We start from the raw sequence: 57,671 nt of genomic DNA, 5'->3' as shown, positions 1-57,671 counted from the left end.
GTCATTGTTGTGAGCCAACGCCTGCGCGCATGCGTCGAGGCCCCCAAGGTTTCAGTGGTGTTGAACGGCATTGTCCCACCCGCGCCGCACGTCGTGCGCGACAGAGGCTGGCTGGCTCGGCAGTGCGGGCTTTCCGTCGATCAGCCGATCCTGCTTGCGATCGGCAGACTGGTGCCCGCCAAGGGCTTCGACAGACTCATCGCGGCCGCCCACGAGGCCGATGTGCAAATAGCTCTGGTCGGAGGGGGCCCGGAGCTCGGCCCACTCCAGGCCCTGGCGGGATCAGGCAAGGGCCGCGTGTCGTTCCTGGGCGCGCGAGCCGATGTCGCCGAACTGCTCTCGGCCTGCGACGGGCTCGTGATCAGCTCGCGCCATGAGGGTGGGCCCTACACGCTTGCTGAAGCCCTGTTGGCCGAATGCCCGGTACTGGCAACTCCGGTGGGCATGGTGCCGGATGTTCTGCCGGAACCGCTGTGGTTGCCGGAAGCGCCGTCCGGGATGGCCGCCAGAATGCTGGCCTGGTCAAGAGATCCAGCGGGCTGGCGTGCTGCCTGCCTGCCGGCCTTCGAGGCGGCTCGCCAGCGGCTGACGCTGGCGAGCATGATCGCGGGCACGGAAGCGGCATACAGGGGTGAACTGGCTCCGGACTGATCGACCTGTCCATTCCATGGCCCCGGAGGGCACGACCGACCTCAAGACCGAGGGGAGGCGGCTGCGCGTGCTCAGGCCTGCGCCGCCGCGGTCTGCGACTCGCGCCTCGACAACCGAATCAGGCAAAGGCCGACTGCAATCCACGCCCATCCAGTCAGCACAAAGCCCGGCGCATGGCGCATGAACTGCTCCGCGAATCCGGAGACGCTGACATCGACGAACAGGCCGCTCAGCAGATAGAAGGCGCCGTTCGAAATCGCGAACGAAACCACGGTGGCGGCGCAACCCGCAGCGCCTGTCAGCACCAGTCCTCGCGTATCCATGCGCGTGCCCGGCGCCAGCCAGCGGCCGGTGAACCACAGCGCGCCGTAGGCCGGAATCAGGAAGCCGTAGGCCGGGCTCAGGCAGAGATGCAGCATGTCGGTGCGTGCGAACACCACGGCATCGATGCCGAAGGCGAGCGCGACGAAACCGGCAAAGGCCAGCGGGCTGCGCAGCAGCAGGCCGCCGAGGAAGAACACCGCCAGCGAGGCGTCGCGCAGGTGCAGCCACTGGCTGGCCTCGGGCAGACGGGTGAGCAGCATCCACAGGCCCAGCGCGGCGACAGTCAGAAGCGGGGAACGTTGGGACAGGTTCAAGTGCATGGGGGACTCCCGGGTCACGAGGGATCGAGATGCAGCGGCGGCGTCCGCGAGCGCCGCCGCTGCGGGCAGGCCGCGACTCAGCGCGGGCTGTAGCGCAGGCCGAGCATCCAGCTGCGTCCGGGCTGGTTGTAGAAGGCCGCGGTCTCGTACTGGCGGTCGAACAGGTTGTTGCCCGACAGCTGCAGGCTCCAGTCCGGGCTGAGCGCCCAGCCCACGCGCAGGTCGAACGTGGCGTAGCCCGGCAGGCGGGTGAAGTTGCCGAGATCGTCGTAGCGCGCGCTGGCGGCGAAGACGGTGGCACCGAGGCTGAAGCGGCCGTAGCTCCGGTCCGCCTCGACCTGCGCCGAGCGCGGCGGACGCCGCGGCAGCGCGTTGCCGTCCGCCGCACCGGCGCTGACATTTCGCGCATCCAGCACGGTGGCACTGGCGCGCAGCCGGGTGGCCGCGATCTCGCCGTCCGTGCTGAGCTCCAGGCCATCGATGCGCGCCCGATTGATGTTGACCGGAACGAACTTGACAGGATCGAAGGCGATGAGTTGATCGACGTCGGTGCGGAACAGAGCCACCGCCCAGCTGCCCCAGGCCGGGCTGCCGCGCAGGCCCAGCTCCAGGCTCTCCGAGGTCTCGGGCGCGAGCTTGGGATTGCCGAAGCCAGGGAAGTAGAGATCGTTGAAGCTGGGCGCGCGGAAGGCCGTTCCGGCGCTGGCGGTCAGCCGCAGCCCCTCACGGAAGTTCCAGCCCCAGAGCAGGCTACCGGTGGTCTCGTTGCCGAACTGGCTGTCATCGTCACGTCGGCCCGCCAGCTGCAGCGAGGCCTCACCCAGGCTCTGCTGCCACTGCGCGAACACAGCCTTCTGGGTCCGTGCCTTGACCACGTAATCGGTGGTGCTGGCCACTTCATCACGGTGCCAGTCGAAGCCGGCGCTCAGCAGGCCGCTGCCGAGGCTCGCATCGGCCTGCAGCCCGCCGCTGTCGCGCTTCGTATCGAAGCTGTTGCGATAGCGGCCTTCAAGGAAATTGTCGGCCAGATCGGCGTTGTGGCCCAGGCGCAGGGCCAGGGCGAGGCGATCGCTCGGCTTCAGGTCGAGTGTGGCCCCATAGACCTGCTGGCTGCCTTCCATCTCGTTGCTGAAGCTGCCGTCGGACTCCGTTTCGAAATCCGCGCGCAGGGCGCGCAGTTCCAGCGCCACCGCCGGCGAGAAACGCCAGCCGCCGGCGAGTTGCAGGCTGCGGTTGGTGTAGCCGTCCGCATCGGGCTCGTTGGTGAAGCAGCCGCCGCTGCTGCTGCGGCGGCAGGCATTGAAGCCGTCGGTCTCGTCGATCGCGGCATTGACGCGATACCAGCCGCGCTCGCCGCGAGCATCGAGGCCTGCGCTACCGCGCGCCGTGCTGTAGCTGCCCACGCCCACGTAGCCGTTGGCGCGCGACCCGCCCTCGGCGCCGCGGGTGAAGATCTGGATCACGCCGCCCACCGCATCGGAGCCATACAGGCTGGAGAAGGGTCCGCGCACGATTTCGATGCGCTCGATCTGCTCCAGCGGCAGGTCCTGTAGGGCCGGCGTGCCGCTGGTCGCGGAACCCACGCGCACGCCGTCGATCAAGAGCAGCACGTGGCGCGCTTCGGTGCCGCGGATGAACAGCGCATCGACCTTGCCAGGGCCACCGCTGTTGCTGAAGGCCAGCCCGGGCACGCCGCGCAGCAGGCTCAGCAGGCTCTGCGCCTGCAGGCGCTCGATGTCGGCGCGGTCCAGCACCGTGATGGACGCCAGCGCGGCATCCTGGGTTTGCGGCGTGCGGCTGCCGGTGACCACGATCCGGTCCAGCGCCTTGGCGGCGGGCTGAGCGAAGGCAAGCGAGGGAAAAGCAGCAGCGAGAGCCACCGCCAGAGCGGCGGGGCGTTGGGAGAGAGCGCGCATCAATGTCTCCTGTCCGCGCCGACCCGCGCGGACGATGGGTGCTTGGGCACCCGGCACGGGAAAGAGGAGAAGACCTGAAGGCAGGCGCACGGCAGGAGCACGGGCGCGAACCCCAAGGCTGCGCCCTCCGCGCGCCGGGAATGATCCCCATGGCCGGTCTCCGGGCTCGCGAGCGATGCGGCAACCGTGGGTGCGGTTGCGCCTTCGACCCGGGCACCTTCCCATGCGCAAGGCACAGTGGTGTTCGCCCGGGCCGGGTGTGCGCGTGGAGCGCACGCCGGCTCGCCTACCGTTGCGGGGGCAGCTCCAGACTTGCGGCACGAACACCGCGCACTGGCTTCCCGTTTAAACCGCGGACGCTGCGTCGAGCGCTGCGCGGTCACCGTGAGGCGGCGCGGATGCTAACAGAAGCTTCACGAGGCCACCAAGCCCGAAGTCGTGAGCGGCCGGTCACCCCAAAGCGAAAGCGGCGGCGGCCCGGAGGCCACCGCCGCGCTCTCATCGCAGGTACCGTTCGACTACGGGAACTGGCCGACCTGCTGCGTCACGTTGCTGGGCCATACGCCCAGCTCGGTCTGCACATAGCTGCCCACCAGGTTCTGCAGAGTGCTGCTGCTGTGCGGCGCGCCGGGCGTCGACCAGAACCAGTAAGCCCTGGGCGTGGGCGCCTGGGTGCCGAAACCGCAGGTGTAATTGCGCGTGACGGCGGTGAGATAGGCCGAGCTGTCGACGTTCGCCCACGTCTTGCTGTCGCCGCCATAGCCGCGTCCATAGACCTTGGCCAGCGTATCCAGCTCGAACAGATGGGTCTGGTTCGGCAGCAGCGCGATCGGACTGCTGTTGGCAGTGTCCCAGGCCGCATGCATGTCCTGGTGATGGCTGCTCGGCCCACCCTCACGCTTCACCAGGCCGAACAGCGCGGTGATGGTGTCGTTGACCAGGTTGCCCTCGAGCAGGGCTCCCGCTGCCGAACCGTCGGTGGCCACGACCAACCCGACCTGCGCGGCCGTGGTCAGCACCTGGATGATCGCCTGCGAGTTCCAATTGCTGGCGGTGAAACCGGACACCGCGACGCCCTTGGAGAACAGCGTGGTCATTGGCGCCGCCCCCGGTGGGTCGTACTTGAGCTGCGCCCAGTCCGACGCCACCGCGCGCGCCTCCTTCGACCAGGGGCCGCCGTAGTCGACCTGCTGGCCCACGCGGCTGCCATAGGCGATACGCACGGCGAGATCACCGCGGCAGGTGCCGGTGCCGCATTCGACGCCGCCGGGCTCGCCGTTGCGGGTGCACAGCATGCGCACGCGCATATGGCTGTAGTTGGTGCCCTTGATGCGGTCAACCTCCCACACGTTGTGGCGGCTGCGACGGTAGAAGTTGATGTCCTTGGCTGCGCCGCGGGCCGACACCGAGTAGTTCAGCTGCCGCTCCTTCTTGGGCAGCGAGCCCCAGGAGCTGCTGTGGTTCTCGTTGATTTCGGTCTGCCAGGGCGAAGGCTGGTGGGGGAAGGTCAGCACGGTGGTGCAGATGCAGTTCTTCCAAGGCAGCGGCGTGAGTGTCCCGATCAGTCGCCGGGCTTCGAGCTGGAGATCTTCGTCGCCCAACGCTGCCACATGGTCAAGCAAGGCTTCGCCACGGCCCGCGGGACTGAGCCCGCCGGCCTCGACCTCGGCCAGTACCTGCGGAAACTCGCGAGCCGCCACCTCGGCGAAACCCAGCCCGCCGGCGGCGAGATTCGGCTCGGCCTGCAGGGCCTGCCAGTCGGCCTCACGCGCCGACATCAGCCAAGCGAGGATTTCGGCGTCGTCGGTCCGCTCGGCCGGGAGCTCGCGCGTGATCTCGGCGTACGCCTCGGGATACTGGACCTGCAGGTGCGCCAGCAGGCCCTGCCGGTAGTGGCGACCCAGCAGCTGCGCGTAGCGATGGATCAGCTCCGGGTAGCGCTCGAGCGCAGCGGCCTCGAGCGTATCGAGAGGATCGGACCAGCTCTCGATGGCGTTCATCAGATTCGCCGAGATGATCCGCTCGCCGCTGTCGCCACCGTCCACATCGGCAGCAGCGAAGGCCGGCGGAAGCGCAAGGAAGGCAAGCAGACCCGCGGCCAATAGGGCGCGGAAGGGTGTTCGAGGATGCGTGCGAGCGTGCGGCATGGCAGGTCTCCATGGGGTTCACCGGGCCGCGGCCAGTCAAGGTCCGGGGCGTGGCTGCGGGATTGCAGCCATGGCGACCCTAGGAGCGCTCACCGAAGCCGCCAAGGAACAGCATGGGAACGCGAGGGGAAGCGAATGCGGCTGTGCCATTCCGCGGCCCGCAGCGACCCACCGACCCATGATCGTCCCGTGGGGCCGTGATCGACCGCACGCGTGTTTCGGTGGCGGCGTCGGGCAACTCGGATTTCTCCGGTGAAACCGAGAACTTCCGAGAGCCAAGCATCGATAATGCGCCATGCCCACCCTGCCCTATTGGCGGCTGTCCGCCGTCTACTTCGCCTACCACGCCGCGATCGGCGTGTTCACCCCCTACTTCGCCCGCTGGATGGAAGGCTTGGGGCACGGCGCGCTGGCGATCAGCAGCCTGTTCGCGCTCTGGTACGGCACGCGCATCTTCGGCCCGCCCCTGTTCGCCCACTATGCCCGCGGCTCGACCCGGCCCAAGGCCTGGCTGCTGGGCGGGCTGTGGGCCTCGGCGATCTTCTACCTCGGCTTTTTCGGTGCCGAGCATCTCTGGCTGCTGGCGCTGTCGATGGCCGCCTTCAGCCTCTGCTACAACGCCATCCTGCCCCAGCTCGAAGCCTTCACCTTGGCCGGTCTGGGCCCGCGCAAGCACGACTACGGCCGGGTACGGCTCTGGGGCTCCCTGGGCTTCATCCTGCTGGCGGTGGGCTATGGCTGGCTGCTGCAGCACGGCGATGCGCCCGACCTGCCCTGGGTGATGGGTGCCGGCATCCTCGCCACGGCCCTCATCACGCACGCCCTGCCCGCGCAGAAGCGACTCGACACGGATCCACCGCCCAGTCAAGCCGGCCTGTGGGAACTGCTGCGCCGCCCCGGCGTGCGCGCCTTCATCGCGATCGTGATGCTCACCCAGATCAGTTTCGGCAGTTACTACCTCTTCTTCACCCTGCAGCTTGAGCGCCACGGCCACAGCACCGACGTGGTCGGTCAGCTCTGGGGCCTGGGCGTGGTAGCCGAGATCGTGCTGTTCATGTACGCCGGCAGCCTGCTGCGCCGGATCAGCGCCCAACGCACCCTGCAGATCGCGCTGGTGGTCACCGCCCTGCGCTGGCTCAGCATCGCCCTGCTGCCGCAGTCGCTGGCGCTGATGCTGGTCGTGCAGGTCGCGCACGCGATCGGCTTCGGCGCTTTCCACGTGGCCTGCATGCAGCGTGTGGTCGAGCTGTTTCCGGAATCCGACCGACTGGGGGCACAGAGCCTGATGTACAGCCTCGGCTCCGGCCTCGGCGGCGTGCTCGGTGCGCTGATAGCCGGCGCCCTGTGGAAGACCGGCGACGGCGTCCTCGCCTTCGCCGTCGCGTCGTCGGTGGCCGCACTGGCCCTGCTGCCGGCCATGAAGCGCTTCGGCGGCCGCATTTCGCACGCGGAGGCTTGATCTCCCCGGCGCGGATGTGCACAATGCGCGGCTCCGGGCGGTTAGCTCAGCGGTAGAGCATTGCCTTCACACGGCAAGGGTCGCAGGTTCGATCCCTGCACCGCCCACCAGATCAACGGAAAGCCATCCTTCGGGGTGGCTTTTTTGTTGGCCGCAGCCAGAAGGATGCGTATCGCTGGTGCGCGGGCGCCCGCGCTCAGGTCCGTTCGACCCGCACCACCCGTCCGCCCTGCACAGTGAACATCACCAGCCCGGTCTGGCGCTCGTACTCCCAGCGCTCACCGATGGGCGCGCCCTGTGCGTTGACCAGGGTGACGATGCGCCAGGGCTCGCCGCATTCGCGCAGCTTGGTGACTGCTGCGCCAACCGTGATGACCGACTGCCCGCAGGCTTCGGAGTGCGAGGGGCTGGCCTGGGCCGGCAGCAGCGGGGCGAAGCCCGCGATCAGAACGGCAACGAGGGCGAAGCGTCGGCGCATGGCGGGCCTCCTGGGTCGTGGCGCCCAGCCTGCCATGTTCATCGCGCGACTGCTCCATCCCGCCCTGGCGGCGATGATCGCCGCAAGGCCTCGCGTTCAGGTACTTGCGAATCCCGGCGCCTGCAGCGCCATCAGGTGCACGTCGACGTAGCGCCCGCCGCGCAGCGCATAGGCGCGGCTGGTGCCTTCGCGCACGAAGCCGTGGCGGGCGAACAGGGTCTGCGCGGCGACGTTGTCGGTGTAGACCTCCAGCTCGATGCGGCGCACGCCCAGCCAGCCGAAGCAGAGCTCGATGGCGCTGCCCATCAGGGCATGGCCGACGCCGCGACCGCGTGCACCCTCATCGACGCCCAGCCCGATGTTGGCAACATGCGCGCGACGGGGATTTTCGAAGCGCTCGATCCCGATCTGCCCGAGCAGCCGGCCATCCGCCTCGGCCACAAGGCTGTGGAACTGGGTGTGCAGGCGGCCGAGTCGCTGCTGCCACAACTCCGCGCTCGGAAACGGCAGCTGCAGGGTGTTCGCATAGACGGATGGCTGCGCATACAGGGCGCGGATCGCTTCGATGTCGCGGGTTTCGCTGTGGCGGATGTTCATTGCCAGAGAGTGCAGGAGTGGCGTCCCCCGGGACAAGCCTCGGCCCGAAGCTTGCATCTCTGCAGATCGACCCCGGCGCCCGGGGCCGCGAGTGAGTCCAATCAGGATTGGCTCGCTCATCCCGCGGCGCCTCACCACCGGCGGAGGGCTCAAGCCCGGAGCCTCGACCTTCCGAAGCGCATGGAGTGCGGCAGCCGCATGTTCGATCTCCTGAAACGTCTCTTTGGCGGAGCGCCGTCGGCCAAGCCCGGCGAGCAGGCTTTTGCCGTGCTCAACCAGCAGGCTCCGATCAAGCCCGACCAGGGGCAGGCCGCCGTCGAGGGAGCGGCGGGCGAGGGTTTCATCTGCCGGGAGACAATCCTCGGTCGCGACCAGCGTGTCGCCGGCTACCACTTCCTGCTGCATCAGGCGACGCGCGCCCGGCTGGCCAGCCGCAGCCGGCGCATCCATCACGTCTATGCCGAAGTGCTGGTGCGCAATCTCATCAAGATCGATGTCGGCCGGCTGCTGGGCCATCGCCTCGCCTTCTTCGAAGTGCCGGACTCATTCCTCGATCACAAGGCCCTGACCGAACTGCCCCCGGAGAACGCGGTGCTGACCCTGGTCGCCCTGCCCGACCCCGGCGGCCCCTCACCCAGCACGGTGATTGAACAGGTGCGCGCCCTGCGTGGGCGCGGCTATCGGTTCGCTGTCAATGCGATGACGCAGGAAGCGCCGGGCGCCTACCTGCTCGCCGAGGCCGATTTTGTGATCGTGCGCGCCGACCAGGCCGACCCGAAGCGCCTGCGCGATTTCACCGAAGCGCTCGCACGCGCCGACCACAAACGCCAGTGGTTGGCGCGCGAGTTGCCCAGCCACGACGAGTTCAAGCTCTGCTACAACCTGGGCGCCAGCCTGTTCCAGGGGCCCTTCATCACCCGCCGCGAGGACTGGAGCAGCAACGCGCTCGGGCCGAATGCGGCGCGCCTCGCCGATCTGCTGTCGCGGCTACGGCGCGACGTCGACACCCGCGAAATCGCCGAAGGGCTGAAGCAGGATCCAGCACTGTCCCTGCGCCTGCTGCGCTACATCAACTCGGCCTCGATGGGACTGCGCGAGGAAGTCACCAGCATCGAGCGTGCAGTGCTGCAACTCGGCCGCGAAAAACTCTACCGCTGGCTCAGCCTGTTGCTGTACGGCGCCAACAGCCACAACGCCGCGGCCTCGGCCCTGCTCGAAGCCGCGCTGGTGCGCGCGCGCATGCTTGAACTGCTCGGCGCGGATCGTCCTGCCGAAGCCCGCGATGCTCTGTTCCTGGTCGGTCTGCTGTCGCTGGTCGACGCGGTGCTGCAGGTGCCGATGCCGGTGGCGCTCGCCCAGCTCGCGCCCTCGCCCGAGATCGAGGCCGCGGTCGCGCGCGGCGAAGGCGAGATGGCGGAACTGCTCGCCCTCGCCGCGGCCTGCGAGAAGGACGACCCGCAGGCCCTGGCAGCCGCGTCGCAGCGCTGCGGCGTCAGCGCGCAGGCCGCCAGCGCCGCGCACGTCGAAGCCCTGGGCTGGGCCTTGGAAGTGACCCGGGAGTGATCCGGCGCGACATGGCTCCGACGCGGTGGGCGCCGAGCAACAGTCGGCGCCATCGCGGCGCCCGACCCACCTAAGCAAACGGCCGACGGATCGCTCCGTCGGCCGTTTGCATTCGCGCCGCGGATGGACGGCGCTGCCGCCGTCCATCCGGGATGCGGTGAGGCCTCAGGCGTTGACCGCCTTCGCCACCTCGGCGTAGTCCTCGATCTGGTCGAAGTTCATGTAGCGGTAGATCTTGTCGCCGTTGGCGTTGATCACGCCGATGTCCGCCATGTACTCCTCGCGGGTGGGGATGCGGCCCAGACGCGAGCAGATCGCCGCCAGCTCCGCCGAGCCGAGGTAGACGTTGGTGTTGCGGCCCAGGCGGTTGGGGAAGTTGCGGGTCGAGGTCGACATCGCGGTGCTGCCCTCGCGGATCTGCGCCTGGTTGCCCATGCACAGCGAGCAGCCCGGCATCTCCATGCGCGCGCCAGCCGTACCAAAGGTGCCGTAGTGGCCTTCCTTGGTCAGCTCGGCCGCGTCCATCTTGGTCGGCGGAGCCACCCACAGGCGGGTCGGGATGTCGCGCTTGCCTTCCAGCAGCTTGGCGGCGGCGCGGAAGTGGCCAATGTTGGTCATGCAGCTGCCGATGAAGACCTCGTCGATCTGCGCGCCGGCCACGTCCGACAGGGTCTTGGCATCGTCGGGATCGTTCGGGCAGCAGACGATCGGCTCCACGATCTCGGCCAGATTGATCTCGATGACGGCCGCGTATTCGGCGTCGGCGTCCGGCTGCAGCAGCTGCGGGTTGGCCAGCCACTCCTCCATCTTCTTGATGCGGCGGGCCAGCGAGCGCGCGTCCTGGTAGCCCTCGGCGATCATCCACTTCAGCAGGGTGATGTTCGAGTTCAGGTATTCGATGATCGGCGCCTGGTCGAGGCGTACGGTGCAGCCCGCGGCCGAGCGCTCGGCCGAAGCGTCGGCCAGCTCGAAGGCCTGCTCGATCTTGAGATCCGGCAGGCCTTCGATCTCGAGGATGCGGCCGGAGAAGATGTTCTTCTTGCCCTTCTTCTCGACGGTCAGCAGGCCGGCCTTGATCGCGTACAGCGGGATCGCGTGCACCAGATCACGCAGGGTGACGCCCGGCTGCATCTGGCCCTTGAAACGCACCAGCACCGACTCCGGCATGTCCAGCGGCATCACGCCGGTGGCGGCGGCGAAGGCGACCAGGCCCGAGCCTGCCGGGAAGCTGATGCCGATCGGGAAGCGGGTGTGGCTGTCGCCGCCGGTGCCGACGGTGTCAGGCAGCAGCATGCGGTTCAGCCAGCTGTGGATGATGCCGTCGCCCGGGCGCAGGGATACGCCACCGCGGGTCGAGATGAATTCCGGGAGCGTGTGGTGGGTCTTGACGTCGACCGGCTTCGGGTAGGCCGCGGTGTGGCAGAAGCTCTGCATCACCAGATCCGCCGAGAAGCCGAGGCAGGCCAGATCCTTCAGCTCGTCGCGGGTCATCGGGCCGGTGGTGTCCTGCGAGCCGACCGTGGTCATCTTCGGCTCGCAGTAGGTGCCCGGGCGGATACCCTTGCCTTCGGGCAGGCCACAGGCGCGTCCCACCATCTTCTGCGCCAGGGTGTAGCCCTTGCCGCTGTCGGCCGGCGCCTGCGGCAGACGAAACAGGGTCGAGGCCGGCAGACCCAGCGATTCGCGCGCCTTGGCCGTGAGGCCGCGGCCGATGATCAGCGGAATGCGGCCGCCGGCGCGCACTTCGTCGAACAGCACATCGGACTTGACCTCGAACTCGGCGATGACTTCACCGTTCTTGAGCGCACGGCCCGCATAGGGCTGCAGCTCGATGACGTCGCCGTGCTCCATCTTCGAGACATCAAGCTCGATCGGCAGCGCGCCGGCGTCTTCCATGGTGTTGTAGAAGATTGGCGCGATCTTGCTGCCGAGGCAGACACCGCCGAAACGCTTGTTGGGGATGTAGGGAATGTCCTCGCCCGTCCACCACAGCACCGAGTTGGTGGCCGACTTGCGCGAGGAGCCGGTACCCACCACGTCGCCGACGTAGGCGACCAGATGGCCCTTCTCCTTCAGCGACAGGATGTTCCGGATCGGACCACGCTTGCCATCCTCTTCCGGCACGAAGGGCGCGTCGGGGCGCTTGTTCTTGAGCATGGCCAGCGCGTGCATCGGAATATCCGGACGCGTGGTGGCGTCGGGCGCCGGCGACAGATCATCGGTGTTGGTCTCGCCCGGCACCTTGAACACCGTCAGCGTGAGGCTCTGCGGCACTTCCGGGCGCGAGGTGAACCACTCGGCCTCGGCCCAGCTCTTCAGCACGGCCTGGGCGTTGGCATTGCCAGCCTTGGCCTTCTCCTCGATGTCGTGGAAGGCATCGAAGATCAGCAGGGTGTTCTTGAGGGCCTCGGCGGCGACGGTACCGACTTCGGCATCGTCCAGCAGCTCGATCAAGGGGTGCACGTTGTAGCCGCCCAGCATGGTGCCCAGCAGCTCGGTGGCGCGGGCGCGGCTGATCAGCGGATTCTTCTCGCTGCCATGGGCGATGGCGGCAAGGTAGCTGGCCTTGACCTTGGCGGCATCATCGACACCGGCCGGCACGCGATGGGTGAGCAGCTCCAGCAAGAAGGCCTCTTCACCGGCCGGTGGCGCCTTCAGCAGTTCGATGACCTCGGCGGTCTGCTGGGCGGACAGCGGCAGCGGCGGGATGCCCAGCGCGGCGCGCTCGGCAACGTGTTGGCGATAGGCTTGGAGCATGGGGAAGGTCCTTCAGGCGTGGGACGCCGCGCGCATCGCGGCCACGACCGCGGATCGGCCGTCGGCAGCGCACGGTGCAAAGTGAAGGCCAAGATGGGGATCCGCGCCCGGCGGAACAAGCCGGCCTTCACGGCCGCCGATTTTCGCCCGCCGCGCCGATGGGGGCAATACAACTTTGGGACGTGGGCCGACTCGGGATTGGAGATTCGGGATTCGGGATTCGCCAAGCCAGTCGAGGCCAGTTTCTGTGCCTGAGGGTTGCAGTCGGCGAGCAGCCGCCGAGAGCGCAGCCCGGCCTTTGGCCGCCTGCGGCGCCGAGCCGGCAATCCGGTGTCGCGGTTCCCTGAAGGCGCGGGCCTGCCAGCAGCCCGGTCCTCGCGCATTGAGCTCGGGCGTTCGGCGTCCCGCGCGGCGATGCCGCGCAAGCGAGCCGCCTGCCTGCGGCCCGGCTATTTCTGCGTCCACGCCCCCGACGCGTCCTGGTACCACCAGCCGCCGCGCGCGCTGTCGATCCACTGCCGCGCGAAGGTGTCGCGGATCTGCGGCTCCCACTCGGGATGACCGTTGGCGACGGCGATCTCCCGGTACACGGCGTTGCGGTCGCGATTGTCATCGGCCACCGCCTGGTTCACCGCCGCGCGGTCGCGTAGGCCCACCTTGCTCGCATCGCGCAGGCTGATGGTGCCGTCACGGGCCAGACCGAGCGCGCCGGAGTCGAAGTGCGGTGCCAGCGCCGATTGGAAGCGCTCGGCCATTCGAGCCTGGATGGCCTGGATGGCCGGCGTGCGGATGTTGATATCGGCCGACTGTGCCTGGGCAGTCGGGAAGACGAAGTCGAGGACCGCCGTGCCCAGTGCGGCCATGCCGCCACCCTGCCCCGCCTCGGGTTTGGCTTCGGCCTGCGGTGGCTCGCCGATCACGTTCTCGACGAACTCGCGCGCCGCCTGCTGCGCTTCGGCCGCCGGGAAATAGACGTTGATGGTGACGCAGGCGCTCAGGGACAGCAGCGCGGCGGCGGCGAACAGCTTCCAGGGCTTGAACATGGGCATCTCCCGTCGACAGTGGCGTGAGAATAGTCGCTGGCACCGCACGCCGGCCATCGCTCTGCGCTGGCAAGGGGCCGACGTTCAGTTCGAAGCAGGAAGTTCTCTCTCTGAGTCCGGACCACTCCGGTCGCCGCTCCTGCGCTCGCAGTCTGCGGGCGCCCCTCAGCCTTCCTGCAGAACCGCCACTCGAACCTCTACGTTCGGCCCATCGGCCCGCATCCATCCCAGCCAGCGCTCGCCCGCCTCGCGTCGCGCCAGGCCACGCACGCGCCCGTCGGGATCGATCAACAGCAGACGCGCCGCCGGGACGCCAGCCAGTTCGAACTCCACGCGCCGCCCGGCGGCGCCGAGACGATTGTCGACGGCGCGGACCTGCAAGGAGGTCGGCGCCAGAAAGCTCACCTGGGCAGGCTCGGGCGCGCGATCGAGCCACTGGGTCTCTGGCCAGGCGAACATCGCGGCCTCTGCCGCCTGCAGCAGCGGCAGGGCTTGGGCCAACTCCTCGGGCACCGTCTCCCCCAAGGGCAAGGCAGGCTCGACCACCCCGACCGCCGCGGCCACGGCGGCGCGCTCGGCCACCTGCTTCTGCTTGCCCGCGAGCTGGTACATCCACAGCTGGCTCGGCAGGCTGAGTGCGAACACCGCGCACGCAAGCTGGGCGGCGCGCACTGGCCTCAGCGCATCCAGAAGCACCAGCCCGAGGCCGGCCCAGAACAGCGAGGACCAGGCCACGTAGCGCGGCGCCAGCAGTTGGTCGGGATGCATCGCGAAGTACTCGGCGCGCACCAACACAATCATTGCGCCCACGCACAGCGCAAAAGCCGCCAGGGCAGTGCCCATCACCGCGGCAGGCCGAGGCTGGCGCCAGCTGCGCAGCAGCGCGCACGCGAAGCCCAGCGCGCCCAGCAAGCCCCAAGCCAGGTGTGGCCAACGCGCCACCATCACTTGCCCAGCCTGCTGCTCATAAGCGGCGGCGACGGGCTCAAGCACGGCGCGCAGCTGCGAGTTCGGCACCTGGGCCGCGATCTGCGGGTCCCACAGCGGCCAGCTGGCAAACAGTGCGGGACCCCCCAACCAGCGCAGTAGCGCTTCGCCGCGGCCGAGGACATCGAGCGGCTGCATCGCTGAGTCTCCGCCCCCGGCGCGCAAGCCCAGCATCAGCGCGAGCGTTCCCGTCATCAGAACGACGATGGGCAGATAGTCGATCCACCGCGCCCGGCGCAGGGCCATCGCCAGCAGCAGGGCCGGAAATGCCGCCAGCCCGCTGCCGAAGCACAGGCTGGCGCACAACGCGCAGAAGCCGGCGCCCGCGCTCGCCCCCACACCGCCGCGCGAGGCCAGTGCGAGGCCCGCAAACAGGCACAGGGTCACGGCGTACGCGTGCACCGTCTCGCTGGAATGCGTGAGCACACGGAAGTTGCCCAGCCAGAACAGCCCGAGCGCAAGCAGCAGGCTCATGGCCCAGTAATGCGCGGGCTCCAGGGCTTGCAGGCGCAGTCTCCACATGGCCAGCGCCAGGGTCGAAGCCGCCAGCAGCATTCCCACCGCGGTCTGCACCAGCTGGTTCGCTGCGAACACATGCAGCTCAGCCCATCGAACCAGATGCGGCAGCAGAGCGAGATGCCCGTTCTCGCTGTCGAGAACGCTGCGCGGAAACGGCAGGCTCAGGAATCGGACCAGGAACCGCCAGGCATCGGCATAGGGCACCTGCGGGGCCTGTGCCATCGCGAAAAGGCCGAAGCCGATCGCGAGAGCAGCACCCACTGCACAGCTGATCGCCCACCGCGAACGCTCAGAAGTAGGCACCGTGCGGCCCGCGGCGACGCTCCCAGAACCCGAGAACATCAGTGCAGCAGTTGGGCCGCGACGAGTTTCCAGGCGAGTTCCCGCTGGTCTTGAGAATCGCCCGCGCGCGCTGGCTGCCAGCAGGAGGAGGCGCGAATGCTCAGGCGAACGCGATCCGCCTTGCCCATCCTGAGCGGAACTCGAAGATCATGGCGTCGCCCGGAGGCCAGCTCGAGGCTGGCGCGATAGTCGCCGCACTCGAAAACGAGGGTCTGGCTCGGGCCAACACCCTCGGGCACCCAGACGTCGAGGCTGATTCCGCTCGCCGCCCGGCACGCCTCGAAGCCGACCTCCAGTTGCCCCGAGCACCAGCCGTCTGGCCGGTAGCCCTGCGCGCCCCCGATCAGCACGGCATAACCCTGCAAGGGGAAGCCGGCAGCATTTCGGGCCTCGGAGAGAGCGTGTTCAAGAGACTGGATCTGCCGCGCGAAATCCTGCTCCCGCTCGTACAGAAACTTCAGCTGGCCGCGGAGATTGGCAAAGCGCTGGCTCAACTCCCGATGCAGGCCTTCAGTAAGGGTCGATCCGATCTGCGCAGCTTCCGGCATCGCATCCGGCACGTAGACGGTCGCATGCGAAGGTGCGGTCTCCTGCGCCGGACGCTCGCGCGTGTAGAGATAGATGGCGAAGGATTTGCGCGAGAGATTCCGCCTGGCTTCGGGCAGCTCGATGCGCCTGAAACCGTGCCAGCTGATCTCGTTGGTCTCGAAGATCGCGCAGCGATTGAAAAGCGGGGCAATGGCTTTGACGGTGTTGCCCGTCTCCGCCCAAGGGTCGGACTGCAACTCCAGTGAGCCGCCCCATGCGTCCTGCCATTCCGGGTTCAGGTAGATGATCAGGTTCAGGCGTCGATGCCAGCGAGTGCCGGGGTGGTAGTTGAAGTCGATGTGCGCGTCCAGGCTCTGCCCGTGCACATTCTCGTGGGTTCCACCGCCGACATAGTCGACGTCATAGAGCAGATCGGGGATCCCGGTGATCCGGCTGACCAGCCCCAGGAACTCGGGCGTCTGGATGTAGGCGTCAAGCTGGCGGTAGGCCTCCGAGATGTCGCGCACATCCATGCGAACGGCCTTGCCGCCGACCGCTCCGTGTTCGTTCAGCGCATAGCGCTCCTCGAAGCCCGGAAAATCCTTGAGCAACTGCTCGCAGAACGCGGGCTTTAGAAAGTCCTCGATAACGACGTGCCGAAAGGGTTCGGCGCTCGAGAACTGAAGCGCGAGGGCGTCCGACGAAGCAAGAACGGAAGAATTGACGAGCGACATGACTGAACCCGGAGCTGGATACCAGCGTGGCCCGGGGAAGCCGGGCCACGCGTGCGGACTGAATGAGGGTCAAGCCTCGGGCGGCTGGGGGTCGACCTGATCGGAGCTGTCAGCGGGCGCATCGATCGACGCCTCACCCTCGATCTCTTCCTCCTCCGCCGGCACCGCCTCCACGCTGACCAGTTGCTCGCCCTTGCCCAGTCGGATCAGGGTGACGCCCTGGGTGTTGCGGCCGACGCGGGCGATCTCGCCGACGCGGGTGCGCACCAGGGTGCCCTGGTCGGAGATCAGCATGACCTGCTGGGTGTCTTCGACCTGGATGGCGCTGACCAGCTGGCCGTTGCGCTCGGTGGTCTGGATGGCGATGACGCCCTGGGTGCCGCGGCCCTTCTTGGGGAAATCCTCCAGTGGGGTGCGCTTGCCGAAGCCGTTGGCGGTGGCGGTGAGCACGTCGTGCTCGCCCTGCACGCAGATCAACGAGACCACCGATTCGCCTTCGGCCAGACGCATGCCGATCACGCCGGTGGCGGTGCGGCCCATCGGGCGCACGGTGCCCTCGTCGAAACGGCTGACCTTGCCGTTGGACGCGAACAGCATCACGTCGGATTCGCCGTCGGTGAGCGCCACGCCGACCAGGGAGTCGCCGTCTTCCAGGTTGATCGCGATCTTGCCGCGCTGCAGCTGGTACTCGAACTCCTTCAGCGGAGTCTTCTTGACCGTGCCGCGCGCAGTGGCGAACAGCACGAACCGCCCCTCCGGGAAATCACGCACCGGCAGCACCGCCTGAATGCGCTCACCCGGCTCCAGCGCCACGAAATTCACCATCGGTCGGCCGCGCGCGTTCGGTCCGGCCTCGGGCAGCTGATACACCTTGGGCCAGAAGACCCGACCCGAGCTGGTGAAACTCAGCAGGATGTCGTGGGTGTTGACCACCCACAGACGCTCGACGAAATCCTCTTCCTTCATCGCGGTGGCCGAGCGGCCGCGGCCGCCGCGCTTCTGCGCGCGGTAGGTCGACAGCGGCTGGCGCTTGACGTAGCCGGCGTGGCTCAGGGTGACGACCACATCCTCGGGCGCGATCAGGTCGAGGATGTTGAGGTCTTCCATGTTCGGCTGGATGACCGTGCGGCGTGCGTCACCGAAGCTGGTCTTGAGGTCGCGCAGCTCGTCGCGGATGACTTCGAGCAGGCGCTCAGGGTCTTCGAGGATGCGGATCAGTTCGGCGATGGTGTCGAGCAGTTTCTTGTATTCGTCGGTGAGCTTCTCCTGCTCCAGCCCGGTCAGGCGGTGCAGGCGCATCTCCAGAATTTCCTTGGCCTGCGCCTCGGACAGCTGGTAGCCGTCCTCGCTCAGGCCCAGGCCCGGCAGCAGATCTTCCGGACGCGAGGCATCGGCACCCGCGGCCGACAGCAGCGCACGCACGAGACCCGGCTCCCAGCGTCGCGCCAGCATGCGCTCGCGCGCTTCCTGCGGGTTCGCGGACGTCTTGATCAGCTCGATCATCTCGTCGATGTTGGCCAGCGCAACGGTCAGGCCTTCCAGGATGTGGGCGCGTTCGCGCGCCTTGCGCAGCTCGAAGATGGTGCGCCGGGTCACCACCTCGCGGCGGTGGCGCACGAAGGCTTCCAGCATCTCCTTCAGGTTCAGCAGACGCGGGCGGCCGTCCAGCAGGCAGACCATGTTGATGCCGAACACCGACTCCATCGGCGTCTGCTGGTACAGATTGTTCAGCACCACGTCGGCGGCGGCGTCGCGCTTGACCTCGATGAACACGCGCATGCCGTCCTTGTCGGACTCGTCGCGCAGCTCCGAGATGCCCTCGAGCTTCTTTTCCTTGACCAGCTCGGCGATCTTCTCGATCAGCCGCGCCTTGTTCACCATGTAGGGCAGCTCGGTGACGATGATCGCTTCGCGGTTGGTCTTCTCGTCGACTTCGATCTCGGCCTTGGCGCGCACGTAGATGCGGCCGCGGCCGGTGCGGTAGGCCTCATGGATCCCCGCCGAGCCGTTGATGATGCCGGCGGTGGGGAAATCCGGGCCCGGCACGTGCTGCATCAGGCCGTCGATGCCGATCTCGGGCTCGTCGATCAGGGCGATGGTGGCGTCGATGATCTCCGACAGGTTGTGCGGCGGAATATTGGTGGCCATACCCACCGCGATGCCCGAGCTGCCGTTGACCAGCAGGTTCGGCACGCGGGTCGGAAGGACCGTAGGCTCCAGTTCCTTCTCGTCGTAGTTTGGCTGGAAGTCGACCGTTTCCTTGTCGATGTCCGCCATCAGCTCATGGGCGAGCTTGGACATGCGCGCTTCGGTGTATCGCATGGCGGCAGCGTTGTCGCCGTCCACCGAGCCGAAGTTGCCCTGACCGTCGACCAGCAGGTAGCGCAGAGAGAAGGGCTGGGCCATGCGGACCAGCGTGTCGTATACCGACTGGTCACCATGCGGGTGGAACTTACCGATGACGTCACCGACGATACGCGCCGACTTGTAGTAGGGCTTGTTGCTGTGCGCGCCCAGCTCGTTCATCGCGTACAACACGCGCCGGTGTACCGGCTTCAGGCCATCCCGCGCGTCGGGGAGTGCGCGGCCCACGATCACGCTCATGGCGTAATCGAGGTAGCTCTTGCGCATCTCGTCTTCGATGTTGACGGGGATGATTTCCTTCGCCAGCTCTGCCATGCGGGGTCTCGATGAGTAGGAGGATTCGGAGAACGGGAGACAGGCGCCTCCCCGCGGTCCGGGTGAATATCGGGGGCGTCAGCGCTGGGGGTCATGCCGCACCCCCTGGCTTGCTCTCAGGAAGCCCTTGAGGCGCCCTGTGCGACCCGCGATTCTAGCACGCAGCCCCGCCCTGCCTCCCCGCCGCGGGAGCCGGAGCCCTGCCCTTCAGGGTTGGGCAGCCTGCTCGACGGGCCGGTCAGTGCGCGTTGGAAATGCCTCCAGGCTGCGGAAAGCGAACGCCAACTTGCGGACATCCGGGCGGATGCGCTCCGGGTCGATATGATCCGACGTGCGGAACACAAAGCTTTGGATCGCCTGGTCGCACGCCGGACGCAACAGCACATGCTGTTCCCCTGGTGGCACAGTGATCGTGGTCACGCCGCAGGTCCCCATCTCGACTTCGATCGTGATGCCCATGCCGGCGGGCGTGCGCAGATAGCCGCTGTCCGGCACGGCCAGCGAAAGCACCCAGCGGTCCGAGTGAACGGGCTCGGGCAGTTGCATGCGGGCTTCCTGCTCGGCCCAGCGGAACCCGCCTTCATCACCCGTGCTGAAGCCTTGCCCGAAAACACTGCTGTCCGGCCCCAGGCGGTATGCGCTGGCCTCGCTGGTCTCAGGGGAGTCGAACAAGGCTCTGACCCTGTAGATGCGCCCGCCCGGGGAGAGGTGCACGGGTTCGCAGTCGCAGCGCCAAGTGAGCCTCTGCAGCGTGTGCTTGCCCAGGTTCAGCGCATCGCGATCGAGGACCAGATAGGCATCGCGCCCGGCCTGAGCGAGTCGCTCGACTGACCAAGCCTCCTCGTTCTGGATCTGTCGCTGCGAAAGCAGTGCTGCCACGGGGGCTTGCCACCAGCCCGAACCGAAGATCAAGGCGTCCTCGGGAAGCGCGCGTACCGCTGCAGCGAAGTCGAAGTCGTGGCCCGCGGAGACCGCGCGATCAGGCCTGCCCCACAGCAGTTGGCCGGGCAGCACGATCACGAACACCAGGCCAAGACCCGAGAGGGCAGCGACCCGTCCAGCGGGACCAGCTCGCCACAGGCATGACACCGCGACCAGCAAAGACAGCAGCACGAACAGCAAGCCGAGCATGATCCGCCTGAGCCACATCATCTCTGTCGGCGTGATCAACAACCACCAGTAGAGATAGAGCAGCGCGACCGAACCCAAGGCCGCCAGCAGATACAGGCGGACATCGTCGCCCCTGCTGCGCCAAAGCGCGACTGACAGAAGCGCACCGAAAGCAGCACCGGCCAGAACGAGTCCCCACAGCGGAAGCTTGAGAAAGCCCGCAAGTGCCGCCCCATGCAAGGCCAGCTTGGCCTGCCAGGTCGGCGTATCGGCATAGTGGTCGCGCACGCCGGCCTGCTTGCGGATCTCGGAAAACTGCTCTGACCACCACTCGATGTAGGTGCCCGCAGATCCGAGGCTGATCGCTCGATAGACCTCCCAGACCATCAGTGCGATCAGAACGCCGAGACCGATCCAGAGTCCCGATCGAATGGCGGCCCACAGGCTTGCACGGCGCCAGATCAGAAGGCAGTAGATGCCGGCAATCGAGGGGAACCAGATCAGGGAGACCGTCTTGGTCAGGAAGGACAGACCGAGCAAGACGCCGGCACCCAGCAGACGCGGCGGGGTCGTCGTAGAAAGGCTGCATGACAGCACCCACAGCGCGGCCAACCCCCAAACCACAGCCGCGACTTCGCCGTAACCGAACAGGGCGTACTGCGCCATGCCTGGCACCTGCAGGCAACAGACCGCCCCCAGCATCGGCACTACCCAGTCGCGGGATTCGGCTGCCCTTCTATGACAGGCGAACACCAGCGCGCAGAGCGCGAGCACGTAGAGCAGATTGACCAGCTGAAGCCCGATCGGAGTCAGGCCGAAGAGCCAGATCGAAGCCGCAGCCGGCAGCACCAGGGGGCCGTTCGTCTGGGTTTCGATCGGGAACAGCGCGAAGCGCTCGTAGTAGCTGCCATAGCCGTGCCCTTCGATCACAGAGGCAGAGACCTTGAAGTTCAGGGCGCCATCGAAATCCGGACTTGCCACCGAGGCAACGCCGACGTACCAGGCGAGCACCCAGGAAAGCGCAAGGAAGAGCGCAACAACGAGGAGGGCGCGCAGCCAGGAGGCCGACTCAAGTGTGTTGGGCATGGCTTGGCGCAAGTCCTTGGGCAGCATGTGGAAGCGTGCGAGGCAGGCAGAGCCCCGCGCACAGGAAGAGAAACACAGGCATCGGATGCAGATAGCGGAACGAAACGATGTGCGAGAACAGCAGTTGGCTGGCGACCAGGCCCAGCGCGGTGAAGCCGATGACGCAGGCGGCCGCACGACGGCGGGGGTCTTTGCGGGTCAGCCACAGACACGCGATCGCAGCGGGCGCCAGGGCGAACAGCACGAAGGTCAGCCACCATCGGCTGCCGAGAAACAGCTTTCCGACCACGCCGGGATGCTCGGCGAGATCGCGGGCGTCATGGCGCAGGTGCCGCGCCAACGCCTCGACCATGCCGGGGTCAGGCGGCGTGGCACCGTAGTCATCGCGTAAACGCGCCACGGCCAGCCCGTCATCGAAGTAGTCCATGAGGGTGGCAAAGCCCATGCGCAGCAGGGCCTGCGGCTCGGACTGGAACGCCCGCACGGCGATCTTGCGTGCCGCTTCCTGGGCCTCCCGATACTCCAGCTCGGTTTCGAGCCTCTTCCACAGCCCATCCGGCTGCCATATCTGCGCTTCGCGCATGCGGTGGTCCTGCAGGGCGGGGCCAACCGTTTGCAGCAACTCCACCGGCAAGCCCACGCGCTGCAGATGCTCGGGCTTGACCAGTGGCGCCACCAGGCCCAGCCGCATCTGGCCGGAAGCGAGCAGGTAGGTCGGTTCGGTCTCGAAGCGCAGCCCGTAGAGCCCCTGGTACAGGCGATGCGCGCCGAGCACGCAGGCCAGAATGACCATGGCATGTGCACCTGCACGCAGCGCGGCCAGAACGCGCCGACCACCATCCTGATCGGCCGCGGCATGCCAGCCGCGCAGCATCGGCACCAGCAGTGCGAGCCCAAGCACCACCGGCAGCAGACTCATCCGGAAGGCCACCGCCAGCACGCTGCTGATGGCCATGACCAGCGCCCAGCGCAGCCGGCCGCGCTGCACGTAGGCGATCGACGCTGCCACCAGCGCGAGCAGCGACAGCAAGCCCACTGCCTCGGCCATCAGCATGCGCTCGTAGAACAGCTGCGCGGGCTCGACCGCAACGGCGACCACGGCGAACAGCGCGATGCGCGCGTCGATACCCGCGGCGCGGCGCAGCATCCAGTAGGCCAACAGCCCGCCTATGACGCCGAACAGCGTCTGCAGCAGCACCAGGGAGACGGCTGACTGCGTCGCCACCGCCGACCACTCGATCAGCATCGGGTAAACGAAGCTGCGATCGGGCGGATCCCAGTCGCTGAGTGCCGCGTGCAGGTAGCTGGCCGAGTCGCCCATGAACAGGCGCAGATTGGGATCGACCAGCAGGAACGCGCCCTTGAGCGCCAGCAGCAGACCCAGTGCGCGCCAGAGCTCGGCGCGCCAGGCGGCACCGCGAGGATCAGGCGCGCGCTTTGAAGGCGACATGCTTGGCCCCGAAAAAGTTGACCAGCAGGCCGGCGACCGAGCCCACGGCTACCGCCAGGGCTGGCCAGCGCGCCGCGGTCGCAGACACGCCCACCAGCAGCGCATAGCTGCCCAGATTCACGCTCAGGCCACCCAGCTGGGTGCCGACGTATACGAGCCACTCGCGCCACAGCGGCGACGCGCGGCGCGCGCGGAACGTGAAGTGGCGATTGAACAGCCAGGTGCAGGTGACCGCGACCGGAAACGACAGCGCCCGCGCGGTCCACGGATCGAGCCCGACCGCGCTGACCCAAGCCTGGGTCAGGCCGGCGTCCACCGCGAACGCAAGACCACCGCCGACGCAGAACAGCGCGAACTGGCGCATGCCGCTCTTACTCGGGGGCGCCGTGGCGCAGGTAGGCCAGCATCTTCAGCTCACGCCTGCCCCGCGTCACCGTATCGAGGATCAGGCCGGCAAATCCCGACAGGGCCGCAAGGATCATCAGGCCGGTCGACAGGATGGCGGTGGGGAAGCGCGGGACCAAGCCGGTGCGCAAGAACTCCAGAACCACCGGGATGCCGAAGCCGATGCCCGCCAGGAACAGCACGATCGCAAGGCCGCCGAAGAAGGCCAGCGGCCGCTCGGCGCTGAACAGCCGCAGCATGGTTTTGAGGATGCGGAAGCCATCCTTGTAGGTGCTGAGCTTGCTGAACGAGCCTTCGGGACGCTCCTTGTAGGGCGTCTCGACCTCGCCCACCGACATCTTCAGCTCCAGCGCATGCACGGTCAGCTCGGTCTCGATGTCGAAGCCCGCGGTGAGCACAGGGAAGCTCTTGGCGAAACGCCGCGAGAACACGCGGTAGCCGGAAAGGATGTCCTGGCAGGGGCGACCGAACAGCCGACTCAGGAATCCGGTCAGCATGCGATTGCCCCAGACGTGCCCCGCGCGGTAGGCGGCCTCGGCTTCATGGCGACGCACCGCCACCACCATGTCGTGGCGGCCTTCGCGCAGGCATTCGATCAGGGCCGGCGCACTGGCCGCATGGTAGGTATCGTCGCCGTCCACCATCACGTAGACATCGGCCTCGATATCGGCGAACAGCCGCCGCACCACGTGGCCCTTGCCCTGCAGGCCGACGTGCTGGACATGGGCGCCATGCGCCCGCGCAATGGCCGCGGTGTCGTCCTTGGAGTTGTTGTCGAACACGCAGATCTGCGCGTCCGGCAACGCGGCGCGGAAATCGGCGATGACCTTGGCGACGGTTACGGCCTCGTTGTAGCAGGGCACGAGAACGGCGATGCGGGAGACAGGCTTCATAGGAAAGACTCAATCGCAGGCGAAGAGCGGAGCGGAAGGGCTCCGGAAACACTCGGGGACGCTGGGGCGGAGTGGCCCTCTCCGCCTCAAGTCGCGAACAGCGCCGCCATCCGCGCCTCGTCCGGCTGCAGCACCACGCCGCGCTCGGTGACGATGGCATCGATCAGGCTGGCGGGTGTGACGTCGAAGACCGGGTTCCAGGCTTGGACGCCCTCGGCCACGGTGCGCACGCCGGCATAGCCGAGCAGCTCGTCCGGGCTGCGCTCCTCGATCTCGATGGCGCCCCCCGTGGCGGTGGCCATGTCGACCGTCGACGAAGGCGCCACCACCATGAACTTGAGTCCGTGGTAGCGGGCGGCGATCGCCAGCTGATAGGTGCCGATCTTGTTGGCGACATCGCCATTGGCGGTGATGCGGTCGGCGCCGACGATCACCCATTGCACCTTGCCGGTGCGCATCAGGTGCGAAGCGGCGGCATCGGCGATCAGCGTGGCGGGAATGCCGTCCTGCAGCAGCTCCCACACCGTCAGGCGCGCGCCCTGCAGCCAGGGCCGGGTCTCACCCGCGAACACGCGCTGCACGCGGCCCTCGGCGACACCGGCGCGAATCACACCCAGCGCGGTGCCGAAGCCGGCCGTGGCCAACGAGCCGGTATTGCAGTGGGTCAGCACGCCGGAACCGGGCGCGATCAGCTCGGCGCCCAAGCGCCCCATGAGGCGGTTGGCAGCAAGGTCCTCCGCTTCGATGGACTCAGCTTCGGCGGTGATCCGCTCAAGCCAGTCGCTGCCGCTGCCGACCAGGGCCGCACGCATGCGGCGCAGCGCCCAGGCGAGGTTGACCGCGGTGGGTCGCGAGGCGTCGAGTTCGGCCATGGCCGGAGCCAGCAGCTCCGCGGCGCGCGCACCGGAGTCCGCGCTCAGCCCGCGAGCCGCCAGCACCACGCCCCAGGCGGCGGCAATACCGATGGCGGGGGCCCCGCGCACCACCAGCGCGCGAATGGCCTGCGCCACCTCGCTGCTGCTGCGGCACAGCACGTGCTCGTGGCGCTGCGGAAGCAGGCGCTGGTCCAGCAGGTCCAGCGCCTCGCCCGTCCAACGCACAGCGCGCACCCGGTCATAACGGTCGTAGTCCATCGAATCGGCTCGCACCCGGCAGAACAAAGGGCATAGGTTACTTGACGCGGTGCGGAACCAACACCGCCGCAACTGTGGCGTGTTTGTACGACGACGCCCGCCGAGTGCCGCGGCCATCGGCGAGGGACGAGGTCTGCAAGCCCCGTCCGCACCGGCGGCTTCCCCATGGCACCGGGCGGATCATGCCGGCGCGCATGGTGCTCGGTGCATCAGAAGCCATGGCAGCCACTGCTATGCTCGCGCGCATGACAACGCCCCGAACTCCACGCCGCAGCAGCGCTGGCCCAGCCACGCCCTCCAAGACCGCAAAACCCAAGGGCCGCAAGAACGTGCGCAGCGCCACGACCGAGGCCGAGGTCGCGAGCGAAGCACCGAAGACGCACGGCCCCGCCAGAGCCGCAGCCGCGGCCGGCACGCGCGCCAAGCCCGCTCGCAAGGCCTCCTCCAAGGCCTCGACCGGCTCGCGAACGCGGGCGAGCCGCAGTGGCGCCGAGAGCCGACGCCCGCGCACGGTCGCCCAGCGCGAGGCCCAGTTCGATGCCTTGGTTCGCGGCGCCTGCCTCAAGGCCGGCACGGCAGCGGCGATCTCCAGCATCACCGGCCGCGTCCCGCTGTTGGGTCGCCTGGCGCCCACCGTGCTGGGACCTCTCGCCGAAACCATGGCCTTGGCCCAGGTGCAGAAGCAGCTGGTCATGGAGATCGTGGAGCTCTACGAAGTCGCGCTGTCCGAGCCCGAGCTGCGCGGAGTCGTGCTGCTCGCGACCGCGACCAACATCGGCGCACAGCAGCTCTCAAAGCGCAGCATGGACGCCATCCTCAAGCAATTCGGCGAGGGCCTGATCGGAACCGTGGCCGCGCGCGTGCTGCCGATGGCGACGATCCTGGCCGAGATCACCGCGGCGGTCGCCAGCACCTACACCGTGGCCAAGCGAGCGCAGGCGCTGTGCAGGCTCCCGGGCACCGGCGCCGGCAACCTGGCTGATCTGCTGCGAGGGCTTTCGGGGATCGACCAGCAGCGGCTGCTGAGCTGGAGCGGAGAAGCTTTTCGGCTGGCGATCCTTCCCTTCCGCAGTGTGCTCGGAATGTTGTGGCGGTAGCGCCGGGCATCGGGAATCGATAGTTGGGAATCGTTGAACCACGCGGCACACGGGGAATCGGGCAAGGCTCGTGCGCCCGCGCCCGCCCACCTGCCCTCGCTATGTTCGTGCCCCAGAGCATGTGGCGGCTGCCGCCGACAGCCGACACGCGCTCTCCTTCGCTTCCCATCGGGGGAGAGCGGCGTGAATCGCTGATTCGAGCTCCGGCAGCTGGCCGATGCTGGCGGCGAGCTTATGCACGAGGGCCGACGCCCCGCTATTGACGATTACCGTTTCCCGATTCCCGTTTCCCGGCTCGCGATTGCGGGGCCGGCGCCAAGCGCCGGCCCTGTATAGTCCCCAGCCCTCGCGGCCTCACAGCGCCGCCTGTCCAGAACGAGACACGCCCATGAGTCAGAGCCCCGCCGCGCCGCGGCGATCCGCCATCGATGTGTTCCTCAACGTGGTCGAGCGCGGCGGCAATGCATTGCCGCATCCGGCCACCCTGTTCGCCCTGCTGGCGCTGGCCGTGGTGGTGATGTCCGGCATTGCCGCCTGGCTGGAGATCAGCGCCCAGCATCCGGCCACGGGCGCCACCATCAACGTCGTCAACCTGTTCTCGCTGGAGGGCCTGCACCGCATGTCCACCAGCATGGTGAAGAACTTCACCGACTTCGCCCCGCTGGGCACGGTGCTGGTGGCCCTGCTCGGCATCGGCGTGGCCGAGCATTCCGGTCTCATCGGCGCCAGCCTGCGCCTGCTGGTGCTGTCGGCGCCGCGCTTCCTGCTGACCCCGGTGATGGTGTTCGCCGGCGTCATGTCGAACATGGCCAGCGAGATCGGCTACGTGCTGCTGGTGCCGCTGGCCGGTCTGATCTTCCTGGCCGCCGGCCGGCATCCCATCCTCGGCATGGCAGCCGCTTTTGCCGGTGTGTCCGGCGGCTATTCAGCCAACCTGCTGATCGGCACCATCGACCCGCTGCTGGCCGGCCTGTCGCAAGAGGCCGCCCGCATCGTCGACCCGGACTACACCGTCAACGCGGTCGCCAACTGGTACTTCATGATCGCCTCGACGCCGCTGATCACCCTGCTCGGCTGGTTCGTCACCGAGAAGATCGTAGCGCCGCGCTTTCCGGATGAGCCCAGCCGCGACCCGAATGCGGCCGGCGATGGAACGCCCGAACAGGACCCCAACGCCCAGCGCCTGAAGCCCGAGGAGAAGCGCGGCCTGATCTGGTCGCTGCTCGCCTGCGCGGTGATCACTCTGATCCTGGTCTGGTCGATGCTGCCGCAGGGTTGGTTCTGGGGCTCGGGTTTCATGCGTGATCCGGTCACCGGCGATCCGCTCAACTCGCCCTTCCTGAAGAGCGTGGTCGCGATCATCTTCGTCTACGGCGTGGTTGCGGGCGTTGTCTACGGCGCGGTCGCCGGCACCATCAAGAGCGACAACGACGTCATCAAGGGCATGGGCCAGAGCATGTCCACGCTGGGCGTCTACCTGGTGCTGACCTTCTTTGCCGCGCAGTTCGTCGCCTACTTCAACTGGACCCAGTTGGGCCTGGTGTTCGCGGTGGAGGGCGCCGGCGTGCTCGACTCGATGCGCCAGCTGGTGCTGGGCGAGGGTGAGCCCGCGCCGTGGCGCTGGGTGCTGGCCAAGATCATCATCATGGCCGGCTTCATCCTGCTGACCGCGCTCGCCAACCTGTTCATGGGCTCGGCCTCGGCGAAGTGGGCGCTGATGGCGCCGATCTTCATCCCGATGTTCATGATCCTCGGCTACTCGCCGGAGCTGACCCAGATCGCCTACCGCATCGGCGACAGCGTGACCAACATCATCAGCCCGATGATGAGCTACTTCGCCCTGATCATCGCCTTCCTGCAGCGCTACGAGCCCAAGGCCGGCATTGGCACGGTGATCTCGGTGATGCTGCCCTACTCGGTGGTGTTCGCGATCGGCTGGTCCCTGCTGTTCGTAGTCTGGCTGGCGCTGGGCCTGCCGATCGGGCCGGGCGCACCGCTGCAGTACATCCCGGCGACGGCGGCGGGATAGTCACAACCTGCGCATCGGCTCGCGCCCGAGGCGCGCGAGCCGATGCGACACCGAGGCTCGGGCAGGTTGGGCCAAGCGCAGCGCGGCCCAAGGACGCGACCAGCATCGGCGCGACAACGCCCGCTGACCTGACCACCTGCACGTACGTGGATGCGGTCCAGCGAGGCAGACTGCGTTTTTCCTGATCGAACGGAACCGCGCATGCGCCTGCCCCGCCCCACTCTGCTCCGCTTGTCCCTGCTGTCCTTTGCGCTCGCCGCCGCCCTGCCGATCGCGGTCAATGCCGCCGATCCGGTGCCAGTGCATCCGGTGGTGCAGGTGTTCGGGCAGTTCGACGCCAACCCTGCCATTCCCCACCCGGACACCCTGCTGGGCTTTCCGCTGGGGCAGAAGGCCGCCAGCCCCGAACAGATCCACGCCGCCCTGCAGCAGTGGGCGCAGGTGTCCGATCGCATCCGCGTCATCGAGTACGCCCGCAGCCACCAGGGCCGTCCCCTGTCGGTGGCGATCGTGTCCAGCCCGGCCAACCTCGCGCGACTCGACGAGATCCAGAACGCGCTGGACGAACTCGCCGACCCACGCCGCACCTCGGCGGCGCGCGCCAGCGAGATCCTGCGCGATGCCCCGGCCGTGGCCTACGTCGCGCACAGCATCCACGGCAACGAGCACAGCGGCGGCGACGCAGCCCTCGGCCTGATCTACGGCCTGATCGCCTCGAACGATCCGGCCCACACCGCGCGTCTCGACGACACCGTCCTGCTGATCGACCCGCTGATGAACCCCGACGGCCGCGCGCGCGCGATTGCCGATCTGCAGGGCTTCCGCGGTGCCGCCCCCGGCTACGACGGCCAGTCGATGTCGCGCGGCACCAGCTGGCCCTTTGGTCGCGGCAACCACTACGTGTTCGACATGAACCGCGACTGGATCTTCGCGACCCAGCCGGAAACCCAGGGTCGCCTCGCATTCCTGAAGCGCTGGCATCCGATCGTCTTCATCGATGCCCACGAGATGGGCCCGGACGAAACCTTCCTGTTCTCGCCAGCGCGCGCGCCGATGAACCCTCATCTGTCGCCGCGCTTCCTGCAGTTCGCCGCCGAGTTCGGGCGCGAGCAGGCGCAGGCCTTCGACCAGCGCGGCTGGGTCTACTACTCGGGCGAGTGGAACGAGGGCTGGTATCCGGGCTACTCGGATGCCTGGGGCGGCCTGCGCGGCGCGGTCAACATCCTCTACGAACAGGCGCGCGTGGCCGACTATGGCGTGCGCCAGGCCAATGGCGAAGTGCAGTTCCACGCCGACGGCGTGGCCCGCCAGCTCGCAAGCGCGGTCGCCAACATCGATTCGATGCGCGCACGTCGCAGCGAGCTGCTGCAGGCCTTCTGGGACGACCGCACCGCGCTCACCGGCGCGCGCGGTGACTATGCGAACGGCGTTTACGCCATTGACGTCAGCCAGCATCCGGCGCGCGGCGCGCAGCTGCTGCGCGTGCTGCAGATGCAGGGCGTCGAAGCGCAGCGACTGTCCAGCGCATGGACGGTCGAAGCGCAGGGTTTCGACGGCCGCACGCAGCGCACCGAAGTCCCGGCCGGCAGCCTGCTGGTCTCGACCCGGCAGCCGCTGGGCCGCCTCGCCGCGACCCTGATGGAGTTCGATCCGCGCATCGATCGCGAGTCGTTGAAAAAGGAGCGCGAGGCCCTGATGCGCACGGGCGAAGGCACGATCTACGACATCACCGCCTGGAGCCTGCCGATGTTCTATGGCCTGCCGGCCTGGCGCATCAAGGGCGGCCTGCCGCAGCAGACCGAGGCCGCGAGTACGGTGGACACACAGCCGGTGCTGCCGGCCGACTCCGCTGTTGGCTGGGCGCTGTCCGGCCATGACGATGCGGCGCTGCCGGTCGCGGCGAAGCTGCTGGCCGCTGGCATCCGCCCGCGCGTGGCCCGCAAGGACCTGCGCTTCGACGGCCGCGACTTCCCGCGCGGCAGCCTGGTCGTCACCCGCTACGACCACCCGCAGCTCGATTCGCAGCGCCTCCGCGAAGCGCTCGCTGCGGCTGCGAAGGACGCACCGCAGGGCTTCGCCGCCCTGCGCAGCGGCGAAGGCCCCGGCGATCTGCCCGATCTTGGCGGCGGCGAGTTCGCCCTGCTGCAGTCGGGCGCAGTCGCCGTGCTCGGCAAGGGCGCGGTCAACCCGCACACCTTCGGCGCGGTCTGGCACTACCTCGAACACGGCCTGGGCATGAATCCCAGCCTGCTCGACGAAAGCGCCGTCGCCCGCCTGGACCTGCGCGCCTATCGCGTGATCGTGCTGCCCGAGCGCTGGGGCGGCAGCCTGCCCAAGGAAGTCAGCGACGCTCTCAAGCCGTGGGTGGAAGCTGGCGGCACCCTGATCGCGCTGGGCAATGCCTCGACCGCACTGGCCCGCGAAGACGGACTGTCGGCCGCGCGCGGACTGCCCGACGCGCTGAAGGAGCTGAAGCCCTACCGCGACCGCCTCGCCCGCGAATGGCTGGCGGCCTCTGCTCGCACCAATCTCGAAGGCGACCCCTATTCCCGCGGCGCCGCCAGCGGCCGCAGCGGCGCCTTCAGCTTCGATCCTGACGCGGAGACGCTCGATGCCGATGCACTGAGCGAGCGCGACAGCTTCCAGCAGGTGTTCATGCCGGTCGGCAGCTTCGTCGCCACCCGCTGCGACGACACCCACTGGCTGAGCTTCGGCTGCCGCGATCATCTGCCGGTGCTGGTCGATTCCAGCACTCCGCTGATGGCATCCGGCAGCGTCGAGGCGCCGTATCGCCACGGCGTGTGGCGCGCGGAGCCCGGCAAGAAGGCCGGCGAACACTGGAGCGCCTACGGCTGGGCCGGCCTGCCGCCGGGGCACACCCTCGAACTGCGCCTGGGCGGATTGCTCTGGCCCGAAGCGCAGGAGCGCATCGCCAACACCGCCTGGGTGACCCGCGAAGCGAAGGGCGCCGGCCAGATCATCCTGTTCGCCACCAACCCCAGCTTCCGCGGCGCCAGCCTCGCCATGCAGCGCGTGCTCGGCAATGCGGTCGTCTACGGGCCCGGCTTCGGCACGCGCACGGCGGTGCCGGTGCACTGATCGGCGCTTGAACGAAGGCGGTAGACCCAACAACGCCCGCGCATTGCGGGCGTTGTTGTTCGCGGGCTCCGCATTCCGTAGCGCGAGCGTTCGCAGCTTGGTAGCGAGCGCAGCGAGGCCCAAAGCCGTGCGATTGAGTGCGCCGCACCCATCAATCCGAACGTGAGCAAGCGCCGCGCTCTTGAGCCCCTCTCCCCTTGAGGGAAGCGGAGGAGGGCGTTTGTAGGCTGCCGGTGGCAGCCGACGCTCTCTGGAGCCCGAGCGGAGCGAAGGCAGGTTGGGGAGAGGGGGACAACACTCGCGGCGAGCTTTCACCCCTCTCCCCCGCCCCTCTCCCGCAAGGGGAGAGGGGAGCAAACCAAAGCCCACATCAATACCAACATCCAACGCGGGGGCCTTGCTCTCAAGCCCCTCTCTCCCGGAGGGAAGCGTAAGAGAGCGCTTGTCGGCTGCCGGTGGCAGCCGACAAGCGCTCTCAGTAGTCCGAGCGAAGCGAAGCCAGGCGTCGAAGTCAGAAGACCAGCACTTGCCACACGCCCCCCCATCTGCGAAACACCACTCCACCCTGCCCTAGCACCGCCGCCCGGAGACTCACCGATGCGCATCGCCGCCTGGATCGGAACCCTGCTGCTGCTCTGCCTGACACCCCCCACGCATGCAGCACGGCCCAAGCCCGGTGCGCCCAGCACGCCCGAGCAGCGCGAAGCCGCCTGGCAGCAGCACCAGCAGATGCAGGACGCATCGATCTTCAAGGGCCTGAGCTGGCGCAGCATCGGCCCGACCGGGCAAGGCGGGCGCGTGGTGGATCTGGCCTCAGTGCCCGGCCAGCCCTACACCTTCTACGTGGCCTACGCGACCGGCGGCGTGTGGAAGACCACCAACAACGGCGGCAGCTTCGAGCCCCTCACCGACCAGCTGCCGAACACCGTGATCGGCGCGATTGCCGTGGACCCGTCCAAGCCCGAAACCCTGTGGATCGGCGCCGGCGAACCCAATGCCGCGCGCTCCAACTACGGCGGCCACGGCGTGTTCGTCAGCCATGACGGCGGCAAGAGCTTCGCGCGCAAAGGCCTCACTGGCACCGACCGCATCGCCGAGATCCTGGTCGATCCGCGCGACAGCCGGCGCGTGCTCGTCGCCGCTGCCGGCAAGCTCTACACGCCCGGCGGGCAGCGCGGCGTCTTCTTGAGCGAAGACGGCGGCGACACCTGGACGCAGGTGCTGAAACCGACCGACGACTGGACCGGCGCCAGCGACCTCGTCATCGACCCGACCCGCCCCGACGTGCTCTACGCCGCGCTGTGGACCCGCACGCGCACGCCCTGGCAGTTCACCGAAAGCGGCGACGGCTCGGGCATCTACAAATCCGAAGACGGCGGCCGCACTTGGCGCGAGCTTGCCGGCGGCCTGCCGCAGGGTGACAGCGTCGGCCGCATTGGCCTCGCCATCGCCGCCAGCCAGCCCGACACCGTCTACGCCAGCATCGACCACTGGGCCGAGCTGCCCGAAGCCCTGCGCGACCTCGGCGACCGCCCGCTCTCTCCGCAGCGCCTGCGCACGATGAGCAAGGAAGATTTCCTTAAGCAGGACCCAGAAGAAGTCGAGCGCTTCATCCGCGGCGCCGACCTGCCGGTCGAGCTCGACGCCAAGGGCCTGCTCGCGCAGGTGCGCGACGGCTCGATCACCCTGCAGCAGCTGCTCAGCCGCCTCGAAGACGGCAATGCCGCCCTGTTCGACAACCCCACCTGGGGCCACACCGTGTGGCGCAGCGACGACGGCGGCGCGAGCTGGCGCCGCACGCACGACGAACCCGTCCGCGAAGTCACCTACACCTATGGCTACTACTTCGGCGAGATCGCGGTCGACCCCAGCGACGCCGAGCGCGTCTACACCATGGGCGTGCCGCTGATCGCCTCCTCTGACGGCGGCAAGACCTGGTCGGGCTACACCAACCACCCCAGCGTGCACGTCGACTACCAGGCCATGTGGATCGACCCCAACTACCCGCAGCGCCTCGTGGTCGGCAACGACGGCGGGCTGGATGCGAGCTACGACGGCGGCATCACCTGGCGCCGGCTTGATGCCCAGCCGGTGGGCCAGTTCTACACCATCTATGCCGACATGGCCGAGCCCTACAACGTCTACGGCGGCCTGCAGGACAACGGCACCTGGAAAGGCAGCAGCCGCACGCGCTGGGAGCTGGGCGAAGACTGGAACTACATCAACGGCGGCGACGGCATGTGGGTGGCCGTGGACGATGAATCCGGCGACACCTACACCGGCTACCAGTTCGGCTACTACACCCGCATCGACAGCGCCGGCAAACGCCACGAGGTGCGGCCGCGCGCAGCGCTCAACGAGCCCCTGCTGCGCTACAACTGGAGCACGCCGGTGATCCTGTCGCCGCACGACGCGCGCACCGTCTACATGGCCAGCAACCGCCTGTACCGTAGCTTCGACCGCGGCCGCAGCTGGGCCGCGATCAGCCCAGACCTGACCCGCTCGAAAGAGCGCGGCAACGTGCCCTTCGCTACGATCACCACGGTCTCCGAATCGCCGCTAGCTTTCGGCCGCCTGGGCGTAGGCACCGACGACGGCCATGTGCATGTGAGCGTGGACGGCGGCGTGCGCTGGCAGCAGGTGGATGCCACCCTGCCCGCCGACCGCTGGGTGAGCCGCATTGAACTCTCGCGCCACAGCAGCGAGCGCATTTACCTCAGCTTGAACGGCTACCGGCAGGACGACGACCGCGTCTACCTGTACCGCAGCGACGACTTCGGCGCGAGCTGGCAGTCGATTGCCGAGGGCCTGCCCGCCGAGCCCGTCAACGTGATCCGCGAGGACACGGTCAACCCGGACCTGCTCTACGTCGGCACCGACCGCGGCGTGTACGCCAGCCTGGACCGCGGCCGCAGCTGGCAGGCGCTGGACGGCGGCCTGCCCAACGTGCCCGTGCACGACCTGTTCGTACACCCGCGCGACCGCGAACTGATCGCCGGCACCCACGGCCGCAGCGCATGGATCGTCGACGTGCTGCCGGTGCAGCAGCTCAGCAGCGAGGTGCGCAGCAGCGCCGTGCACCTGTTCCACATCGACGACCTCAAAGCCTCACGCGACTGGCGCCGCCGCCCCGACCCCTGGTTCGACCGCCCCGAACACCTGCCCGAACTCACCGGCACCTACTGGGCCAAAGCCGCCGGCCCCGTGCGCTTCCGCCTGCTGGACGAGAAAGACCGCCCGCTCGCCACCTTCGAGCGTGAGGCGGAGGCAGGCCTGAACAGCTTCCGCTGGAACCTGGCGCTGGATGCCGAACTCACCCTCGCCGCCGAGAAGCAGGCGCTGGAAGCGCTGGACGCCGACAAGCGCGAGGAGCGGAAGCACCAGCCCTATGCGGAATCCCAGCGCCTGGGGCATCGGCTGTACCCGGTGCCGGGCAAGTACACGCTGGAGATTGCACACGCTGGAACGACGAGCCGTAGTGGGTTCGAGATCAAGGCGCCGAAACCGCAGGACCCGCGGTGGACGCCGGCTTACAAGCTGCGCGGCGACGATGGGGATGGGCGGCATCAGGATGAAGAGCGGGCGCATCCGCGGGCTGGGGCGCGGGCTCGGGGGTTTGCTTTGCCGGGGAAGTAGAGCGAGTTCGCTCGATGGTCGGGCCTCTGCGCCAACTCGGCCCAGAGCCCGAGCGGCAGTTCTCGCTTGGGGTTGGATTATCGCGAGGTGCGTTGTGGCCGAGCCCATCGTTCTAGTGCTTCTGGTCCTACTCCTGCGGCGATGGTTCTCGCTGGCCATCGCGCTGCCAGTGCGCGCGATAGCCGATGAACTCCGCGGCGTTCGAGGAGGCGGAACGGCATTGATGCCGATCGAGCTGCTCGCGGGTGGGGCGATCTGCGCAATCGTCTTGATGTACCCGAACGCATCCCTCTGGGCGGGAAACATCAACTCGGTCCTGCTTGCACTCGGAGCGATGCATCTGCTCGCATACCTTCCCCTCTTCCTTGTGCTGGTGTGGGTCAGTCGGCGGTGCAGACTTAAGCAGGACACGGATGCGCATCGAACTGAAGACATTCGTCGTGGAAGCAGCCGTTGAAGGACACAGCGAATGGATTGACTGTGGGCTTGACCGGCCTGGAAAAGTCCAGAGAGACCTGAGGCTCCTGGATCCAACCGTCTGGCGCCCGGCCCAAGAACTCGGGCCCGCTCCCGACATGGGTAGGGATTCGAAGCCAGCGACGCGAGCGGGGAGGTTCCCTGAAGCAAGCCACACCGCCTGAAGGAAAATCTGCCGCTACTTCGACAACGCAGGCCCTTTGTCGTGATGGGCTTCGGGCGGGAGGCGAGATTGAAAGGCGCATCAAAATGGAATAGGTTCCGCGAGAGCGCGGATCGTGTCGTAATTCCGACGAATTATGCGACATCGAGACACTGGAGCGATCACCAAGTCACTGATCTGCAGAAGGTTCTGTCGCACTCACTAGAAGCGGGCGACAGGTTATACGACAGAGTTAGACGTCACTTTGACGTCTACATTGAGTTAGCCGCCAATGAACACCACCGAGCCACGCTACAGCATCAACGGAGAGGAACCGAAGCTCGCGGGGAAACGTTGCACTGCCTTCTTGGTCGAGCACTTCTACGAAGATCTGCAGCTCATCAATGAAGTCAATGTCGCGCACCTTTGCTTTGGTGACCAGTGGTACCGGCTGTACTTTGAATGTGGAACGGTCTTCTGGCGCAAGTCGGAGAGGCCAGGGCTAGCAGAGAACTCAGGCCGCTCGTATGGGCTACTCCTCAACGATCTGTCCGGAATGGACTCTGTGGTTGGCCAAACGGTCGAGCAAGTCACCTACTCAGGAACGGAGGCAGGAGATGTCCAGGTCACCATCGCCTTCACAAAGGGCAGTAGCCTTCAGTTCGCATACGACTGCGAAGCAGATTCCACGCGCCTTGTCGGCTAACCCCTCCATCGAGCGGACATGCCCCGGCAAGCCGGGTCATGCCGCTCATGTCGAACGTTAGGCGTCGCATGAGCAGCATCTCCAAATCCGAAGTCACAAAGGAGCTCTTCGCATGGGCGGATCGGCATCTGTCTCAGCCAATTCCTCCTGCAACCGCAGCGTTCCATATCAACCTATACGAAGGAGAAGAGTCGGTTCACGTGCAAATCATCGGCACTGAATCGTTCACTTCTGGAGAAAATCCAGAAACGGACTACTGGCCTGGCGCTGAGACCTTCACCACGGGCGAAGACGTCTTTGAGATTCCATTCGCAGTGGCAGGCTCCGACTGGAAGGAATGGCTGAAAACAGGCACAGAGATGATCAACTCATACATTGCAAACGGCGCTCAATCAAGAGTCCTTCGTTGCGCCAAAGGCGTCGGCCTTGGCTTCGTCGACGGAGATATGTATGTACTCTGGCAGCAAAGCGACGCCTAACCCTTCCATCGAGAGGACGTCGCCCGGCAAGCCGCGCGCCGCCTCTCATGTCAAACGTTGGGCGTCACAAACCGGCACTTGAGCATGCACTACTACACCGAGGCAGAGCGCAAGAATCAACTCAACGAGCTGATCGGTTCCATTGAGTCTTTTCTTCCAGAGCTAGAGCGAAGTGGTCAGTACCTGAAACAGCAAGCTGTCTACAAGCAAGTTTGCGCACTAGCAAAGCAGCTCGTTTCCGAGGGCTTCAATCAAGAAGACCTGAGCACTCTGAGTCGAAACGTTCCCCGCTTGTTTTGGCTTCACAAGGAGTGGACGCCGCCGCTTGAACCCACGAAGACTGGTGGCCGTCTCACTGAGCCAGAATGGTTTCTGCGGCTGGAGCCCTTGGAGTCGCAGGTTTCTGCTGCTGCCGAGAAGCTGGGGGTGATTGGCGAGTACTAAGGTGACGCCCAACCATTCCATCGAGCGGATGTCCTGCCGGCTGCGCCGTCAGGCCACCGCTCATGTCAAACGTTAGACCTCATATGGATCAATGGCGAACATTGTTGTTTCAAGCCACGGGCCCTGCCTTCCGACCCAGCGAAACTGGCTTGGTACTAGCTAAGTCGTTCGAGCCCGGAATGAAGGCCACCTTCGGTGGAAGAAGCGGCGATGTAGTTGAGTATGGTGGCGCGATCTATCGCGTTCCGGACAATCTTCCGGAGGCGCGAGATCAAAGTCAGTACGAAGTTGCGTTTGATCACCTGCTCCAGTTGCTGCCAGCTTTTCGTGCTGCTGGTGCATCGAACTTCGTGCTGCACATGCTTCGCACGTGTGCAGGTCAATGTAACGAAGAGTTCACGCGCGCGGAGCTTCAAGGGCTGGCGTCGCTCAACTGTCACTTCTTCTATGCCGCACGCGCGCAGTGGCCTGATGATGTCTAACTACGTGTTCAAGCCGACCGCGCAACCGTCGCTTTCTCAGATTGCCAGTCCGCGCGTGCGCGGCGGCTTAACACGACGTTAGAGCGCATGAAAATTTCCACCCTCAGCCACCAAACGTTGCATCGCCAAGGCAGTAGCACGAATGGTTGCATCGTCGCCGATAGATACTCCGCGGATTTTCTAGTTGATGGTCAGTCCTTGCTACAAACCCTCGTGAATATCGACGGTGGGCACGCTGATTTCATGGGTTGCTTCGTAAAGGGTTGCCACGAGCAAAACAACCAAACTGCCGCTGCACTGCTCGTGGAAGGGCAGCCAAAAACCGCTAGCGGGCGTGTTCTTCTCTATATCTGTCCTGAGTGCGGCGATATCGGCTGCGGTGCCTATGCCGCGCGGATTTCAGAAGGTCCATTTGGCTACATGTGGGAATCGTTCGCATACGAGAACGGGTACGAAGAACCTCGCATCATCGAAGGGTTTGGACCTCTACTCTTTGAACGAGGGGCGTATGGAAGCGCTATCCGCCAAGCAGCCGCGCTCTAACAAGTCCGTCAACGGGACGCCAAAATGCTGCGCATTTTGGGTCCCTCCGCTGCGCTCCGGCGCCCGTTACGTCCAACGTTAGGCAGCGCAATGGCCACCTTCCGACGAATCACAAAGCGGGACAACCCTGCCCGAATTGCGTCCCTAGCCGTGCGGTACGAAGCACTTCTTGTTAACGCACTAGAAATTGCCGTGGAGTTGGCCAGCAACAAGCCACAGCTGGTGCGCGAAATCCTCGCTACTGCTACCGCAGAAGGCCTCGCAGCTAACCTGAACTCCAAGACGGCCGCGGTCTCCTATCGGGCTGAGAAGTACAGACGCACTTGGCACACCCTCATCCCATGGCATCACCTTGACGGCACAACCGCCGAGCAACAGGCGGAATCCATGATCGAAACGGTCGAGACCAACGTGTACATGACCGAAACGAACTCGTGGCCCCCGCTTCCGTCGGATCCGCCGAGTCGCAAGGGAAGCGAGTGAACAGCAAGGCGCTGCCTAACATGTCGCTCAACCGGAGCCGCTACGGCATGGCACCCTGGCCGTGCGACCGCCTTGGTTCATCATCGGCCGCACGGCCAGGGCGCCATCCCTCCGCGGCCCGGTTAGCTCTACGTTAGGGCTCAACTGTAAACTATCAGGGGAAACGCCGTGTCTCAAGATCCAAAGCAATCCACGTTCGTCACCGTCGTCGCCTGGATCTTCATTGCCCTCTCGGGCTTCGGCACTGTGATTACCCTTCTGCAAAACATCATGGTTCAAACCGTGTTTCGCAGCCCCGATGTGTCCCAAGCCATGCAGGCACCGCCGCCGGGAGCTCCGCCCTTTGCTGCGTTTATGGCCACCCACTTTCAATGATTCTTCCTAGCGTTCTTGCTGATCTCTGCCTTCACGCTGGCCAGCTCCATCGGCCTGCTTAGGCGCCGCAATTGGGCCCGCCAGAGCTTCATCGGCCTCCTCTCGCTCGCGATTCTTTGGCAGGCTGGAGGCCTCGCCCTTCAGTTCTCCATGTTCTCGTCCATGCGGGAGCAGTTTTCGGCGGCGAGCCAAGGCGGGCCGGATATGGGCCCTTCTTCATTGCCATGGCAGTGGTTAGCGTTCTTTTCGCAGTCGGCTTCTCGGTGCTGTTCGGGTGGATCATCAAGCGACTCCTGTCGCCGGCAGTGGTCGCAGAGTTCATCCGGTGAGCCCTAACAATTCGTCCAAGCCGACGCCGCTTCGCGGCGCGGCTTAACTCAGGTGTTGGACGTCATGCAGACCAAGCGAGCACTCGGGCAGAAAGAGCTTCAGGCAGTCTTAGCGCTGGCGGGGCCAAAGCGATACGCGCACACCGTAAAGCAAGTTGCCGACTGGCAGCAGGTCTGGGGTTTGCGTGATGAAGGCGGCTGGGCCTCTGCGGCGGACGAACGCGGAAGTCCTGCATTCGCTATATGGCCTCATTCCGAGTACGCCAGGGTATGCGTGGGCGGAGATTGGTCTACCTACTCTCCCGAGCCGATCGAGGTTCACGCCTTCATGGACGGCGTTCTCCGATCGCTTGTCGAGCAGAAAGCTAGCCTGGCCGTCTTTCCAACTCCTTCGGGCGCCGTAGTCCTGGTGTCAGCCGCGCAGTTCGAGGGTGATCTCCGCGAAGAGCTGGCAAGGATCGAGTGAAATGACGTCTAACCATTCCATCGAGGGGATGTCTTGCCGGCTGCGCCGTCAAGCCACCCCTCATGTCAAACGTTAGGGCTCATTGCCGTGCAGCAAGATTTCAACTTCGCATTCGAAAGCCCTGACCAGCTCCAGGCGTTCCTTGAGTCACTTAGTGGCAACGCGACTTTGGAGAAACGGGCGGATCATTTCTACGTGTTTACGGCGCTACCGGGAGAAGCGGATTTCTCGTTTGATGTGGCCATTATTCCGCAAGGCTTCACGTCAGTTCGCGGGGGCGCCTACTTTCACTTCCTGGGCTTGTTCGTCGAGGCCGTGACTGGGGCTTTTGGCCCTGTCACCATCTCCGACAAATGAGCCCTAACTGGTCATTCAAGCCGACGTGCCTCCGGCACGCGGCTTAACTCAGGCGTTAGACCTTGATGTGACCCTTGCCAAGTTCTTCAACGCCTGCAGCACCGGCAAGCATGAAGCGGTCGCGAGTTTCCTCGCGAGCGGCGTAGACCCGAAGCAGCGCGACTCCAATCATCTCACCGGCTTGATCTGGGCGGGCCGCAAGGGGCACGTAGGCGTTGCGCGCGTTCTACTGGATCATGGCGCCGCTCTCGAAACTGGAGACATCCGGCTACGCACAGCGCTCTTTCACGCAGCCAAGAGTCCGGGGTCAGGTCTAGCTTTGTAGCACCTTTCGCCCGCCACCTTCGCGCCGACGACTTGCACTGCTTGCGTAGCTCCGCATACGGCCGTCGGCCGGGCGACTGCCCGATTGTTCAGTTGATGGCGTAGAGCTGCTAGGAACGGGGTCAGGTTCACTTCTTCCGGGTAGAGGAGGTTCCGAGCAAGAACAGCAGGATCAGTAGGAACAGTAGGAACAGGGTAAGAGTGCACTTCTGGGAGACGATTGACTGCGCAATATGGGTTGACGGTCAGCTCCCCTGAGGCCAGCCCGGGAATGTGCTCTGCGCCCTGACTTGGCAACGGCCCTGCATGCCCCGCAGTCCAGCTCCACCCACTTTCGACAGGGCCGATGACTCGCCTGGCGCAGGTGTCATCTGCGACAGCGCGCGTCACCCTCGTGTTTTACTCAGGAGGGAGTCGCCATGCATGCCATCCACCCTCGCCCGGCGTCGATGCCACGCCGACGCGTTCTGGCCCGGGCATCGCGGATCCAAAACAGGGGTCAGAGTGCACTTTCCCCGATTTGGCGGGACAGCGTTAACTGCTCTGCACTAGAAACTGCTTGATAAGAGCTTCGCCCTCGGTGACGCTGCCACAGAGGCGGTGCATGTCAAGCTAGTTGCCGCCTAGTTCATGCCGCTTTTCGCTTACTTTCCGCCTCCGGTTGAGCCTTGCCCGCGAGGCAGTCGCGCTCGGGGTTGAGGGTGATCGGGCCGATCGGCTTCCAGTTGCGGGTATTGCGACGCCAGCGCTGTGGATTGCGTTGACGCGCGGTCTGATAGAGGGCGTGGCGCCGCGCGAGGATGTGAGGGTCTTTGCCCGCGTGTCGCTCCGCTGGCGTGACGTAGCGCAGGCCGCTGTGGCGGTGCTCTTCGTTGTACCAAGCAACGAACTGCGCGGCCCAGCGGCGTGCGGCGGCGAGGTCGGCAAAGCCCTCCACGGGGAATCCCGGTCGATACTTGGCGGTGCGGAAAATCCGGGGTCAGAAAATCCGGGGTCAAGAAAATCCGGGGTCAGGTCTTGTTTTGCCACATGCGAAGAATGGGGTCAGGTTCACTTTTGGCTGTCAAATCCGCTCCACGCTTGCTGCGAAAACGTACTCCGACCCACGTTTTGACCTGCGTTTTGGACGCTAGCGTTGCAGACTGTACTCACTGGAGGTCAACCGCCCTGGTGGAGTTAAGCGTTTTGCCCAGCGAGGATTGCCATTCGCTCGTGCGCGTTATGACGCCATCCTCAACCAGAAAGTTGATGATGCAATAACTGGGCGTCGCACTCTCAGGGAAAGCAGAACAATCGCTCTCAACCTGGAAGGAGAACGTAGCCGGAGCATGGCTTCTCGAAAACAGGACAAGCTGCTTTGGAAGCAGAGCGGAGCCTGCTGCACCCTCCGGGAAATCGAATCTATACCGTCGTCCGGCTACCCTAACCGAAATCACACACCCCCTTTCGTCGCACCCGATCGCAATTCGATCGCCGCCGGAATATCGGACTTCCACACGCTCTATGGCTCCTTCGATGGGTGCGATGGCAAAGGCACTGCCATATCTCAGGGAAATAGCAAGAGCAGAGACAATGACTGCACCCCTTCTCGCGGTCGAGCCATCTCGGGCGAACCCCGGGCGTTCCATGTGCTGTTCCCTCGTTGCTGTTGTCGACAGCCCCCACAAGACGCTGCAAGAAGGGGGGTCAGGTTCACTTCTCCCTTAAGCTTGGGCGACCACAAAAAGCGAGAACAGGGATGAGAGTGCAATCTATGGAGGCAGTCAAGTGCGCATTCTTTGGTGGCTGCCAGATCCCCTGCGGGACGGCGCTTAAGGTCCACCCTGAACCCTTTTGGGGACGCCGTTCTTGAAGCGCTGAGAAGCGCAAGGCGGCAAGTACGCTCAGCCGCGGGCTCTCGGGCCGGTGATCGCAAAGCCGCAGGTGGCTCAAAAGCGATCGTCGGGCGCGAGCGCGTGTCCGTTTGCAAGAACGGGGTCTGCAAGAACGGGGTCAGGTTCACTTTGTGCCCCAGCATGAACTTTCGCATGGCCGCCGCACGCTTGGGTGCTAGCCCGCGCTGGCGCAGGTGGTCGAGGTTTGCGGCTTCCGTGTAGGTGGCGCGTAGAGGATGCGCTGGTACTCGCGGCCGCGGCATCGATGGCGGGCTGCAGCGGGCCCCAAGTTCTCTGAGCCAGAGCCTCCTTCGGCTTCCGTCGGACGTGCCGAGAATGCTGCGGCCACGCTGTGGCTCACCGCATCGCTCCACCGCCAAGGCGGCAGCTTCGGTGGCGTTGGGTGTCTGGCTTGCGGCACAGCGAGTGCCACTCTAGTATCACTCCGAAAAGGGGGTGGAAAAGGGGGTCAGGTTCACTTCTCCCTTGAGCTTGGGCGACCACAAAAACAAGAACAGGGATGAGAGTGCAATCTATGGAGGCAGTCAAGTGCGCATTCCCTGGTGGCTGCCAGATCCCCTGCGGGATGGCTCTTAAGGCCCACCGTGAGCCCTTTTTGGGACGCCGTTCTTGAAGCGCTGAGAAGCGCAAGGCGGCAAGTACGCTCAACCGCGGGCTCTCGGGCCGGGGATCGCAACGCCGCAGGTGGCGCAAATGCGATCGTCGGCCGCGAGCGCGTGTCCGTTTGCGCATCGAGCCCGTCGAACCAGCTCCGGTTTGCGGTACACCGAATACAGAACGGCAAAGGCGACGCCGTAGAAGAGCATCCAGTGCCCCGAGAAGCCTCGCAGGACTGCGGACGAGAGGGCGTCGTCGCCACTGGGCCGCGCGTCGACTTCAGTGAAAGCAAGGAAGAAGTTGACGATGGCATAGACAAACAGACCCGCCGTCACATAGCGCATCCACGTGGGACAGCCTGCCAGCACGTTTCTCCAGGCACCCTGGGATCGCTGTCCCCAATTGATTCGAAGGGCCAGCAGGACCACAGGACCCCAGAGCACGAAGATGCCGATGTGAAGCCCGAACACGCTGTTTCCGCCCGGCGGCAGACTGCCCGCCAAAGCAAGCAGGTGAGTGGCGAGGCTCGCAAGGAATCCAAGCGCGGCCAGGCTTAGGAAGGGGGGCAGAATCAATCGCACAAAGGCTCCGTTTTCGATGGGCACTGTAGGCAAGGAAATAGGGAACTCAGCGGCTGCGCGGATGGAGCTTCCGTTTCAGAACCCAGCAAGATCCGCGCGGGGGGTCTTGTTTTGCCACATGCTCCCTGCCCCACGCCACCGGATCAATGGGGCCAGGGTCATTTTCGGGTGATCTGGGGCGGCCGCGGGGACGGACTGTGGTGGCGCGCTGGGTGAGGGCTTCGATCTGCGCGCGCAAACGGTCACTCCCCCAGACGCGTTGCTGTTGGGTGTGGGCGCGCAGGTCGGCAGTGTCCTGGGGGTCGAGGGCTTCTGCGATGAGTTGCCGGTAGGCGCGTGGGCGTTCGTCGTCGGTGCTGCCGAGTCGCAGGTACGCGACATGTGGGGTGACGCCCGGATCGTGGCTGCCGTAGGCATTGCGGGCGTGGCTGGACCAAGGGTACTCGCGGGCCCCCGGCACCCTGCCCGCGCGTACCGGGTTCAGCTCGATGTAGCGATAGCCTAAGAACGGGGTCAGGTTCACTTCTTCCGGGTTGAGGCTAAGAACGGGGTCAGGTTCACTTCTTCCGGGTTGAGGAGGTTCCGAGCAAGAACAGCAAGAACAGCAGTCAGGGTGCACTTCTGGGAGACGATTGACTGCGCAATCTGGGTTGACGGTCAGCTCCCCTGAGGCCAGCCCGAGAATGTGCTCTGCGCCCTGACTTGGCAACGGCCCTGCATGCCCCGCAGTCCAGCAACACCCACTTTCGACAGGGCCGATGACTCGCCTGGCGCAGGTGTCATCCGCGTCAGCGCGCGTCACCCTCGTGTTTTCCTCAGGAGGGAGTCGCCATGCATGCCATCCACCTTCGCCCGGCGTCGATGCCACGCCGACTCGTTCTGGCCCGGGCATCGCGGGTCGGATTGTGCGTGGGCGCGCTGGCCTTGCTGCCCGCGCTCGGCCTCGCCGCGGATCCGCCGATCAAGCTCAACGCTCCGCTGACCGAGGGCGGAGACGTCAGCTTCCCGATCATCAGCCCGGACGGACGCACCGTCCTGTATGCGGCAGATCAGGACATCGATGGCCGGACCGAGCTCTTCAGCGTTCCGATCGGTGGCGGCAGCACACCGATCAAGCTCAATCCACCGGTCGGAGGCAGCGGCGTCTTCAGCGTCATCACCCGGATCACGGCCGACAGCGCCGCGGCGGTCTTTCGTGCCAACGGAAACCTGTTCAGCGTGCCGGTCGGGGGCGGACCCCCGGTACGCCTCAACCGGCCCCTGCCTGCGGGCGGCATCGTGTTCTCCTTCCAACTGAGTCCGGATGGCAGCACGGTGGTCTACAACGCCGACCAGGACACCGACAACGTTCGCGAGATGTACAGCGTGCCCGTCGCGGGCGGCAGCGTGACGCGCCTCAATGCGCCCATGACCCCCGGCGGCAACAGCGTCGGCTCGGGACGCATCAGCCCCGACGGCAGCACGGTGATCTACCGCGCCGATCAGGACACGCACGACGTGTTCGAGCTCTTCAGCGTGCCGATTGGCGGCGGCAGCGTCACCAAGCTCAACCCGCCCCTGCCCAGCGACGCCGATGTCGGAGACGAGAACTTCGAATTCAGTCCGGACGGCAGTACGGTGGTCTTCGCCGTGACCGAAGGGACCCTGGGCAGGCGGGCGTTGTACAGCGTCCCGGCGCAGGGTGGCCCCGCCACGCGGCTCACGCCACCGCTGGTCGACGGGGGCCGGATCAACTTCCTCGGCTTCGAGCGCTACCGCATGATCTCGCCGGATGGAAGCCGGGTGGTCTACACCGCGGATCAGGACACCAACGATGAGGTCGAGCTGTACAGCGTGCCGATCGAAGGGGGCACCGTCACCCGACTCAACCCGCCTCTGCTGCCCGGACAGATTGTTGATTCGTTGTATGAGATCAGCGCCGACGGCAGCACCGTCGTGTACCAGACCTTCAGCGAATCAGAGCCCAACGAGTTGTTCAGCGTGCCAACGGTGGGCGGCCCGGTGACACGACTCAACGCACCGCTACCCAGCACGGACGAAGTCTTGTCCTTCCAGCTCAGCCATGACGGCAGCTTGGTGGTCTACACCACCTTCCCCCGCGGCGCGATTGCGCCGAGACCTAGCAAGGCCAGCGCTTCGCCCCAGGGAGACAGCTCTCCGCCCAACGGACTGTTCAGCGCGCCGATCGACGGTGGACCGGTGCAGACGCTGGCCACAGGCTTCGCCGAAGGCAGCGGCCTGAGCGACTTCAGTATCAGTCCGGACAATCAATGGGTGCTCTACACCGCCGATCAGGACACACCCGGCACCCTCGAGCTTTACCGCATCCCCCTACTCGGCGGTTCGGCGGAGAAGCTGAACGCGCCGGTGGTGAGCGGAGGCAACATCTTCAGCTTCGAGATCGCGCCCGACAGCAACACCGTGGTCTACCGCGGCGACCAGGACACCGATGACGTGATCGAGATCTTCAGCGTCACCAATGTCGGCGCCTGGCAACCGGGACAGATCTTCGAGAACGGCTTCGAGTAGAGGCAGGCCGCTCGACCGGTGCGGTGATGCCGGGGCATTGTCTTGCGAGGCGCGTGCTCTGCCCTGCCGCTGCCTCACCAACACCAGCGGCAGGCCCTGAACCGCCCCGGCTTTTCCGGAGGCTCCTTCCTTTGCGAGGATCGAGCGATGAGAAAGTCGGAAAACTACTCCCCCGAGACACGCGAGCAGGCGGTTCGTCCGGTTCTTGAACACCAGAACGGGCATGGCTCCCAATAGGCTGCGATCAGTTCGGTGGCAGCCAAGATCGGATGCACGGCCGAGACGCTGCGGCGCTGGGTTCGGCAGGCTGAGCACGATGCTGGCAAGCGGCCCGGCACCACGACCGACGAGGCCCATCGGATCAAGCAACTGGAGCGCGAGGTGCGCGAGCTGCGGCAGGCGAACGAGATCCTGCGCAAAGCCTGCGCCAATTTTGCCCAGGCAGAGCTCGACCGCCGTTTCAAACAATGACGGCGTCCATCAACGAACACCGCGACGCGTACGGAGTCGAGCCGATCTGCCGGCAGTTGGAGATCGCTAAGTCGACCTGCTAGGACCACCGCGCCAAGCGCACCGACCCGGATCTGAGATCGAACCGGTCGCTGCGGGATGAGGCGCCGTGCGCGGAGATCCTACGGATCTGGGAGGAGAACTTCGGCGTCTACGGCGCGCGCAAGGTCTGGCGCCAGCGGGTGCGCGAGGGCTATCGCGTGGCGCGCTGCACGGTCGAGCGGCTGATGCGTCGACTCGGCCTTGCCGGCATCGTCCGCGGCACGGGCACGCGGACCACGGTCAGCGACAAGGCTCAGCCGTGCCCGCAGGACTAAGGCAACCGGCAGTTCCGCGCCGAGCGGCCGAACCCGCTGTGGATCGCCGACTTCACCTACGTTTCGACCTGGCAGGGCTTCGTCCATGTCGCCTTCGTGATCGACGTCTACGCCCGCCGCATCGTCGGTTGGAAGGTATCGCGCTCGGCCAGGACGGACTTTGTGCTCGACGCCCTTGAACAGGCGCCGTGGGCGGGCAAGCCGACCCAAGGTGGCCTGATCCACCACAGCGATCGCGCCGTACGGTACGTCTCGATGCGCTACAGCGAGCGACGGGCCGAGGCGGACATCGAGTCGTCGGTGGGCAGCGTGGGCGACTCCTGCGACAACGCGATGGTCGAATCGATCATCGGCCTGTTCAAGACCGAGGTCATCGAACGACAGAGCCGGCCGAACCTGGAAGCCGTTGAGCTGGCTACGCTCAAGTGGCAGCACTGATACGACCACAAGCGCCTGCTCGGACCCATCGGGTACGTCCCGCCGGTGGAAGCCAAAGCGGCCTGCTATCAGCAACCCAGTGAGATGGGCAAGGCGGCCTGACTCACACCAAGGAGTCTCCGGGATTCCCCGGGGCGGTTCACTCCCCACGGGAGCACCCCAGCACACCTCGTCTTTGGTCAGGCCTCTCCAAGGAAGGGGCTCCGCAGCGGACCGCCCTTGCCGAGTGCGGGTCAGCCGGCGGCCCCAACGAGGCCCTTACCTGCCATTTCCGGCGGCGTATGATCGGGCGTGCGCGGGCGACCGGGGTCGGCCCGGCATCCGCGACCGCGCCCTCATGGGAGACGTTCCATGCGCCCGTTGAACATTGTGCTGGGAGTGGCTTTCGGACTTGCGGCAAGCACCGTCGTCGCGGTGCCGGTGAGTTTCCCCGGGGGCAACACCGGCGCCATTCCGGACAACGATGTCGTCAACGGTCGCGTCGTCACCTTCGCGGTTTCGGGCCTGGTGGGCACGCTGAGGGGCGTCGAGTTGACCACCAACCTGAGCCACACCTTTGCGGGCGACTTGACCGCGACCCTGATATCTCCGGGCGGGACGGCACGCTTGGTGATCTTCGGTCGTCCGGGTGCTGGGCGCGTGTCCACTTTTGGCGACAGCTCCAACTTTGGCGGCACCTATGCCTTCAGCGACCTCGGTCGCCCTGACTTGGTGCCCGCACTGACCGCGATCGATACCAACGGGACCCTCGGCTCGGGGACTTATCGCACCACCTCGCGGGGCGCTTCGGGCCGATCCAACGCGGGCGGCTGCCCGACCTCGCTGCGCGGGGTGTTCGGTGGCCTGACGGCGGCCGAGGTCAACGGGACATGGACACTGGTGGTGACCGATGCGGTCAACGGCGATGTCGGCACGATCGACACCAGCACCCTGACGCTGGACATGCAGGGCCCGTCCATATTCGCCAACGGCTTCGAAGCCGCTGCAGCCCTCGCGCCCGAAGCCAAGCTTGCGCTTGGCGCGCTGGCGCCGGCGCACTGCGTCAACAAGGTGCAGGCCGACTTCACCGGCGACGGGCTGACCGACTACGCGATCGCTCGCAGCAACGGCGGCACCGTTGGCTGGATCATCCGCGAGAATCTCGGCAACGGAACAGCGGCCGCGACCGAGCTCACCTTCAATCTCGGCAACGCGACATCTGACTTCATCGACAGCTTCGACCTGGATGGCGATCGGATCGCCGACCCTGCGGTGTGGACGCCGGGGCCGAACGAAAGTGGCCGTTTTCAGGTGAGACTGTCCTCCCGCAACGGTGCCGTGCGCGAGGTGGTCTTCGGGCAGACCGGCGACGACCCCACGCAGAGCGGCGATTACGATGGTGACGGCATCGACGACCTGGCGGTCTACCGCAGTCCGCCTTTCGGCTCCCCTGATGGCCCCCTGCAGCTCCGCTACCTGCGTTCCAGCAATGGCAGCGTCGGCGTGATCGGTACCGGAACCGGCGTGAGCGGCGATCAATTCGCGATCAGCGGCTTTGACTACAGCGGCGATGGCCTTGCCGATGTGGTGGTGCAGGAGCCCGACACGACCACGCCAGCCAACGCACGCTTCCGCATGCTCAACGCATCGTCCGGCGCGCAGTTCTCGAGCTTCGTGCTCGGCTTGGCGACGGACTTTCTGATTCCGGGCAGTCACGTCGGCTCATCCTGGGCCGATGTCACCGTGCGCCGGACGGTCAGCGGCAACCGCGAGTTGCGCAGCCGCGATTCGCAGACCGGAGTGGAGGCGCCGGTGGTGGTATTCGGCATCACGGGCGACGCCAGCATCAGCGGCGACTACGACGGCGACGGAGTGAGTGACCACGGGATCTGGCGGAGCAGTTCGACGCCCGGCGACAGCGCGTTCCAAGTCCGCCCAAGCGGCAACACCGCGAGCGTCTGGTCGATCCCGTTCGGCCAGGCTGCCGACTATCCGATAGCAGGCTCGCGGGTGCGCTGAGTCGGCCGCTTCCGCTGCAGATGCCGCTGGGCGTGCTTGCCTATAAGCAGGCACGCCGAAAGGCTGCGGTCACCTGCGAACGGGGTCCGCCGGATTCTGCATCGCTTCAGAACCACTCCCCGCGCATCGCGAAGAACGAGTCCTCGAAGCCAGCCACCAGACCGATCGCGTGCATCGCCGTCGGCAGCTCCTGCTTGAGGAAGTAGCGGCAGGTCTGCAGCTTGCCGCGCAGGAAGTCAGCGTCGCCCTGCCCCGCGTCGAGCTGCTGCTGCGCGACGAGCGCCTGCTTCAGCCACAGCCAGCCGACCACGGCGTGGCCGGCGGCGTGCAGGTAGTGGCTCGCGTTGGCGAGCGCCAGGCCGGCCTCGCCGCGCTGCATGCGGCTGGCGACGCTGGCGGCGGTGACGCCGACCTTCTGGGTCAGCACGCGCAGCATCACCGTGGCTTCGATCCAGTCGGGGTGCAGGGCCGCTGCCGACAGCGTGGCCTCGATGCGCTGGCCGAGCAGGCGCAGGGCCGCGCCCTGATCGGCCAGCGCCTTGCGCGCCAGCAGGTCGATGGCCTGGATGCCGTTGGTGCCCTCGTGGATCGGGTTCAGGCGGTTGTCGCGCCAGAGCTGCTCGACCGGGTATTCGCGGGTGTAGCCGTAGCCACCCAGCACCTGGATGGCGTGGTCGGAGGCCTGCACGCCGAACTCCGAGCACCAGCCCTTGACGATGGGGGTCAGCAGGTCGAGCAGGCGGCCGGCTTCCTCGCGCTCGCTTTCGTTCACCGCGTGCGCTTTCAGGTCGACCAGGCTGGCCGCGTACAGGCACAGCGCGTAGCCACCTTCGACCAGGGCGCGTTGGCGCAGCAGCAGGCGGCGCACGTCGGCGTGCTCGATGATGGCGACGGGCTTGGATTCCGGGTCGCGGTTATCCACCGGCCGCCCCTGCAGACGCTCGCGGGCGTACTGCAGCGCATACAGATAGCCGCGGTAGGCCAGCATGACCGCGCCGATGCCGACGCCGATCCGCGCCTCGTTCATCATGTGGAACATCGCCGCCAGGCCCTGCTGCGGCTGGCCGACCAGCTCGGCCACGCACTCGCCGCGCTCGCCGAACTTCAGCACCGTGTTGACGATGCCGCGCTGCCCCAGCTTGTGGTTCAGGCCGGCCAGCTGCACATCGTTGCGCTCGCCGACTTGCCCATCGGCGCCGATGTGGTTGCGCGGCACCGCGAACAGGCTGATGCCGCGGGTGCCGGCCGGCGCGCCCTCGATGCGCGCCAGTACGAGGTGGATGATGGTTTCGCCCAGCGTGTGCTCGCCGCTGGAGATCCACATCTTCTGACCCTCCAGGCGGTAGCTGCCGTCGGCCTGCGGGATCGCGCGCGTGCGGATGTCGCCCAGCGAGCTGCCAGCCTGCGGCTCGGACAGGCACATCGTGCCGAAGAAGCGCCCGGCCAGCAGGGGCTCGGCGTAGCGGCGGATCTGTTCGGGCGAGCCGTGGGCCAGCAGCAGATGCGCCGCACCGCGGGTCAGCAGTCCGTAGCCCGCCGCGGCGGTGTTGGCGCCCATGAACAGGCCGTCGGCGGCCAGCGCCACCGTGTAGGGCAGGCCCAGGCCACCGTGCTCGACAGGTGCGGCAGCGGCGTTGAAGCCGCCCTCGGCATAGGCGCGGGTCACCTCGCGGGTCGATGCCGGCAGCAGCACCTCGCCCTCGACGAAGCGCGGCTCCTCGCGGTCGGCCTCGGCGGCCTGCGGCAGGAAGACCTCAGCGGCCAGCGCGTGGGCGGCGTCCAGCACGGCCGCCAACGAGTCCTCGCCGTGCTCGGCGAAGGCCGGCAGGCGCAGCAGGGCCGGCAGGTCGAGCACCTGGTGGAGCATGAAGTGCTGGTTGCGCAAATCGACCAGGGGGCTCGGAGTCATGCAGGCATCCATCGCATAGGCAAGCACCGAAGCGTAGCAGCGCGGCTGCGCGGATCCGCGAAATCCGCGGCCAAGGCAAGGCTGAAGAATTCGGCGTTGTCGCGCGCCAAGGAGGGCGCGCCCGCGGATCGAGCAGGTAAGTGCTTGATCCAGCGAAAGCGAGTCCGGACCTGTGCCGGACTCGCGATCACTGATCAAGGCCAGGATGGACTTGATCAGTGTTGCCCTAAAGTTTCCGAAGGCCCGGCCGCTACTCCGACCAGCGGAACTCCTGTTCCGCCTCTCATGAGGAGCACGGCCATGCGCATTGTCGCCACCGAACTGCAGCTCGCTTCCGCGCGCGAATTCCGGCAAACGGAAACCCGTGAGGAGCGGCTGGATCTGCGGATCGGCCCGTCCCCCGCGCAGGCGCGGCCCGAGGTCGAGCTGTCGGCGCGCGGGCGTGAGCTGGCCCTGCAGGTCGGCGCTGGAGAGTCGCCGCTGCTGGCGCCGGAAGAAGTCGCCGCCACCGATGAAGCGGGCGCGCGCAACGATCCCAACCTGAGCCTGCTGATCCGCCTGATCGAGACGCTCACCGGGCGGCCGGTCAAACTCTTCGACGCCAGCCAGTTGAACGCGTCGGGTGGCACCGATTCGACCCAGCCGGCCGCCAGCGCATCGGCAAGCCCGCCCCCCGCGCCCGCCGAGTCCGACCCCGGTTTCAGCCTCGACTACCAGTACCGCGCCACCCGCAGTGAGTACGAACGCACCTCGGTCAGCGCGCAGGGCGAGGTGCTGACCGCCGATGGCGCGCGCATCCGCTTCTCGCTCGACCTGTCGATGGAACGCGCCTACAGCGAGACCGTCGAGCTGCGCCTGCAGGCCGGCGCTGCCGCCCAGCGCAAGGACCCGCTGGTGATCAACTTCGACGGCCGCGCCGCCCAGCTCAGCGATCAGCGCTTCGCGTTCGACCTCGATGCCGACGGCCAGACCGAGGCCCTGCCGATGCTGCGCTCGGGCAGCGGCTTCCTCGCCTTCGACCGCAACGTCGATGGCCGCGTCAACGACGGCAGCGAGCTGTTCGGCGCCAAGACCGGCGATGGCTTCGGCGAGCTTCTGGCCTTCGATTCCGACGGCAACGGCTGGATCGACTCGGGCGACACGATCTTCGGCCGGCTGCGGGTCTGGATGCCCGACCCCACCGCACCGGAAACCGGCAAGCGCTCGCGCGAGGAAGAGGAGCGGCGCAACGGCAGCCAACTGCTGACGCTTGAGGAGGCCGGGGTGGCGGCGATCAGCCTGCGCCCGATCAGCAGCGCCTTCGAGCTGCGCGGCGCGAACAACAGCGATCTCGGCCAGGTGCGCAGTACCTCGCTCTACCTGAGCACGGCGGCCACCGCCGGCGTGGTGCAGCAGATCGACCTCAGCGTCTGATCGCAGTCAAGCGCGTGTCCACCACTGTGGGCAGACTGGCACGGCTGGCAGCATCGGCTGCGCACAGGGGAAGCTGGTGATGGGATTCGTGGACGCGCCCCTCCAGGGCGCCAACGGCGTGATCGCGCTGGGCGGATTGGAAGACATCGAGGCCTATGTGGCCGCGACGGCTCAGGGCAGCACTGACTGGTCGTTGACGGCGCTGCGGCATCCGATCGAGCACCTTCGGACAGTGAGCAGGCTCACCGATTCACGCCTGAAGGAGGCCGAGCAGCTCGGCCTGCCGGTGCTGCTCTCGCCGGTGCTCGACGGCGAGGAGGGGACCCTTGCGCTGGTGCCGCCGGCGCGCGCCCGCCAGCTGCGCGCCGTGCCGCTGCTGCGCATCAACGGACGCATCGCGGTGGCGATGGAGAACCCGCTTGATGCCGCCGCACTGGAGCAACTCGACTTCCTCTCGCGCCAGCGTGTGGTGCCGCTGCTGGCCGACAGCGAGGTGCTGGGCGCGCTGCTGGCGATGAGCTACGACCGCATTGAGGACATCCACGTGGTCCACGAGCTGGGGCTGGACCCTGGCCTGCGCGCCAGCGAGACCAGCGACCGCGACAACGAGCGCCTGGCCCGCGAACGCAGTGTGGTGCGGATCATCCACGACCTGCTGGTCGATGCGCTTTCCCGGCGCGCCTCGGACGTGCACCTGCGCCCGGCCGAGGATGGCCTGGAGTTGCTCTACCGCATCGACGGCGAGCTGCTGCCGGTGCGGCGCTTCCTGCCGGCGCTGGCGCCAGCCCTGATCAGCCGCATCAAGGTGATCGGCCTGATGAACCTGGCCGAGCACCGGCGCCCGCAGGACGGCCGCTGCAGCCTCACGCTCGACGACGGCCGCAAACCGGACATGCGCATTTCGATCATGCCCACCGTCTGGGGCGAGGGGGCGGTGATCCGTCTGCTCAACACCACCGACAGCCTGAAGGACATTGATGGGATCGGCTTCAGCGCGCAGGACCGCGCGGTGATCCGCCGGGTGATGGAGCGCAGCCACGGCATGTTCCTCGCCACCGGGCCAACCGGCTGCGGCAAGTCGACCACGCTCTACGCCCTGCTGCTGGAGCTGCGCCGACGCGCGCTCAACATCCTGACCGTGGAAGACCCGGTCGAGTACCACATCACCGGCCTGCAGCAGATGCAGGTCAACCGCGCCGCCGACTTCACCTTCGCCAGCGCGCTGCGCAACATGCTGCGCCACGACCCTGACGTGATCATGGTCGGCGAGATCCGCGACCGCGAGACCGCCGGCATCGCGGTCGATGCCGCGCTGACCGGCCACCTGCTGCTGAGCACCCTGCACACCAATACCGCGGCGACCACGATCACCCGCCTGCTCGATCTGGGCGTCGAGTCCTATCTGCTGCGCAGCTCGCTGCTCGCAGTGTTGGCCCAGCGCCTGGTGAAGGTGAACTGTCCGCACTGCCGCGAGCGCGAGGCCGGCGAGGCGCACATGCGCGAAGCCCTGTCGGTGGCCGAGCAGGAGACATTCCAGCGCGGCCGGGGCTGCCCACAATGCGGAGGCCACGGCGTCAAGGGCCGTCGCGCGGTCTACGAGCTGCTGGAAGTCACGCCGGAGATCCGCCGATTGATCGTGCCTGGCGCAGAGGCCGATCGCATCCATGAAGCAGCGCTCGCTGGTGGAATGCGCTCGATCACACAATCGGCGCTGGAACTCGCAAGATCCGGGGAAATCACCCTCGCGGAGGCATATCGGGTGCGTACGGATTAGACTCGCGGGCTTGTCGCCACGCTTCCTGCCGGAGTCCTGCATGCAGTTCGACGCCCTCTTCGACCACGCCAGCGCCCTGCCGACGGTGCCCAAGGTGGTCCAGGAGTTGATCAGCAGCCTCGACGACGACAACGTGCTGATCGGCGAGCTCGCGCCCAAGATCGCGGCCGACCCGGTGCTGTCGGCGCGCCTGCTGCGGCTGGCGAACTCCGCCTATTACCACCCGCCGCGGCCGATCGGCACCATCGACGACGCGCTGCGCATGCTGGGCTTCTCGACCGTGCGCACCCTGGTGATCAGCGCGGGCCTCACCAGCAGCTTCCGGCCGATTCCGGGCCTCGACCTCGCCGCGTTCTGGCGCTACAGCCTGAAAGCGGCGGTGATCGGCCGCTGGCTGGCCAAGCCGGCCGGCGTCGACCCCAACCAGGCCTTCACCGTCGGTCTGATGCACGCCATCGGTCAGTTGGTGATGCATGCCGCTATGCCGGAGAAGATGCTGGCCGTGGCGCGTGTGGCGGGCGGCTTCGATCCGCGGCGCAGCGACGTCGAGCGTCATTCCTTCGGCTACAGCTTCCCGCAGGTGGGTGCGCGCCTCGCCGAACTGTGGCGCTTCCCCAATGCCTATCCGGCTGCGCTGAAGGCCTGGAATGAACCGCTGGAGCTGGCCGAATTCGACCGCCTCGCGGCGGTCATCCACGTCGCCGCCTGGCGCGCCCGCTGCGACGAAAATGGGCTTGAGCCGGACGAGATCGCCGGCACGGTGCCGGCACAGGTGCTGGATGCGCTGCAGCTCGATGAGGCCGTGCTCGAAGACATGCCCAGCCCGCGCGAACTGGCCGCCGAGTTCGAAGGCCTGATCGGCTGAGCGGCGGGCCTCAGCCCGTCGCCACCGCCCCGCCCAGCACGCCCATGAAGCCGCGGTAATAGGCCAGCTCGGCCACCGACTCGCGGATGTCCGACAGCGCCGTGTGCGCGCCGTTCTTCTTCAGGCCCTGGGCGACCTGCGGGGCCCAGCGCTTGGCCAGCTCCTTGACTGTCGACACGTCGAGGTTGCGGTAGTGGAACCAGCGCTCCAGCGCAGGCATCTCGCGGGCCAGGAAGCGACGGTCCTGACAGATGCTGTTGCCGCACATCGGCGATTTGCCGGCCGGCACCCAGGCCTTCAGAAACTCGATCGTGCGCGCCTCGGCCTCGGCCATCGACACCTGCGACTCCACCACGCGTTGCCACAGGCCGGAGCGGGTGTGGGTGTCCCGATTCCAGTCGTCCATCGCCTGCAGGCGCTCGACGGGGTGATGGATCGCGATCTCGGGGCCTTCGGCCAGCACATTGAGCTCGCTGTCGGTCACCAGGGTGGCGATTTCGATGATGCTGTCGCGATCGGTGTCGAGACCGGTCATTTCCAGGTCGATCCAGATCAGGCGAGTGTCAGGCGGAAGAACAGGCGACGCAGCAGGCGTATTCACGCGGAAGGATCCTTGGGTTCGGAGGGCTTGGCCCGCGCCCGACGGGCGCGGAAGAAATCACGCAGCAGGGCGCTGGCCTCATCGGCCAGCAGACCGCGGCAGACCTCGACGCGATGGTTGTGGCGCGGCGAGGTGAGCAGGTCGAAGACGCTGACCACAGCACCGGTCTTGGGGTCGTCGGCGGCGTAGACCACGCGCGCCACGCGCGCATGCACGAGGGCCATGGCGCACATCGCGCAAGGCTCCAGGGTGACGTAGAGCGTGCTGCCGGTCAGGCGGTAGTTGTGCTGCGCGCGGCCGGCCTCGCGCAGGGCGACGATCTCGGCGTGCGCGCTGGGGTCATGGTCGCTGATGGTGCGGTTCAGGCCGCGGCCGATGCACTGTCCGGAGGCATCCACCAGCACCGCGCCGACCGGCACTTCGCCCAGCCGGTCGCGCGCCTGTTCGGCCAGCGCCAGCGCCTCGCGCATCCATGCGATGTCGGCGTCGCTCGGGATACTGGCGTCGTGGAGGTGAGTGTGGCTCAAGGGTCGGAGATGTCAGGCGCAGCGGACGCGCATTGTCCCCTGTCGCGCGCCCGCCGTGAATGCCGGGACTTGCGCCGCTCGCAATCGACTGCTGTCCTGCACGCAGAGATGGAGATCCCGCCATGCCCTGCCCCACCAGTCCGCGCCTGCGCTTCGACGAGCTCGACCCCGACGATGCCGACTTCATCCTGCGCCTGACCAACAGCGAGGGTTGGCTGCGCTACATCGGCGACCGCGGCGTGCGCAGCCGTGAGGATGCGATCCGCTACATCGAGGACGGCCCGCGCCGGCTTTATCGCGAGTGCGGCTACGGCCTCTGGCGCATCAGCCGCATCGATGACCGGACGCCCATGGGCCTGTGCGGACTGGTCCGCCGCGACAGCCTGCCGGGGCCGGATCTGGGCTTCGCCTTCCTGCCCGAGTTCTGGGGTGCCGGCTATGCCCGCGAGGCTGCGCAGGCCAGCCTCGACTTCGCCCGCGAGCAGCTTCGGCTGCCCTCGCTGCTCGCGATTTGCCAGACCGACAACGCCGCCTCGCTGAAGCTGCTGGAAGCGATCGGATTCACGCGCGTCGAGCCGTTCACCCAGGAGGACGGGCATCAACTGTGGCGGCTGGAAGTGGCCTGGACGCGGGCGGACGCGACGGATCGGGAAGTGGTCGGCACCGCAGCTGCCGCGCTGGATCGCTGATCGAGCGCTCTGCCGAGCCGCTCGACGATACGATCGCACTGTCACCCGCCGGGGCCTCGACGCGGGCTGACGCTGTTCACTGATCGCGTCGCCGTGGAGCACCGCCACCCTGCCGACGGCGGCAGCCATTCGCGCTTGGCCGGCTTCAACGCAGCCAATCGATCAGCGCGCGGCGAACCGTCTCGGACTGCAGGAGCTGCAGATGTCCAGTGCGGGGAAGGAGCAGCTCACGATCCGCGGCACGCCCCAGCGCCGTGCCGCCCAGCGCGCTATCCACCGGCACCAGACCATCCCCCAGCCAGCGCGCCGCGGCGCCCGTCCCCGGTTTGCCCAGCTGCGCGGCCACCACGAGGCAGCTCAGATCGGTCGCCAGCGGCGCGGAGCCGTCGCCCAGCACCCTGCCCTCGCCAAGATCGAGGATGCCGCGGCTGCGCATCGC

The 57,671-nt window shown here is 66.8% G+C and carries 44 protein-coding genes, 1 tRNA gene, 2 pseudogenes, 1 riboswitch and 1 other annotated feature (2 of these 49 cut by a window edge); of the genes and pseudogenes, 26 read left to right on the top strand and 21 right to left on the bottom strand.

Annotated features, from left to right (window positions below):
- Positions 1–651, top strand: the 3' portion of a protein-coding gene (locus tag BLP83_RS07460; protein ID WP_091240742.1) for a glycosyltransferase family 4 protein. It extends 366 nt beyond the left edge of the window; only the last 651 of its 1,017 coding nucleotides appear in the window; the start codon falls outside the window, past its left edge; it ends in the stop codon at positions 649–651.
- Between the two features lie 71 nt (positions 652–722).
- On the opposite strand, the gene BLP83_RS07455 is transcribed toward BLP83_RS07460, so the two are convergent.
- From BLP83_RS07455 to BLP83_RS07445, 3 genes are all read right to left on the bottom strand, one after another.
- The gene (locus BLP83_RS07455; RefSeq protein WP_091240739.1) at positions 723–1,295 is read right to left on the bottom strand and encodes a hypothetical protein; all 573 of its coding nucleotides are present in this window, start codon (positions 1,293–1,295) and stop codon (positions 723–725) included.
- A 77-nt stretch (positions 1,296–1,372) separates the two neighbouring features.
- A complete protein-coding gene (gene btuB / locus BLP83_RS07450) occupies positions 1,373–3,211 on the bottom strand; it encodes a TonB-dependent vitamin B12 receptor (protein WP_091240737.1) in 1,839 nt (612 codons plus the stop codon).
- 134 nt (positions 3,212–3,345) lie between these two features.
- Positions 3,346–3,613, bottom strand: a riboswitch (cobalamin riboswitch).
- A 116-nt stretch (positions 3,614–3,729) separates the two neighbouring features.
- A complete protein-coding gene (locus BLP83_RS07445; RefSeq protein ID WP_143006595.1) occupies positions 3,730–5,358 on the bottom strand; it encodes a hypothetical protein in 1,629 nt (542 codons plus the stop codon).
- Between the two features lie 295 nt (positions 5,359–5,653).
- Here BLP83_RS07445 and BLP83_RS07440 point away from each other — a divergent pair, with 295 nt between their 5' ends.
- Together BLP83_RS07440 and BLP83_RS07435 are read left to right on the top strand one after the other, a co-directional pair.
- Positions 5,654–6,817, top strand: a complete 1,164-nt coding sequence (locus BLP83_RS07440; RefSeq protein ID WP_091240733.1) for an MFS transporter — start codon at positions 5,654–5,656, stop codon at positions 6,815–6,817.
- A 35-nt stretch (positions 6,818–6,852) separates the two neighbouring features.
- Positions 6,853–6,927, top strand: a tRNA-Val gene (locus BLP83_RS07435).
- An 86-nt stretch (positions 6,928–7,013) separates the two neighbouring features.
- On the opposite strand, the gene BLP83_RS07430 is transcribed toward BLP83_RS07435, so the two are convergent.
- Entirely contained in the window at positions 7,014–7,295 is a 282-nt protein-coding gene (locus BLP83_RS07430; protein ID WP_091240731.1) for a hypothetical protein, read from the bottom strand.
- A 96-nt stretch (positions 7,296–7,391) separates the two neighbouring features.
- Positions 7,392–7,892: a GNAT family N-acetyltransferase gene (locus BLP83_RS07425; RefSeq protein ID WP_091240729.1), complete on the bottom strand. Its 501-nt coding sequence runs from the start codon at positions 7,890–7,892 to the stop codon at positions 7,392–7,394.
- Positions 7,893–8,090: 198 nt separating this feature from the next.
- Between BLP83_RS07425 and BLP83_RS07420 the strand changes: the two genes are divergently transcribed.
- The gene (locus tag BLP83_RS07420) at positions 8,091–9,455 is read left to right on the top strand and encodes an EAL and HDOD domain-containing protein (RefSeq protein ID WP_176764057.1); all 1,365 of its coding nucleotides are present in this window, start codon (positions 8,091–8,093) and stop codon (positions 9,453–9,455) included.
- Between the two features lie 165 nt (positions 9,456–9,620).
- Here the strand turns inward: BLP83_RS07420 and acnB are convergent, their stop codons facing one another.
- The 9 genes from acnB to mtnA form a co-directional block, all read right to left on the bottom strand.
- Positions 9,621–12,212 carry a bifunctional aconitate hydratase 2/2-methylisocitrate dehydratase gene (gene acnB / locus BLP83_RS07415; RefSeq protein WP_091240725.1) on the bottom strand — a complete coding sequence of 864 codons (2,592 nt, stop codon included), beginning with the start codon at positions 12,210–12,212 and terminating at the stop codon, positions 9,621–9,623.
- 449 nt (positions 12,213–12,661) lie between these two features.
- The gene (locus BLP83_RS07410; protein ID WP_091240723.1) at positions 12,662–13,255 is read right to left on the bottom strand and encodes a YdbL family probable chaperone protein; all 594 of its coding nucleotides are present in this window, start codon (positions 13,253–13,255) and stop codon (positions 12,662–12,664) included.
- A gap of 165 nt (positions 13,256–13,420) precedes the next feature.
- The gene (locus tag BLP83_RS07405; RefSeq protein ID WP_143006594.1) at positions 13,421–14,983 is read right to left on the bottom strand and encodes a hypothetical protein; all 1,563 of its coding nucleotides are present in this window, start codon (positions 14,981–14,983) and stop codon (positions 13,421–13,423) included.
- A gap of 119 nt (positions 14,984–15,102) precedes the next feature.
- Entirely contained in the window at positions 15,103–16,365 is a 1,263-nt protein-coding gene (locus tag BLP83_RS07400) for a 2OG-Fe(II) oxygenase (protein ID WP_091240718.1), read from the bottom strand.
- Positions 16,366–16,434: 69 nt separating this feature from the next.
- Positions 16,435–19,044: a DNA gyrase subunit A gene (gyrA, locus tag BLP83_RS07395; protein ID WP_091240716.1), complete on the bottom strand. Its 2,610-nt coding sequence runs from the start codon at positions 19,042–19,044 to the stop codon at positions 16,435–16,437.
- A gap of 207 nt (positions 19,045–19,251) precedes the next feature.
- Positions 19,252–21,417 carry a hypothetical protein gene (locus tag BLP83_RS19385; protein WP_425388976.1) on the bottom strand — a complete coding sequence of 722 codons (2,166 nt, stop codon included), beginning with the start codon at positions 21,415–21,417 and terminating at the stop codon, positions 19,252–19,254.
- A gap of 1,247 nt (positions 21,418–22,664) precedes the next feature.
- Positions 22,665–23,054 carry a GtrA family protein gene (locus BLP83_RS07380; RefSeq protein ID WP_091240709.1) on the bottom strand — a complete coding sequence of 130 codons (390 nt, stop codon included), beginning with the start codon at positions 23,052–23,054 and terminating at the stop codon, positions 22,665–22,667.
- A 7-nt stretch (positions 23,055–23,061) separates the two neighbouring features.
- Complete coding sequence (locus BLP83_RS07375; protein WP_091240707.1) at positions 23,062–23,988, bottom strand: glycosyltransferase family 2 protein; 927 nt, start codon at positions 23,986–23,988, stop codon at positions 23,062–23,064.
- Positions 23,989–24,074: 86 nt separating this feature from the next.
- Positions 24,075–25,121: an S-methyl-5-thioribose-1-phosphate isomerase gene (mtnA, locus tag BLP83_RS07370; protein ID WP_091240704.1), complete on the bottom strand. Its 1,047-nt coding sequence runs from the start codon at positions 25,119–25,121 to the stop codon at positions 24,075–24,077.
- Between the two features lie 245 nt (positions 25,122–25,366).
- Here mtnA and BLP83_RS07365 point away from each other — a divergent pair, with 245 nt between their 5' ends.
- The 15 genes from BLP83_RS07365 to BLP83_RS19380 all read left to right on the top strand — a co-directional run bounded on the left by BLP83_RS07365 (position 25,367) and on the right by BLP83_RS19380 (position 40,590).
- Positions 25,367–26,218, top strand: a complete 852-nt coding sequence (locus tag BLP83_RS07365) for a hypothetical protein (RefSeq protein ID WP_143006593.1) — start codon at positions 25,367–25,369, stop codon at positions 26,216–26,218.
- A gap of 388 nt (positions 26,219–26,606) precedes the next feature.
- Complete coding sequence (locus tag BLP83_RS07360) at positions 26,607–28,247, top strand: AbgT family transporter (protein WP_091240701.1); 1,641 nt, start codon at positions 26,607–26,609, stop codon at positions 28,245–28,247.
- A gap of 201 nt (positions 28,248–28,448) precedes the next feature.
- Positions 28,449–31,346 (top strand): M14 family metallopeptidase, encoded by a 2,898-nt coding sequence (locus BLP83_RS07355; protein ID WP_176764056.1) that lies wholly within the window; start codon positions 28,449–28,451, stop codon positions 31,344–31,346.
- A 597-nt stretch (positions 31,347–31,943) separates the two neighbouring features.
- Positions 31,944–34,982: a VPS10 domain-containing protein gene (locus BLP83_RS07350; RefSeq protein WP_091240697.1), complete on the top strand. Its 3,039-nt coding sequence runs from the start codon at positions 31,944–31,946 to the stop codon at positions 34,980–34,982.
- Positions 34,983–35,076: 94 nt separating this feature from the next.
- Positions 35,077–35,439, top strand: coding sequence for a hypothetical protein (locus BLP83_RS18865; protein WP_091240695.1), 363 nt, complete (start codon positions 35,077–35,079; stop codon positions 35,437–35,439).
- 454 nt (positions 35,440–35,893) lie between these two features.
- The gene (locus BLP83_RS07340) at positions 35,894–36,307 is read left to right on the top strand and encodes a hypothetical protein (protein ID WP_091240693.1); all 414 of its coding nucleotides are present in this window, start codon (positions 35,894–35,896) and stop codon (positions 36,305–36,307) included.
- A 68-nt stretch (positions 36,308–36,375) separates the two neighbouring features.
- On the top strand, positions 36,376–36,786 hold the full coding sequence (locus BLP83_RS18240) for a hypothetical protein (protein WP_143006591.1): 411 nt from the start codon (positions 36,376–36,378) through the stop codon (positions 36,784–36,786).
- Positions 36,787–36,870: 84 nt separating this feature from the next.
- Complete coding sequence (locus tag BLP83_RS07335) at positions 36,871–37,230, top strand: hypothetical protein (RefSeq protein ID WP_091240692.1); 360 nt, start codon at positions 36,871–36,873, stop codon at positions 37,228–37,230.
- Positions 37,231–37,409: 179 nt separating this feature from the next.
- Positions 37,410–37,712, top strand: a complete 303-nt coding sequence (locus BLP83_RS18235) for a hypothetical protein (RefSeq protein WP_143006590.1) — start codon at positions 37,410–37,412, stop codon at positions 37,710–37,712.
- Between the two features lie 87 nt (positions 37,713–37,799).
- Positions 37,800–38,255, top strand: coding sequence for a hypothetical protein (locus tag BLP83_RS07330; RefSeq protein ID WP_091240688.1), 456 nt, complete (start codon positions 37,800–37,802; stop codon positions 38,253–38,255).
- Positions 38,256–38,345: 90 nt separating this feature from the next.
- Entirely contained in the window at positions 38,346–38,738 is a 393-nt protein-coding gene (locus tag BLP83_RS18230) for a hypothetical protein (RefSeq protein ID WP_143006589.1), read from the top strand.
- A gap of 168 nt (positions 38,739–38,906) precedes the next feature.
- Positions 38,907–39,113 (top strand): hypothetical protein, encoded by a 207-nt coding sequence (locus BLP83_RS18225; RefSeq protein WP_143006588.1) that lies wholly within the window; start codon positions 38,907–38,909, stop codon positions 39,111–39,113.
- Positions 39,114–39,506: 393 nt separating this feature from the next.
- Positions 39,507–39,908: a DUF2750 domain-containing protein gene (locus BLP83_RS07325; RefSeq protein WP_143006587.1), complete on the top strand. Its 402-nt coding sequence runs from the start codon at positions 39,507–39,509 to the stop codon at positions 39,906–39,908.
- 87 nt (positions 39,909–39,995) lie between these two features.
- Positions 39,996–40,265 (top strand): hypothetical protein, encoded by a 270-nt coding sequence (locus BLP83_RS07320; protein ID WP_091240682.1) that lies wholly within the window; start codon positions 39,996–39,998, stop codon positions 40,263–40,265.
- A gap of 25 nt (positions 40,266–40,290) precedes the next feature.
- Positions 40,291–40,590: an ankyrin repeat domain-containing protein gene (locus tag BLP83_RS19380; protein ID WP_425388975.1), complete on the top strand. Its 300-nt coding sequence runs from the start codon at positions 40,291–40,293 to the stop codon at positions 40,588–40,590.
- A 627-nt stretch (positions 40,591–41,217) separates the two neighbouring features.
- On the opposite strand, the pseudogene BLP83_RS07310 reads toward BLP83_RS19380, so the two are convergent.
- The 3 genes and pseudogenes from BLP83_RS07310 to BLP83_RS18220 all read right to left on the bottom strand — a co-directional run.
- A pseudogene (locus BLP83_RS07310) lies at positions 41,218–41,562 on the bottom strand (integrase core domain-containing protein); the annotation flags it as partial.
- A 1,566-nt stretch (positions 41,563–43,128) separates the two neighbouring features.
- A complete protein-coding gene (locus BLP83_RS07305) occupies positions 43,129–43,662 on the bottom strand; it encodes a hypothetical protein (RefSeq protein ID WP_091240939.1) in 534 nt (177 codons plus the stop codon).
- A 46-nt stretch (positions 43,663–43,708) separates the two neighbouring features.
- Positions 43,709–44,185, bottom strand: coding sequence for a hypothetical protein (locus tag BLP83_RS18220; RefSeq protein WP_143006586.1), 477 nt, complete (start codon positions 44,183–44,185; stop codon positions 43,709–43,711).
- A 308-nt stretch (positions 44,186–44,493) separates the two neighbouring features.
- On the opposite strand from BLP83_RS18220, the gene BLP83_RS07295 reads away from it, so the two are divergent.
- From BLP83_RS07295 to BLP83_RS07285, 3 genes and pseudogenes are all read left to right on the top strand, one after another.
- Complete coding sequence (locus BLP83_RS07295) at positions 44,494–46,191, top strand: TolB-like translocation protein (RefSeq protein ID WP_091240671.1); 1,698 nt, start codon at positions 44,494–44,496, stop codon at positions 46,189–46,191.
- Between the two features lie 147 nt (positions 46,192–46,338).
- Positions 46,339–47,558: pseudogene (locus BLP83_RS07290) on the top strand (IS3 family transposase).
- Positions 46,617–46,733: a sequence feature (AL1L pseudoknot), on the top strand. It overlaps the preceding pseudogene by 117 nt.
- 189 nt (positions 47,559–47,747) lie before the next feature.
- Positions 47,748–49,454 (top strand): FG-GAP-like repeat-containing protein, encoded by a 1,707-nt coding sequence (locus tag BLP83_RS07285; protein WP_143006585.1) that lies wholly within the window; start codon positions 47,748–47,750, stop codon positions 49,452–49,454.
- 106 nt (positions 49,455–49,560) lie between these two features.
- Here BLP83_RS07285 and BLP83_RS07280 read toward each other — a convergent pair whose 3' ends face one another.
- Positions 49,561–51,363, bottom strand: a complete 1,803-nt coding sequence (locus BLP83_RS07280; RefSeq protein WP_091240936.1) for an acyl-CoA dehydrogenase — start codon at positions 51,361–51,363, stop codon at positions 49,561–49,563.
- 300 nt (positions 51,364–51,663) lie between these two features.
- On the opposite strand from BLP83_RS07280, the gene BLP83_RS07275 reads away from it, so the two are divergent.
- The 3 genes from BLP83_RS07275 to BLP83_RS07265 all read left to right on the top strand — a co-directional run bounded on the left by BLP83_RS07275 (position 51,664) and on the right by BLP83_RS07265 (position 55,415).
- Complete coding sequence (locus BLP83_RS07275) at positions 51,664–52,776, top strand: hypothetical protein (protein ID WP_091240665.1); 1,113 nt, start codon at positions 51,664–51,666, stop codon at positions 52,774–52,776.
- Between the two features lie 88 nt (positions 52,777–52,864).
- A complete protein-coding gene (locus tag BLP83_RS07270) occupies positions 52,865–54,550 on the top strand; it encodes a GspE/PulE family protein (RefSeq protein WP_176764052.1) in 1,686 nt (561 codons plus the stop codon).
- Between the two features lie 40 nt (positions 54,551–54,590).
- Complete coding sequence (locus tag BLP83_RS07265) at positions 54,591–55,415, top strand: HDOD domain-containing protein (protein WP_091240660.1); 825 nt, start codon at positions 54,591–54,593, stop codon at positions 55,413–55,415.
- 10 nt (positions 55,416–55,425) lie between these two features.
- Here the strand turns inward: BLP83_RS07265 and orn are convergent, their stop codons facing one another.
- A complete protein-coding gene (gene orn, locus BLP83_RS07260) occupies positions 55,426–56,016 on the bottom strand; it encodes an oligoribonuclease (RefSeq protein ID WP_281187112.1) in 591 nt (196 codons plus the stop codon).
- Positions 56,013–56,486 (bottom strand): tRNA adenosine(34) deaminase TadA, encoded by a 474-nt coding sequence (tadA, locus tag BLP83_RS07255; RefSeq protein WP_091240655.1) that lies wholly within the window; start codon positions 56,484–56,486, stop codon positions 56,013–56,015. The genes orn and tadA overlap by 4 nt, the downstream gene beginning before the upstream one ends.
- Positions 56,487–56,665: 179 nt before the next feature.
- Here tadA and BLP83_RS07250 point away from each other — a divergent pair, with 179 nt between their 5' ends.
- Positions 56,666–57,232 carry a GNAT family N-acetyltransferase gene (locus BLP83_RS07250; RefSeq protein ID WP_176764051.1) on the top strand — a complete coding sequence of 189 codons (567 nt, stop codon included), beginning with the start codon at positions 56,666–56,668 and terminating at the stop codon, positions 57,230–57,232.
- A 145-nt stretch (positions 57,233–57,377) separates the two neighbouring features.
- On the opposite strand, the gene BLP83_RS07245 is transcribed toward BLP83_RS07250, so the two are convergent.
- Positions 57,378–57,671: the final stretch of an esterase/lipase family protein gene (locus BLP83_RS07245; protein ID WP_091240650.1), read on the bottom strand. It continues 861 nt past the right edge of the window; 294 of the gene's 1,155 nt are visible here — the last part of the coding sequence; the start codon falls outside the window, past its right edge; its stop codon occupies positions 57,378–57,380.

The organism is Aquimonas voraii, assembly GCF_900101825.1.
Lineage (GTDB): Bacteria > Pseudomonadota > Gammaproteobacteria > Xanthomonadales > Xanthomonadaceae > Aquimonas > Aquimonas voraii.
The sequence above is the reverse complement of the archived record's forward strand: the minus strand, read 5'-3'. Positions and strand labels throughout refer to the sequence as shown.

What these genes read in the sequence shown, in the direction of transcription:
- BLP83_RS07455 (WP_091240739.1), bottom strand. Translation starts at nt 1,295, where the DNA reads ATGCACTTGAACCTGTCCCAACGTTCCCCGCTTCTGACTGTCGCCGCG.
- btuB (WP_091240737.1), bottom strand. Translation starts at nt 3,211, where the DNA reads ATGCGCGCTCTCTCCCAACGCCCCGCCGCTCTGGCGGTGGCTCTCGCT.
- BLP83_RS07445 (WP_143006595.1), bottom strand. Translation starts at nt 5,358, where the DNA reads ATGCCGCACGCTCGCACGCATCCTCGAACACCCTTCCGCGCCCTATTG.
- BLP83_RS07440 (WP_091240733.1), top strand. Translation starts at nt 5,654, where the DNA reads ATGCCCACCCTGCCCTATTGGCGGCTGTCCGCCGTCTACTTCGCCTAC.
- BLP83_RS07430 (WP_091240731.1), bottom strand. Translation starts at nt 7,295, where the DNA reads ATGCGCCGACGCTTCGCCCTCGTTGCCGTTCTGATCGCGGGCTTCGCC.
- BLP83_RS07425 (WP_091240729.1), bottom strand. Translation starts at nt 7,892, where the DNA reads ATGAACATCCGCCACAGCGAAACCCGCGACATCGAAGCGATCCGCGCC.
- BLP83_RS07420 (WP_176764057.1), top strand. Translation starts at nt 8,091, where the DNA reads ATGTTCGATCTCCTGAAACGTCTCTTTGGCGGAGCGCCGTCGGCCAAG.
- acnB (WP_091240725.1), bottom strand. Translation starts at nt 12,212, where the DNA reads ATGCTCCAAGCCTATCGCCAACACGTTGCCGAGCGCGCCGCGCTGGGC.
- BLP83_RS07410 (WP_091240723.1), bottom strand. Translation starts at nt 13,255, where the DNA reads ATGTTCAAGCCCTGGAAGCTGTTCGCCGCCGCCGCGCTGCTGTCCCTG.
- BLP83_RS07405 (WP_143006594.1), bottom strand. Translation starts at nt 14,983, where the DNA reads ATGGCACAGGCCCCGCAGGTGCCCTATGCCGATGCCTGGCGGTTCCTG.
- BLP83_RS07400 (WP_091240718.1), bottom strand. Translation starts at nt 16,365, where the DNA reads ATGTCGCTCGTCAATTCTTCCGTTCTTGCTTCGTCGGACGCCCTCGCG.
- gyrA (WP_091240716.1), bottom strand. Translation starts at nt 19,044, where the DNA reads ATGGCAGAGCTGGCGAAGGAAATCATCCCCGTCAACATCGAAGACGAG.
- BLP83_RS07380 (WP_091240709.1), bottom strand. Translation starts at nt 23,054, where the DNA reads ATGCGCCAGTTCGCGCTGTTCTGCGTCGGCGGTGGTCTTGCGTTCGCG.
- BLP83_RS07375 (WP_091240707.1), bottom strand. Translation starts at nt 23,988, where the DNA reads ATGAAGCCTGTCTCCCGCATCGCCGTTCTCGTGCCCTGCTACAACGAG.
- mtnA (WP_091240704.1), bottom strand. Translation starts at nt 25,121, where the DNA reads ATGGACTACGACCGTTATGACCGGGTGCGCGCTGTGCGTTGGACGGGC.
- BLP83_RS07365 (WP_143006593.1), top strand. Translation starts at nt 25,367, where the DNA reads ATGACAACGCCCCGAACTCCACGCCGCAGCAGCGCTGGCCCAGCCACG.
- BLP83_RS07360 (WP_091240701.1), top strand. Translation starts at nt 26,607, where the DNA reads ATGAGTCAGAGCCCCGCCGCGCCGCGGCGATCCGCCATCGATGTGTTC.
- BLP83_RS07355 (WP_176764056.1), top strand. Translation starts at nt 28,449, where the DNA reads ATGCGCCTGCCCCGCCCCACTCTGCTCCGCTTGTCCCTGCTGTCCTTT.
- BLP83_RS07350 (WP_091240697.1), top strand. Translation starts at nt 31,944, where the DNA reads ATGCGCATCGCCGCCTGGATCGGAACCCTGCTGCTGCTCTGCCTGACA.
- BLP83_RS07340 (WP_091240693.1), top strand. Translation starts at nt 35,894, where the DNA reads ATGAACACCACCGAGCCACGCTACAGCATCAACGGAGAGGAACCGAAG.
- BLP83_RS18240 (WP_143006591.1), top strand. Translation starts at nt 36,376, where the DNA reads ATGAGCAGCATCTCCAAATCCGAAGTCACAAAGGAGCTCTTCGCATGG.
- BLP83_RS07335 (WP_091240692.1), top strand. Translation starts at nt 36,871, where the DNA reads ATGCACTACTACACCGAGGCAGAGCGCAAGAATCAACTCAACGAGCTG.
- BLP83_RS18235 (WP_143006590.1), top strand. Translation starts at nt 37,410, where the DNA reads ATGAAGGCCACCTTCGGTGGAAGAAGCGGCGATGTAGTTGAGTATGGT.
- BLP83_RS07330 (WP_091240688.1), top strand. Translation starts at nt 37,800, where the DNA reads ATGAAAATTTCCACCCTCAGCCACCAAACGTTGCATCGCCAAGGCAGT.
- BLP83_RS18230 (WP_143006589.1), top strand. Translation starts at nt 38,346, where the DNA reads ATGGCCACCTTCCGACGAATCACAAAGCGGGACAACCCTGCCCGAATT.
- BLP83_RS07325 (WP_143006587.1), top strand. Translation starts at nt 39,507, where the DNA reads ATGCAGACCAAGCGAGCACTCGGGCAGAAAGAGCTTCAGGCAGTCTTA.
- BLP83_RS07295 (WP_091240671.1), top strand. Translation starts at nt 44,494, where the DNA reads ATGCATGCCATCCACCTTCGCCCGGCGTCGATGCCACGCCGACTCGTT.
- BLP83_RS07280 (WP_091240936.1), bottom strand. Translation starts at nt 51,363, where the DNA reads ATGACTCCGAGCCCCCTGGTCGATTTGCGCAACCAGCACTTCATGCTC.
- BLP83_RS07275 (WP_091240665.1), top strand. Translation starts at nt 51,664, where the DNA reads ATGCGCATTGTCGCCACCGAACTGCAGCTCGCTTCCGCGCGCGAATTC.
- BLP83_RS07265 (WP_091240660.1), top strand. Translation starts at nt 54,591, where the DNA reads ATGCAGTTCGACGCCCTCTTCGACCACGCCAGCGCCCTGCCGACGGTG.
- tadA (WP_091240655.1), bottom strand. Translation starts at nt 56,486, where the DNA reads ATGCGCGAGGCGCTGGCGCTGGCCGAACAGGCGCGCGACCGGCTGGGC.
- BLP83_RS07250 (WP_176764051.1), top strand. Translation starts at nt 56,666, where the DNA reads ATGCCCTGCCCCACCAGTCCGCGCCTGCGCTTCGACGAGCTCGACCCC.